Source organism: Trinickia sp., from assembly GCF_057351765.1.
In genome coordinates, this window is record NZ_JBMRBK010000041.1 from 1 (window position 1) to 57671 (window position 57671).

General features: G+C 65.3%; 48 protein-coding genes (1 of these 48 running past the window's edge). 31 read left to right on the forward strand and 17 right to left on the reverse strand.

Going from position 1 to position 57671, the window contains the following annotated elements; all coding sequences use genetic code 11:
* A partial coding sequence (locus ACO1XS_RS11195) for an electron transfer flavoprotein subunit alpha/FixB family protein (protein ID WP_486390706.1) occupies positions 1 to 471 on the forward strand: 471 nt, incomplete at its 5' end.
* A 290-nt stretch (positions 472 to 761) separates the two neighbouring features.
* Positions 762 to 2552 carry an acyl-CoA dehydrogenase gene (locus ACO1XS_RS11200; RefSeq protein ID WP_331574490.1) on the forward strand — a complete coding sequence of 597 codons (1791 nt, stop codon included), beginning with the start codon at positions 762 to 764 and terminating at the stop codon, positions 2550 to 2552.
* Between the two features lie 66 nt (positions 2553 to 2618).
* On the opposite strand, the gene ACO1XS_RS11205 is transcribed toward ACO1XS_RS11200, so the two are convergent.
* Positions 2619 to 3905 (reverse strand): D-amino acid dehydrogenase, encoded by a 1287-nt coding sequence (locus ACO1XS_RS11205; RefSeq protein ID WP_331574488.1) that lies wholly within the window; start codon positions 3903 to 3905, stop codon positions 2619 to 2621.
* Between the two features lie 97 nt (positions 3906 to 4002).
* Between ACO1XS_RS11205 and ACO1XS_RS11210 the strand changes: the two genes are divergently transcribed.
* Positions 4003 to 4491, forward strand: coding sequence for an Lrp/AsnC ligand binding domain-containing protein (locus tag ACO1XS_RS11210; RefSeq protein WP_173258793.1), 489 nt, complete (start codon positions 4003 to 4005; stop codon positions 4489 to 4491).
* A gap of 74 nt (positions 4492 to 4565) precedes the next feature.
* On the opposite strand, the gene ACO1XS_RS11215 is transcribed toward ACO1XS_RS11210, so the two are convergent.
* Complete coding sequence (locus ACO1XS_RS11215; RefSeq protein ID WP_331574486.1) at positions 4566 to 4934, reverse strand: nuclear transport factor 2 family protein; 369 nt, start codon at positions 4932 to 4934, stop codon at positions 4566 to 4568.
* Positions 4935 to 5098: 164 nt separating this feature from the next.
* Between ACO1XS_RS11215 and ACO1XS_RS11220 the strand changes: the two genes are divergently transcribed.
* Positions 5099 to 5947 (forward strand): helix-turn-helix domain-containing protein, encoded by an 849-nt coding sequence (locus ACO1XS_RS11220; RefSeq protein ID WP_331574484.1) that lies wholly within the window; start codon positions 5099 to 5101, stop codon positions 5945 to 5947.
* A gap of 23 nt (positions 5948 to 5970) precedes the next feature.
* Here the strand turns inward: ACO1XS_RS11220 and ACO1XS_RS11225 are convergent, their stop codons facing one another.
* From ACO1XS_RS11225 to ACO1XS_RS11250, 6 genes are all read right to left on the reverse strand, one after another.
* Positions 5971 to 7383: a DHA2 family efflux MFS transporter permease subunit gene (locus ACO1XS_RS11225; RefSeq protein WP_331574482.1), complete on the reverse strand. Its 1413-nt coding sequence runs from the start codon at positions 7381 to 7383 to the stop codon at positions 5971 to 5973.
* Positions 7384 to 7483: 100 nt separating this feature from the next.
* The gene (locus ACO1XS_RS11230) at positions 7484 to 8350 is read right to left on the reverse strand and encodes an alpha/beta fold hydrolase (protein WP_486390707.1); all 867 of its coding nucleotides are present in this window, start codon (positions 8348 to 8350) and stop codon (positions 7484 to 7486) included.
* An 11-nt stretch (positions 8351 to 8361) separates the two neighbouring features.
* On the reverse strand, positions 8362 to 11160 hold the full coding sequence (locus ACO1XS_RS11235) for an AMP-binding protein (RefSeq protein WP_486390708.1): 2799 nt from the start codon (positions 11158 to 11160) through the stop codon (positions 8362 to 8364).
* Between the two features lie 153 nt (positions 11161 to 11313).
* Positions 11314 to 12402 carry a 3-deoxy-7-phosphoheptulonate synthase gene (locus ACO1XS_RS11240; protein ID WP_440562340.1) on the reverse strand — a complete coding sequence of 363 codons (1089 nt, stop codon included), beginning with the start codon at positions 12400 to 12402 and terminating at the stop codon, positions 11314 to 11316.
* 429 nt (positions 12403 to 12831) lie between these two features.
* Entirely contained in the window at positions 12832 to 14958 is a 2127-nt protein-coding gene (locus ACO1XS_RS11245) for a 3-hydroxyacyl-CoA dehydrogenase NAD-binding domain-containing protein (RefSeq protein ID WP_486390709.1), read from the reverse strand.
* A 149-nt stretch (positions 14959 to 15107) separates the two neighbouring features.
* The gene (locus tag ACO1XS_RS11250; protein WP_486390710.1) at positions 15108 to 18239 is read right to left on the reverse strand and encodes a transglycosylase domain-containing protein; all 3132 of its coding nucleotides are present in this window, start codon (positions 18237 to 18239) and stop codon (positions 15108 to 15110) included.
* A gap of 668 nt (positions 18240 to 18907) precedes the next feature.
* Here ACO1XS_RS11250 and ACO1XS_RS11255 point away from each other — a divergent pair.
* Positions 18908 to 19621, forward strand: coding sequence for an autoinducer binding domain-containing protein (locus ACO1XS_RS11255; protein WP_331574507.1), 714 nt, complete (start codon positions 18908 to 18910; stop codon positions 19619 to 19621).
* 87 nt (positions 19622 to 19708) lie between these two features.
* Here the strand turns inward: ACO1XS_RS11255 and ACO1XS_RS11260 are convergent, their stop codons facing one another.
* Complete coding sequence (locus tag ACO1XS_RS11260) at positions 19709 to 20413, reverse strand: ABC transporter ATP-binding protein (protein WP_331574472.1); 705 nt, start codon at positions 20411 to 20413, stop codon at positions 19709 to 19711.
* A gap of 145 nt (positions 20414 to 20558) precedes the next feature.
* Here ACO1XS_RS11260 and ACO1XS_RS11265 point away from each other — a divergent pair, with 145 nt between their 5' ends.
* On the forward strand, positions 20559 to 21347 hold the full coding sequence (locus ACO1XS_RS11265; RefSeq protein WP_486390711.1) for a 4'-phosphopantetheinyl transferase family protein: 789 nt from the start codon (positions 20559 to 20561) through the stop codon (positions 21345 to 21347).
* A gap of 15 nt (positions 21348 to 21362) precedes the next feature.
* Here the strand turns inward: ACO1XS_RS11265 and ACO1XS_RS11270 are convergent, their stop codons facing one another.
* Entirely contained in the window at positions 21363 to 21578 is a 216-nt protein-coding gene (locus ACO1XS_RS11270) for a hypothetical protein (protein ID WP_440562333.1), read from the reverse strand.
* A 535-nt stretch (positions 21579 to 22113) separates the two neighbouring features.
* Between ACO1XS_RS11270 and hutH the strand changes: the two genes are divergently transcribed.
* From hutH to hutG, 6 genes are read left to right on the forward strand one after another with little or no spacing between them, the layout of a single operon-like run.
* The gene (gene hutH, locus ACO1XS_RS11275; protein ID WP_486390712.1) at positions 22114 to 23643 is read left to right on the forward strand and encodes a histidine ammonia-lyase; all 1530 of its coding nucleotides are present in this window, start codon (positions 22114 to 22116) and stop codon (positions 23641 to 23643) included.
* A gap of 38 nt (positions 23644 to 23681) precedes the next feature.
* Positions 23682 to 24377: a histidine utilization transcriptional repressor HutC gene (gene hutC / locus ACO1XS_RS11280; RefSeq protein ID WP_481581797.1), complete on the forward strand. Its 696-nt coding sequence runs from the start codon at positions 23682 to 23684 to the stop codon at positions 24375 to 24377.
* A 33-nt stretch (positions 24378 to 24410) separates the two neighbouring features.
* Complete coding sequence (gene hutU, locus ACO1XS_RS11285) at positions 24411 to 26099, forward strand: urocanate hydratase (RefSeq protein ID WP_486390713.1); 1689 nt, start codon at positions 24411 to 24413, stop codon at positions 26097 to 26099.
* Between the two features lie 10 nt (positions 26100 to 26109).
* Positions 26110 to 27351: an imidazolonepropionase gene (hutI, locus tag ACO1XS_RS11290; protein WP_486390714.1), complete on the forward strand. Its 1242-nt coding sequence runs from the start codon at positions 26110 to 26112 to the stop codon at positions 27349 to 27351.
* Positions 27348 to 28754, forward strand: a complete 1407-nt coding sequence (locus ACO1XS_RS11295) for a formimidoylglutamate deiminase (protein WP_486390715.1) — start codon at positions 27348 to 27350, stop codon at positions 28752 to 28754. The genes hutI and ACO1XS_RS11295 overlap by 4 nt, the downstream gene beginning before the upstream one ends.
* Positions 28755 to 28809: 55 nt before the next feature.
* Complete coding sequence (hutG, locus tag ACO1XS_RS11300) at positions 28810 to 29628, forward strand: N-formylglutamate deformylase (RefSeq protein ID WP_331574456.1); 819 nt, start codon at positions 28810 to 28812, stop codon at positions 29626 to 29628.
* 42 nt (positions 29629 to 29670) lie between these two features.
* Here hutG and ACO1XS_RS11305 read toward each other — a convergent pair whose 3' ends face one another.
* On the reverse strand, positions 29671 to 30501 hold the full coding sequence (locus ACO1XS_RS11305) for an MFS transporter (protein ID WP_331574454.1): 831 nt from the start codon (positions 30499 to 30501) through the stop codon (positions 29671 to 29673).
* Between the two features lie 199 nt (positions 30502 to 30700).
* On the opposite strand from ACO1XS_RS11305, the gene ACO1XS_RS11310 reads away from it, so the two are divergent.
* Positions 30701 to 31006 carry a HigA family addiction module antitoxin gene (locus tag ACO1XS_RS11310; protein ID WP_331574452.1) on the forward strand — a complete coding sequence of 102 codons (306 nt, stop codon included), beginning with the start codon at positions 30701 to 30703 and terminating at the stop codon, positions 31004 to 31006.
* 61 nt (positions 31007 to 31067) lie between these two features.
* On the opposite strand, the gene ACO1XS_RS11315 is transcribed toward ACO1XS_RS11310, so the two are convergent.
* A complete protein-coding gene (locus ACO1XS_RS11315) occupies positions 31068 to 31616 on the reverse strand; it encodes a hypothetical protein (RefSeq protein ID WP_486390716.1) in 549 nt (182 codons plus the stop codon).
* A 117-nt stretch (positions 31617 to 31733) separates the two neighbouring features.
* Here ACO1XS_RS11315 and ACO1XS_RS11320 point away from each other — a divergent pair, with 117 nt between their 5' ends.
* Entirely contained in the window at positions 31734 to 32627 is an 894-nt protein-coding gene (locus tag ACO1XS_RS11320; protein ID WP_331574448.1) for a helix-turn-helix transcriptional regulator, read from the forward strand.
* Between the two features lie 102 nt (positions 32628 to 32729).
* Entirely contained in the window at positions 32730 to 34556 is a 1827-nt protein-coding gene (locus tag ACO1XS_RS11325) for a DUF3857 domain-containing protein (protein ID WP_486390717.1), read from the forward strand.
* Between the two features lie 118 nt (positions 34557 to 34674).
* Here ACO1XS_RS11325 and ACO1XS_RS11330 read toward each other — a convergent pair whose 3' ends face one another.
* The 3 genes from ACO1XS_RS11330 to ACO1XS_RS11340 all read right to left on the reverse strand — a co-directional run bounded on the left by ACO1XS_RS11330 (position 34675) and on the right by ACO1XS_RS11340 (position 37595).
* Positions 34675 to 35547 carry a cytochrome c oxidase assembly protein gene (locus ACO1XS_RS11330; protein ID WP_486390718.1) on the reverse strand — a complete coding sequence of 291 codons (873 nt, stop codon included), beginning with the start codon at positions 35545 to 35547 and terminating at the stop codon, positions 34675 to 34677.
* 91 nt (positions 35548 to 35638) lie between these two features.
* On the reverse strand, positions 35639 to 36289 hold the full coding sequence (locus ACO1XS_RS11335; RefSeq protein WP_331574444.1) for a glutathione S-transferase family protein: 651 nt from the start codon (positions 36287 to 36289) through the stop codon (positions 35639 to 35641).
* Positions 36290 to 36437: 148 nt separating this feature from the next.
* Positions 36438 to 37595 (reverse strand): pyridoxal phosphate-dependent aminotransferase, encoded by a 1158-nt coding sequence (locus ACO1XS_RS11340; RefSeq protein WP_486390719.1) that lies wholly within the window; start codon positions 37593 to 37595, stop codon positions 36438 to 36440.
* A gap of 32 nt (positions 37596 to 37627) precedes the next feature.
* Between ACO1XS_RS11340 and ACO1XS_RS11345 the strand changes: the two genes are divergently transcribed.
* The 4 genes from ACO1XS_RS11345 (at position 37628) to ACO1XS_RS11360 (ending at position 41847) form a co-directional block, all read left to right on the forward strand.
* The gene (locus ACO1XS_RS11345; RefSeq protein WP_331574440.1) at positions 37628 to 38293 is read left to right on the forward strand and encodes a GntR family transcriptional regulator; all 666 of its coding nucleotides are present in this window, start codon (positions 37628 to 37630) and stop codon (positions 38291 to 38293) included.
* A 34-nt stretch (positions 38294 to 38327) separates the two neighbouring features.
* Positions 38328 to 39242, forward strand: a complete 915-nt coding sequence (locus ACO1XS_RS11350) for a LysR substrate-binding domain-containing protein (protein ID WP_331574438.1) — start codon at positions 38328 to 38330, stop codon at positions 39240 to 39242.
* Positions 39243 to 39487: 245 nt separating this feature from the next.
* A complete protein-coding gene (locus tag ACO1XS_RS11355; RefSeq protein WP_331574436.1) occupies positions 39488 to 40972 on the forward strand; it encodes a coproporphyrinogen-III oxidase family protein in 1485 nt (494 codons plus the stop codon).
* The gene (locus ACO1XS_RS11360) at positions 40969 to 41847 is read left to right on the forward strand and encodes an alpha/beta fold hydrolase (RefSeq protein WP_486390720.1); all 879 of its coding nucleotides are present in this window, start codon (positions 40969 to 40971) and stop codon (positions 41845 to 41847) included. The genes ACO1XS_RS11355 and ACO1XS_RS11360 overlap by 4 nt, the downstream gene beginning before the upstream one ends.
* 67 nt (positions 41848 to 41914) lie before the next feature.
* Here ACO1XS_RS11360 and ACO1XS_RS11365 read toward each other — a convergent pair whose 3' ends face one another.
* Positions 41915 to 43063 carry a branched-chain amino acid ABC transporter substrate-binding protein gene (locus ACO1XS_RS11365; protein ID WP_331574432.1) on the reverse strand — a complete coding sequence of 383 codons (1149 nt, stop codon included), beginning with the start codon at positions 43061 to 43063 and terminating at the stop codon, positions 41915 to 41917.
* Between the two features lie 353 nt (positions 43064 to 43416).
* Entirely contained in the window at positions 43417 to 44268 is an 852-nt protein-coding gene (gene pdxY, locus ACO1XS_RS11370; RefSeq protein WP_331574430.1) for a pyridoxal kinase PdxY, read from the reverse strand.
* Positions 44269 to 44756: 488 nt separating this feature from the next.
* Here pdxY and hpnI point away from each other — a divergent pair, with 488 nt between their 5' ends.
* The 12 genes from hpnI to astD form a co-directional block, all read left to right on the forward strand.
* Complete coding sequence (gene hpnI / locus ACO1XS_RS11375) at positions 44757 to 45911, forward strand: bacteriohopanetetrol glucosamine biosynthesis glycosyltransferase HpnI (RefSeq protein WP_486390767.1); 1155 nt, start codon at positions 44757 to 44759, stop codon at positions 45909 to 45911.
* 39 nt (positions 45912 to 45950) lie between these two features.
* On the forward strand, positions 45951 to 47393 hold the full coding sequence (hpnJ, locus tag ACO1XS_RS11380) for a hopanoid biosynthesis associated radical SAM protein HpnJ (RefSeq protein ID WP_440561864.1): 1443 nt from the start codon (positions 45951 to 45953) through the stop codon (positions 47391 to 47393).
* Between the two features lie 27 nt (positions 47394 to 47420).
* On the forward strand, positions 47421 to 48299 hold the full coding sequence (gene hpnK, locus ACO1XS_RS11385) for a hopanoid biosynthesis-associated protein HpnK (RefSeq protein WP_331574426.1): 879 nt from the start codon (positions 47421 to 47423) through the stop codon (positions 48297 to 48299).
* Positions 48296 to 49267, forward strand: a complete 972-nt coding sequence (locus tag ACO1XS_RS11390) for a lysylphosphatidylglycerol synthase domain-containing protein (protein ID WP_486390722.1) — start codon at positions 48296 to 48298, stop codon at positions 49265 to 49267. The genes hpnK and ACO1XS_RS11390 overlap by 4 nt, the downstream gene beginning before the upstream one ends.
* 229 nt (positions 49268 to 49496) lie before the next feature.
* Positions 49497 to 50186 carry an ABC transporter permease gene (locus tag ACO1XS_RS11395; RefSeq protein ID WP_331574501.1) on the forward strand — a complete coding sequence of 230 codons (690 nt, stop codon included), beginning with the start codon at positions 49497 to 49499 and terminating at the stop codon, positions 50184 to 50186.
* Positions 50183 to 50896, forward strand: coding sequence for an ABC transporter permease (locus tag ACO1XS_RS11400; RefSeq protein WP_440561870.1), 714 nt, complete (start codon positions 50183 to 50185; stop codon positions 50894 to 50896). Before ACO1XS_RS11395 ends, ACO1XS_RS11400 begins: the two co-directional genes overlap by 4 nt.
* A 19-nt stretch (positions 50897 to 50915) precedes the next feature.
* Positions 50916 to 51710, forward strand: coding sequence for an ABC transporter ATP-binding protein (locus ACO1XS_RS11405; protein WP_331574420.1), 795 nt, complete (start codon positions 50916 to 50918; stop codon positions 51708 to 51710).
* A 114-nt stretch (positions 51711 to 51824) separates the two neighbouring features.
* Positions 51825 to 52919: a GlxA family transcriptional regulator gene (locus ACO1XS_RS11410; protein WP_486390723.1), complete on the forward strand. Its 1095-nt coding sequence runs from the start codon at positions 51825 to 51827 to the stop codon at positions 52917 to 52919.
* Positions 52920 to 53029: 110 nt separating this feature from the next.
* On the forward strand, positions 53030 to 54265 hold the full coding sequence (locus ACO1XS_RS11415) for an aspartate aminotransferase family protein (protein ID WP_486390724.1): 1236 nt from the start codon (positions 53030 to 53032) through the stop codon (positions 54263 to 54265).
* 79 nt (positions 54266 to 54344) lie between these two features.
* The gene (gene aruF, locus ACO1XS_RS11420) at positions 54345 to 55493 is read left to right on the forward strand and encodes an arginine/ornithine succinyltransferase subunit alpha (RefSeq protein WP_486390768.1); all 1149 of its coding nucleotides are present in this window, start codon (positions 54345 to 54347) and stop codon (positions 55491 to 55493) included.
* A complete protein-coding gene (gene astA / locus ACO1XS_RS11425) occupies positions 55490 to 56575 on the forward strand; it encodes an arginine N-succinyltransferase (RefSeq protein ID WP_486390725.1) in 1086 nt (361 codons plus the stop codon). Before aruF ends, astA begins: the two co-directional genes overlap by 4 nt.
* Positions 56572 to 57671 carry the 5' portion of a succinylglutamate-semialdehyde dehydrogenase gene (gene astD, locus ACO1XS_RS11430; protein ID WP_331574412.1) on the forward strand. Its footprint extends 382 nt past the window's final position, so the window shows 1100 of its 1482 coding nt (coding positions 1-1100); the start codon lies at positions 56572 to 56574; the stop codon falls past the right edge of the window. Before astA ends, astD begins: the two co-directional genes overlap by 4 nt.

The following is a 57671-nucleotide window of genomic DNA, read 5'->3' on the forward strand; positions in this document are numbered from 1 at the left end:
GCGGTCGTAGTCGGGAGGGCCGCAATCGAGAAGATCGAGGCGGGGGCGGAGCGCGGGATCTCGCAGTTCGTGAACCGCGAGGTGACCAAGCTGGGCCGTCCCGAGCTGACGAGCGCGCAGATCGTGGTGTCGGGTGGCCGGGGTCTGGGCAGCGGCGAGAACTATCAGAGCGTGCTCGTGCCGCTGGCCGACAAGCTCGGCGCGGCGTTGGGCGCCTCGCGCGCCGCGGTGGATGCGGGCTATGTACCCAACGATTACCAGGTGGGCCAGACGGGCAAGATCGTCGCACCGCAACTGTACGTTGCGGTCGGTATCTCGGGTGCGATTCAGCATCTGGCCGGCATGAAGGATTCGAAGGTGATCGTCGCGATCAACAAGGATCCCGAGGCGCCGATCTTCAGCGTGGCCGATTACGGACTCGTCGGCGATCTGTTCGCGCTCGTGCCGGAGCTGGTCGCGGAGCTCGGCTGAACGAACGACGACGCGCCGTTCGACTAGGCGCCTGACGGCAACAGGGGAAGGGGCGCGGCGCGCCCCTTTTTTTTTTACGGCCCCAGTTAGCGCTTTAGCGCTTACTGGGGCCCAATGCAGAGCAAGGCCCCCAGTTAGCGCTTTAGCGGTTACTGGGGCCCAATGCAGAGCTGTCGACCGCAGTTGGCGCTTTAGCGCCTTACTGCGGTCCCATGCAGAGCAAGGCCCTCAGTTAGCGCTTTAGCGGTTACTGGGGCCCCAATGCAGAGCAACGACTCAGGAGGAGCACGATGAGCTATACCGCGCCCATCAGGGACATGCTATTCGCGATGAAGGAACTGGCCGGTCTCGAGACGGTTGCCGCGTTGCCGGGCAGCGATGACGCGACCCTCGAAACGGCGCAAGCCGTGCTCGGCGAGTCGGCGAAACTGTGCGAGCAAGTGCTTGCTCCGCTGAATGTCGAGGGCGACCGCCATCCGAGCGTCTGGAAGGACGGTGCCGTCACCGCGACGCCCGGTTTCAAGGAAGCGTTCCGCCAGTTCGTCGAGGGTGGTTGGCAAGGTGTGCAGCATCCCGTCGACTACGACGGGCAAGGTTTGCCCAAGCTCATCGCGACGCCCTGCGTCGAGATGCTCAATGCCGCGAATCTTTCGTTCGCGCTCTGTCCGCTGCTGACCGACGGCGCGATCGAAGCGCTGCTCACGGCCGGTAGCGCCGAGCAGAAGCAGCGCTATGTGCCCAAGCTGCTTTCAGGCGAGTGGACAGGGACGATGAACCTCACGGAGCCGCAGGCCGGCTCCGATCTCGCACTGGTACGCACACGCGCCGAGCCCCAAGGCGACGGTACCTATCGAATCTTCGGCACGAAGATTTTCATCACCTGGGGCGAGCACGACATGGCCGAGAACATCGTCCACCTCGTGCTCGCGCGCACGCCCGATGCGCCGGAGGGCGTAAAAGGCATCTCGCTTTTCATCGTGCCCAAGTTCCAGATAGACGACGATGGCAAGCTCGGCGCGCGCAACGACGTGCACTGCGTATCGATCGAGCACAAGCTCGGCATCAAGGCGAGCCCGACCACCGTGCTCCAGTTCGGCGACCATGGCGGCGCGACCGGCTACCTCGTCGGCGAAGAGAACCGCGGTCTCGAATACATGTTCATCATGATGAATGCGGCGCGTTTCGCCGTCGGCATACAAGGCGTGGCCATCGCGGACCGTGCGTACCAAAAGGCGGTGGCTTACGCAAAGGAGCGCGTGCAGAGCCGCCCGGTCGACGGTAGCGCGAAAGACCCCGTCACGATCATTCATCATCCCGACGTGCGCAGAATGCTCGCCACCATGCGCGCGTTGACGGAAGGTGCGCGCGCCCTCGCGTATGTTGCGGCGGCGCACTGCGACGTTGCACATCGTCATGCCGATGCCGCCGTGCGCGCCGAACATCAGGCGCTCTACGAGTATCTCGTGCCCATTGTGAAGGGGTGGAGTACCGAGCTTTCGATCGAGGTCGCGAGTCTCGGCGTGCAAGTGCATGGCGGCATGGGTTTCATCGAGGAAACGGGGGCAGCTCAGTACTATCGCGACGCGCGCATTCTGACCATCTACGAAGGCACCACGGCGATCCAGGCGAACGACCTCGTCGGTCGCAAGACGTTGCGCGATGGCGGCGCCGTCGCAAAGAAGTTCGCCGCGCAGATTCGCGCGACACTCGATGCGCTTTCGGCGCACGAGGGGCCCGCTTTCGCGGCCATGCGTTTGCAGTTGTCGCTGGCGGTGCGCTCGTTCGACACGGTCGTCGATTTCGTGCTCGCCAATGCGAAGTCCGATCCAAAAGCCGTGTTCGCGGGCAGTGTGCTGTACCTGGAGCTCGCGGGCATCGTGCTCGCAGGCTGGCATATGGCGCGTGCCATGCTCGTCGCGGCGCGCGACGAGGTCGGCGACGCGCCGTTTTATGGCGCAAAGATCGCAACCGCGCGCTTTTTCGCCGAGCAAATCCTGCCTCGGGCCGCCGCGCTCGAAACGGCCATCGTCACCGGCAAGGGCGGCGAGGGCATCTATGCACTGTCCGAAGACCAGTTCTGAAAATGCAAACGGCGCCCGTGTGGGGCGCCGCTTGTGCTGCCTGGGCTCTTCGGGTGGCGTGAGCCGTTACGCGTAAGCGGGTCGGGGCGACGTGCCGATGTCGCCCAGATAGCGATGCACCGATAGGTCGTCCGCCTGGATGGCGGGGCGCCGGCCGGAGATGAGGTCGGCAAGCAGTTGGCCCGAGCCGCACGACATCGTCCAGCCCAGCGTGCCGTGGCCGGTATTGAGGAACAGATTCGCGACAGGCGTGCGGCCGACGATCGGCGTGCCGTCCGGGGTCATCGGGCGCAAGCCCGTCCAGAACGTCGCATGCGCCGTATCACCGCCGCCGGGGAAAAGGTCGTTGACGCACATCTCGAGCGTCTCGCGGCGTGCGTTGCGCAGTTTCTGATCGAAGCCGACGATTTCCGCCATGCCGCCCACTCGAATCCGATCGTCGAAGCGCGTGATCGCGATCTTGTACGTTTCGTCGAGCACCGTCGATACAGGCGCCGCGGCGGGGTTGACGATGGGTGCCGTGATCGAATAGCCCTTGAGCGGATAAACCGGAATCTTCACGATGTCGGCCACGAACTGCGTCGAATACGCACCGAATGCGACGACGTAGGTGTCGGCGCGCAGTGTTTCGTTGCCGCAGCGGACACCGGCGATCCTGCCACCCGCCATCTCGAGTGCATCGACGGGCGTGTTGTAGCGGAACTTCACGCCGAGCTGTTCGGCGAGCGCGGCCAGCCGTGTCGTGAACAGCTGGCAGTCGCCCGTTTCGTCGCCCGGAAGACGCAACCCGCCCGTCAACTTGTGCGAGACGGCGGCGAGTGCGGGTTCCGCGCGCGAGAGTTCGTCCGGCGCGAGCAGTTCGTAAGGCACCTGCGCCTCGCGCAGCACCGCAATGTCTTTCTGCGCACCGTCGAGTTGCTGCTGCGTGCGAAAGAGTTGCAGCGTGCCGCCCGTGCGGCCTTCGTACTGGATACCGGTATCGGCGCGCAATGCTTGCAGGCAATCGCGGCTGTACTCCGCCAGGCGCACCATGCGGCCCTTGTTGACCGCGTAGCGCTCGGCCGTGCAATTGCGCAGCATTTGCCACATCCAGCTCAATTGGAACTGCGTGCCGTCCAGGCGGATGGCGAGCGGGGCATGCTTTTGGAACATCCACTTGACGGCTTTCAGCGGAACGCCGGGCGCGGCCCACGGTGCCGCGTAACCGGGGGAAATCTGGCCCGCGTTCGCAAAGCTCGTTTCGAGCGCGGGACCCGCGGCGCGGTCGACCACGGTGACTTCATGGCCCGCGCGCGCCAGGTAATAGGCGCTCGTTACGCCCACCACGCCGCTGCCCAAGACGATGACTCGCATAGCTACTCCAAAAGACGCTTGGTCCAGTTATTGGAGCTATACTATTGCGACGAAAGCAGTTTTTGTTTTTGTAGTTTTCATATTTTTGGTGAAAGCAATGAGAACGCAGCGCCAGCCGATCCGCAAGCTCGACAAGCTCGACCACCATATCCTGCGCATCCTTCAGGAAGACGGCCGTATCGCGATGAAGGACCTGGCCGAGCGCGTGGGGCTGACGGTCACGCCGTGCATCGAGCGCGTCAAGCGCATGGAGCGCGACGGGGTCATCACGGGCTACTACGCGCGTATCGATCCGGCTCAGCTCGGCGCGGCGCTGCTCGTGTTCGTCGAAATCACACTGGGCCACAAGAGCGGCAACATGTTCGAGCAGTTTCGGCGCGAGGTGCACAAGATTCCCGAGGTGCTCGAGTGCCATCTGGTGTCGGGCGAGTTCGACTATCTCATCAAGGCGCGCATCGGCGAGATGGCCGATTACCGCAAGTTGCTCGGCGACATCCTCTTGCAGTTGCCGGGCGCGGTGCAGTCGAAGAGCTATGTCGTCATGGAGGAAATCAAGGAGACGCTCGCGATCCCGGTCCCGGGTTGAGGCTCAGGCGAGCCGCCCGGTGTGTCTCGGCGCCGCGGCAGAGGGGTTCGCCGCGGCGCTCGCCTGCACGTCGCTCAGGCCGGTTGCGCTGCCGCGTCGAGAAAGCCCGTGACGCTCGAGAAGCGTCCCGTTGCGTCGACGACGGCAAAGTCCGATCCCCTTGCCGCTACCGTGCCGTCCGGGCCGACCAGCTCCCAGGAGAAGCGCACGTACGGGCCGAATCCGTCGATGTCGGTGCTGAGGCGGAAGACGAAGGCCGGGAATCGCTCATGCACGGCCGCAATCATGGTGTCGATGCCTTCATGGCCCTTGCCTTCGAGCATGGGATCGACATAGACGGCTCCGTCGGCATAGGTTTCGGCGATGAGCGCGCGGCGGCGCACGGCGTCGGTCTCGTTCCAGGCGGCGAAGTAGCGGGCGACGAGCGGGGTATGTACGTTCATGTCAGGCTCCTTGGACGTTCAATGGCGGCGCGAGGCCGCGGGTGGTGCGGTCGCCGCTTCGGGAATGGCGACTCGCTCGAGAACGAAGGATCGTCGAAACCGCGAGGCCGGTCGATTACGTCGCAGGTAATGGAAATGCCGCGCCGATTCGTTATGATCGACGCATGAATACGCTTGCCACTTCGTTTCGAAGCCCTCCCGCGCCGCGCGGCACGAGCCGCGGCGTCGGCGATCTACTGCGCGAATGGCGCCAGCGGCGCCGCATGAGCCAACTCGTGCTCGCTACGGAAGCGCAGATTTCGTCGCGGCACTTGAGCTTCGTGGAATCGGGCCGCGCCGTGCCGAGCCGGGAGATGATCCTGCGTCTGGCCGAGCGCCTCGAGGTGCCGCTGAGGGCGCGCAATGCGCTCTTCGTGGCGGCCGGCTACGCTCCGCTTTTTCGCGAGCGTCCGCTCGACGATCCTCAACTCAGTGCTGCGCGCCAGGCGGTGGAACTCGTGCTGCGCGCGCACGAGCCGTTTCCCGCACTGGCCGTCGACCGGCATTGGACGATGATCGCTGCAAACGGCGCGCTCGCGCCGCTCGTGGCGGGCGCCGCGCCGAGACTCCTCGAGCCGCCCGTCAATGTGTTGCGTCTGTCGCTGCATCCCGAAGGGCTCGCGAGCAGTATCGTCAACTGGTTTGCCTGGCGCGCGCATGTGCTCCAGCGCGTCGAGCGCCAGGCCCAGACGAGCGGGGATGCGGTGCTCGAAGCGCTCGTCGAGGAACTGGCGGCCTATCCCGCGCCGCCTGGCGCCGAGGACGTGCCAGGGGACACGGAGATGCCCTCGGATATCGTCGTGCCGTTGCTCCTGCGTACGGCGCTCGGAACGTTGTCGTTCTTCAGCACGACGACGGTGTTCGGTACGCCCGTCGACATTACGCTCGCGGAACTCGCCATCGAGGCGTTTTTTCCGAGCGACGAGCAAACGGGCGAGGCGCTGCGCGCGTACGCGAGGGAACGAACGGCGTAGCGTGCTCGCCCGGCACGGGCTTTCTATACTTTGGCTTTGGCCGACGCGGCGGACAGCGCGCGGCGCGCCGGCTGGCCGAGCGCCGCGAGCACGCCGGCGGCCGAGAGGATGGCCGACACCTTCATCGCGGCACCGAAACCGGAGGCGAACGCCTGAGGTGACGCGTAACGCCCGCCCACCGAGAACGCGACAACGGCCAGCGCGATGCCGGCTGCGCCTCCCAGAATCCGGAACATATTGAAGATGCCCGAGGCCTTGCCGATCTCCTTGAGGCTCACCGCGCCCACCGCGGCCTTTTGCGCCGCGGGACCGGCCATGGACACGCCGGCGCCGGCGAGCGTCAGCGCGACGGCAAGGTGGAGGTACGACACATCGGGCGTTGCGTTGTACGCGACCCAGGCGAATCCCAGCGTTTGCAACGCAAGTCCCACGATCATGAGCGCGCGTTCGCCGATCTTGTCGACGAGCCCGCCCGCGACCGGTGCGACGACGAACAGCGTGGCCGTCCATGGCAAAAGGCGCAGACCCGCGCCTAGCGGATCGCACCCTTGGGCGACCTGGAAGAACTGCGGCAGGAAGAACACTACGCCGTACATGGCGGCGTAGAAGAGAAAGCTGGCGGCGATGCTCGCGGAGAATGCGCGCGAGCCGAACATACGCATCGGCATCATCGGCTGCGCGGCGGCATGCTCGCGCGCGACGAATGCTACCGCGAGCGCCGCGCCGCCCCCGAGTGCGGCGACGACTTCGGCGCTGCTCCAGCCTGCAACACTGCCGCGAATGAGGCCCCAGACGATGCCGAGCGCGGCGAGCGCGGCCAGCACCATGCCCGGCACATCGACGGCGACAGCCGGGCCGAAGCTCTCGGGGATACGACGCCACGCAAGCGGCACGATGACGAGGGCGATCGGGACGTTGATCCAGAAGATCCATTGCCACGACAGCTTGCCCGCGATGGCTCCGCCGAGCACGGGCCCCACGATGAGCGCGAGCCCGGTGATGCCGCTGAAGAGCCCGAGCGCTTTGCCGCGCCGCTCGGGCGGATAGGCGGCGGTGAGGATGGCCATCGCCAGCGGCATGATGAACGCTGCACCGGCGCCCTGTGCAATACGGGCGGCGATGAGCCAGGCGACGCTTTTTGCGAGTGCGCAAGCCGCCGACGATACGGCGAACAGCGCTACACCGAACACGAACATGCGTCGGCGTCCGAAGCGGTCGCCCAGTGCCGCGCCGGTGAGCAGTACCGTGGCGATGCTGAGGTTGTAGGCGTTGACGGTCCATTGCAACGCATCGAGCGAGGCGCCGAGATCGGCTCGGATCGCGTTGATCGCCGTGGCGACGACCATCGCGTCGAGCATCGCCATCAACGCGGCGACGGACGTCAGGGCGAGTACCCACTTTTGCATCGATTGCTGATCGGTCGGAGGGTTCATCATGCAGTCCTGGTCATTAAGGGGGTGGCTGTATATCGATCGATGAGGACGTCGGGGCTCGGCGCACGTCGTGCGACGATGAAGCGAGCGTCGAAGGCGGTGTCTAAGCGCTCGCCGGCATGCGTGCGGCGCCATCGGCTTGCGCCGTGTGCAGGAACTCCGCGACCGTGGCGTTGAACTGCGCCGCGTCAAGCACGGGCGCGGCGTGCATGCCGTTCGGCAGCACGACGAGCCGGGCGCTTGCGATGCGTGCCGCGATACCTTCGGCCACGATCCGGTAGAACGGTCTCGTCAGCGCGCCGTGGGCAATCGCGATCGGCATCGTCAGCGAGCCCAACGCGGACGCATCGATGCCCGGCAACGGTTTCGTGCCGAACAGCAGTGCAACCGTGCGCGCGTTGTCGAGAAAACAGCGGCGCATGTCGGAGGGCAAGGTGTCGAAGAGCCCGGGCCGGCCGTGGGCATGATCGAATATTTGTCGAACCGCATCGGCCGTGTCGCCTCGCGCGAGCGCGGCGAGCGCCGGTCCGACCATCTCGCCCCTGTCTTTGGCGGCGGCCTCCTGCGCGACGCGATCGCCTAGCCATGCCAGATTGGCCGGCTCGTACGCGAACAACGAGCGGACGCACTCGGGATGACGCGCGGCGAGCTCGAGCGAGAGCGAGGCGCCGTACGACCAGCCGACGACGTCGACGGGACCCGCCCCGAGCGCTCGAATGAGCGCGGCGAGATCCTCGACGTGCGTATCGAGCGAAAACCGCTCGCCGGAGTCGGGCCACGGCGCGAGACCGAAGTAGCGCTGTGTCGCTCCGATGTAGCGGTGCGATCGCGCAAAGGCGGCGCGCTGGTTGCGCCAGACGCGCTCGTCCGAGATGTAGCCATGAACGAAGACGATGGGCGAGCCGTGCCCTTCGTCGACATAGTGCAACGGTGTGCCGTCCAAATCGATTTGCCGGACCTTCGTGCTCATCCCCATCCTCCTCAACGGCCTTGCATGGCGCGATCGATCTCGGCGCGCAGGGTGGCCTGGAAGGCGGCGACGTGCCGGACATCGAGCATCGTGTGATGCTCGCCGCCAACCTCGATATAGCGGTTCGTCCCGCGCGTGAACGCGTCCCAGCGCTTGAGCTCCTGCTCGAGATAGTCGGCTTTCGTGCCCCAGAGCGGGTCGGCGTAAAAGATGCTGACCGCTTCGACGGTGCCGGACGGCCGGTGCGCATGACCGATGTCGGACAGCCCCAGCGCGAGTGCCGACCAAGCCTTGAAGTGCGGCAGATCGAGCCCGAGTTCCATGAGCCGCGACTTCGGTGCCAGTGCATAGATGGACTCGCAGGGGTCTTCGTTCGGGCCGAGCGTCGCGCGCAGCGAATCGGGTAGCCGCTCCATCTGCTCGCGATCGATGAGCGAGAGGAAGAATGCGAGCATGACCGCGCTCTCCACCGCATCGACCTTGCCGCGAGGATGTTTGATGAGCGGCGGTGCATCGATGCTGCCGATGAACGCAACGCGCTCGCCGAGCGCTTCCAGCCGCTGGGCGACGGGCAGTACGACGGCGCCGCCGTATGAGTAGCCGGCGATCGCATAGGGGCCGTGCGGCTGGCGCCGGCGGATCGCGGCAACGTAGGTCTCGACGAGTTCGTCGAGCGAGCGAAACGGCGTCTCTCCCTCGTTGAAGCCGCGCGCGCGAAGCGCATAGAACGGGCGGTCGTTGACGAAGTAGTTCGCGAGGTTCACGAAAACGAGCACTTCGCCGACACCGGGGTGAATGCAAAAGAGCGGCGTTTTGCTACCCGTTGTCTGCAGCGGCACGATCGGATCGTATTCGTGGGTTCGGCGACGGGTCGGCTCGAGGTGCGAGGCCAGCGCGCGCACGCTCGGATTCTGCAAGATCGTCACGAGCGAGACCGGTTCGGTGCGCTCGAGCATGACATGAAGCCGTTGCTGCAGCGTGAGAATGTCGAGCGAGGTTCCGCCGAGGTCGAAGAAGCTCGCGGTGGCGCTGATGGTATCCGGGGGCAGGCCGAACATATCCGCGAAAACGCCGGCGATGGCGGTTTCGATCGGGCCGTCGGGCGGTACGTGCTCGCCCGTCTGGCGCCGCGAGATCTCACCCGCGGCGGCGAGCTCGGCAGCATATTCGCCGGCTTCGAGACGCTTTCTCATCGTCGCGCGCTGGATTTTTCCGAGGCTCGTCTTCGGAAAGGCTGTCTTCGGCAGCGGCAGGATCAACGATGGCCGAAAGCCCCACAGCAGGATCGTCGTATTGCGCACGGCGACACTGAGCTGATGGCGGCGCGCTTCGTCGGCTGGATCGATCGTCGTGGCGTAGGCGATGACGAGCGATTCGGTGTCGGCTCCCTTCGGGCGCGTCGGAAACGCGGCGACGAACGAACGTTCGATGCCGTCGAGCTGATCGATCGCCGTCTCCAGTTCGTGACTGAAGTAGTTCGCGCCGCTCACGATGATGCTGTCCTTGCTGCGTCCCACGAGGCTCAGCTTGCCGTCCTCGATTCTTCCGAGATCGCCCGTGCGAAACCATCCGTCATCGGTGAATGCCGCACGCGTCGCTTCCTCGTTGCGGTAGTAGCGCTGGAATACCATGGGGCCGCGCAGTTGCAGCTCGCCGAGCTCACCGTTGGGCAGCACGTTGGCCTCGTCGTCGGCGATGCGCATTTCGAGTCCGATCACGGGCGTGCCGAGCGCGGCGAACTCGCGTGCGACATCGTCCTCGGGAAAGACGCGCGAGTAGATCGATCCCGCGCAGGTCTCGCTCATACCGAACGCCGGCCAAAGCGCACGCTGAGTGAGGCCGTAGGGCGCGAGCAGTTCGAGAAACCGCCGGCCGGTTTCGACGACGACCGCTTCGCCCCCCGAAACGATGTGCCGGAGGCACGACAGATCGAACGCGCGATCGGGCACGCGTTGCCTGATTGCCGCGTTGATCTGGCCGAACAGGAAGTTGGGCGCGAACGTCATCGACACCCGGTGCCGATCGATGAGGCGCAAAAACGAGAGGGGATCGGCGAGAATCGCGGCCGAATCGACGTGGACTTGCCGGGCGCCCGCGTAAAGCGGCAGCAGGTGCGCCTCCAGCAATGCGGCCACATGATCGAAAGAAATCCAGTTGAGCGCGACGTCCGACGCGTCCAGGCGCTGCCGTTCGTTCTTGCCGGCCATCGAGGCAAGCAGATTCGCGTGCGTGAGGACGACAGCCTTCGAGTTGCCCGTGGAACCCGAGGTCAGCACGAAGACGGCGGGATCTTCGGGCGACGCCTCATAGACCGGCGCCGCGTGGGTCCCCTGCGGTGCATCGCGTAGCGAGCGCAGCGAGGCGGTCGGTGTGCCGCGGGCAAGCGTGGACTCGAGCGCCTGTGTCGTCACGACGAGCGGATCGTCGAGCAGCGCGCGCAAGTGCGCGATCGTTTTGTCCCAGCGAGGCGGGTCGTTGCGGATCGGCGCGACGGGACAAGGCACGCAGCCCGCCAGCACACAACCCCAGAATGCCGGGATGAAATCGCGCGCGAGTTCCAGCAGCAACACCACCTTGTCGCCGGGCCGCCGTCCGAGAAGCCGCAGTGCCGACGCGATCCGGCGCGCTTCGTCGAGCAGCGCCGGGTAGGTCATGAACGCGCCTTCGTCGTCGGCGCCGGACAGAAACGAAAGACCCGAATCGGGATGCAGGTAGGCAGCGCGCCAAAGCAGATCGGCAGCGCTCATCGATTGCATGCGGTGTGGGCGAGACGGTGGCGCGACCGGTTGCTCGACGACGGTGGTCAGCATGATAGTTCCTCGGGATGGCTTGAGTGGGTGTGCTGGGACGACGCAAAAATCGCTATGTAAAAACTCGCGTGTAAAATTAAGGACTACTAATTAAATAGATGCTACGTAGAAGGACGAAACAACGGGCGGCGCGCGGGCGCCGCGCCGCGGTGCTCAGCCCGCGAGCGCAGCCGGCGGTTCGACGGGTGTATAGAGCCTGCGGCGTGCTCGGACGTCGTTTGCGAGACGGCCGAGTAGCGATGCCGTGTCGTCCCAGCCGATGCATGCGTCGGTAATGCTTTGTCCGTACATCAACTGCGCGAGCGGGCCGATCGGTTGGTTACCGGCTACGAGGTTCGATTCGATCATGATGCCGGCCACGTGCGTATCGCCGAGCGAGATTCGCGAGCCGAGCGAGTCGCAGACTGCGAGCTGGTTTCGATGCTGCTTGCCGCTGTTGCCGTGGCTCGCATCTACGACGACACGAGCGGGCAACCCATGCGCTGCGAGCTGTTCGCACGCTGAGGCTACGCCATGCGCGTCATAATTCGGCACACGGCCGCCGCGCAGGACGAGGTGCCCATGGACGTTGCCCTGCGTCGCGCGTCTGACATAAGCGCCCTCGGCCGTTACCGCCACGAAGCGATGCGGTTGCCGGGAGGCCCGGATGGCGTCGATGGCCGGCTTGACGTCGCCGTTCGTGGCGTTCTTGAAGCCGATGGGGCAGGGCAGCCCCGAGGCCATCTCGCGATGCACCTGGGATTCAGTCGTGCGTGCGCCGACGGCCCCCCAACTGACGAGATCGCTGATGTACTGGTAACCGACCGTATCGAGGAACTCCGTGGCCACGGAAACATGTAGCGAGCAAATCTCGAGCAAAAGCTGCCGGGCGCGTTTCAAGCCTCCGTCGACGTCGTATGTCTCGTCAAGGTCCGGATCGTTGATGAAGCCTTTCCAGCCAAGGCAGGTTCTTGGTTTTTCGAAGTACACGCGCATTGCGATATGAAGGTCGTCGCTCAGTTCCGCTCGAATGCGTGCGAGTCGATTGGCGTACTGAATCGCGGCATCCGTGTCGTGAATCGAGCAAGGTCCGACGATAATCAGTAGTTTGTCAGATGCGCCGCTCAATATCTCCGAGATTTCCGTGCGCGATCGTTCGATAAAGCGCTGCGTTTCGCTCGGTGGTGGAAAGTGGTGAATCAAATATGCGGGACTAAATAGATTGGTATCGCAAACGTGCGAAGTCTGTTGTCGCGTCAGCATGCTTGTGCTCCGATGAAACTGCGGATACGAGCTCGTGTGGCGGCGAGCTCGGTGAGGTATCCGTCGTCATACCGCTGCAGAACCGGGGAAAACGTCACCACGGTGGATTGATTGTGCGGCTGAAAATGCGTGACGCGCAGTATATGCGGATTAAGATCTGGGCGACAAGTATTTTTAAATCGATGAGATGGTAAAGCAAATAGCGAAAATGCTGTAGTTACATAAAAGTGAGGAAATTTGGGATTTGATTTGAGGTGGATTATGGGTGAGTTTCAGATATTCATATTGAAAGGAGTAGGTCGTGGGTCGATTGGATTTTCGGATTTACGAATGTTCGCGGCATGACCCGTCAAATGCATGAGCGACGTCACGGCGTCGCTACCGCGATCGCTTGCGTGCCTCGGAGCACGCAAGCGGGCCGCCGGGGCGCTATCGTGCCGCGCCGTTCAAGCTCGAAAATGAAGCGCCGCGCTCGACCAGTTCGACGATGAGCGGCGAGGGCTGCCAAAAGAACGCATCCTCCTCCTCGTAACGGCGCAGATCCGCCAGCACGTGCGCAAGACCGATCGTGTCCGCATACATCATCGGTCCACCGCGGTGGCGCGGAAAACCATAGCCGTGCACGAGCGCGACATCGACGTCGAGCGGCCGCAACGCGATGCCTTCGCGCACGATATTCGCCGCTTCGTTGATGACCGCGGTCATGAGGCGCCGCACGATTTCCTCGTCGTCGAAATGGCGTGGGACGATCCCATGGCGCTGCCGCTCGGCGTCGATGATCGCTTCGACTTCCGGATCGGGGCTGCCCGTGCGCGCGCCCGGTTCGTAGCGATAAAAACCGCGGCCCGTCTTCTGTCCGAACCATCCGCGCTCGCAGAGCCGGTCGGCGATCTCGACATAGCGCATGCGCGCGTCGCGCGTCGGGGCGCGGCGTTTGCGCGCGGCCCAGCCGATGTCGCCGCCTGCCAGATCGACGACCTGGTACGGCCCCATCGGATAGCCGAACTCGCGCATCGCGCGATCGATCTGGTAGGGGGACGCGCCATCTTCCATCAGGTAATCGGCCGCCGTCCGGTAGACCGCGAGCAGGCGGTTGCCGATGAAGCCGTCGCACACACCGGCGCGCACCGGTGTTTTGCCGAGCCGCCGGGCGAACTCGAAGGCGGTCGAAACGACATCGGTCGCCACGCGCGCCGGCACGACGATCTCGAGCAACTTCATCACATGGGCGGGCGAAAAGAAATGCAGGCCGATGACGTCCGCGGGCCGCGAGGTGACGGCCGCGATTTCGTCGATATCCAGATACGAGGTGTTGGTGGCAAGTACTGCCTGCGGCCGGGCAACGCGGTCCAGTTCGGCGAAGACGGTCTTCTTCACGGCCATGTCTTCGAACACGGCTTCGACGATCAGATCCACGGTGGAAAGCGCCGCGTAGTCCGTGCTGCCGGTAAAGCGGGCGAGTGCCGCCTCTTTGCCGGCGCGCGAGAGCCTGCCCTTCGCGACGAGGCCGTCGTAGACGCGCTCGACATAAGTGCGCCCGCGAGCGAGTGCCTCGTCGTCACGCTCGATCATGACGACAGGGAGCCCGGCTTCGAGGATCGCAACGGCGATGCCGGCACCCATCGTGCCGCCGCCCACGACACCGGTCGAGGCGATCGGGCGTGGCGGGGCCGCCTTCGTCTCCGGGGCTTTCGCGGCTTCGCGCTCGGCGAAGAATGCATGGACGAGCCCTGCGCGCTGCGGGCTGTCGAGACACTCGAGAAACGCGCGGCGTTCGTATGCGAGGCCTTCGTCGAAAGGCAGTTCGAGCGCGGCTTGCACGGCGTCGACGATCTTGCCGGGCGAAAAAAGGCCGCGCGAGCGCGTCGCGGTATGCCGACGCGCCTCGTCGATCGCCGTGCGCGCCGCAGTCGGATCGGCTTCGAACGCGCGAGCGTCGCGGGTTCGAAGCGGCGGTGCGTGGCGCGCGACGAGCTCGCGCGCGTAGGCGAGCCCCGCCTCGAGCACGTCCTCACCCTTGCCGAGTTGGTCGACGAGCCCCAGTGCAAGCGCCTCCTCGGCATTCGCATGGCGGCCCGAGAGCATCAGATCGAGCGCGGCGGCTACCCCGATCAGGCGCGGCGTGCGTTGCGTGCCGCCTGCGCCGGGCATGAGTCCGAGCTTCACCTCGGGCAGGCCGAGCTTGGCTGAGGCGAGGGCGATCCGATAATGTGCCGCCAGCGCGATTTCGAGCCCACCGCCGAGCGTCGCGCCGTGAAGCGCGGCGACGACCGGTTTCGACGCGGCTTCGATGCGCTCGCATACATCGGGCAGCGCCGGTGGCTGCGGTGGCTTGCCGAACTCGCGGATGTCGGCCCCCGCGATGAAATTCCTGCCTGCACCGACGATCAGCACGGCCGCGACGGCGGGATCGCGCTCGGCGGCATCGAGCGAATCGACGAGCCCGCGCCGAACGTCGGCGCTGAGTGCATTGACCGGGGGGTGATCGATGGTGACGACGAGGATGTTGCCGGACAGCGACCAGGTGACGGCGCGGAGGGTGTTCGATGGGCTCATGGATGCGTGAGGTGGATGGTCAGATGGCGATTGTATGCCCATCTTTTACCCCGATCTCACGCTCGATCGGCGCTGCCCCATGCTCGCGCCGCCCGCGCGAATTCATCGTACGAGACGAAGGACGCAGTGCGGGCCGGCTCAACAGCCTGCTAGGAGGCCGATGCGGCGGCAACCGAGCCCGAATTCGGCGATTCGGCGAGCCGCCCCGCGCCGTGCGCCCCGGATGCCGGACCGACGAGCGGAGCGAGCGCCGGGCCGAGCGATTTGAGCAGTTGGACGGCCATCGCGCTCGTGTAGGAATAGCGTGCGGCGTACGGCTCGTGCGCGAAGGCGGTCAGCGTGCCGAAGAACCGGTTGTCGATGACGAAAACGAACGTGGCGGTCCGATTGACCTTGCGCGATTCGATGAGCCGCGCGCCGGGCGCATAGACCTCGAAGCGCTGATCGCCGGTACCGGTCTTGCCATAGACGTCGAGCGTGCGTCCGTCGGGCAACGGCAGGCCGGCCGCGAGCCGGGCGCCGGTGCCGCCTCGCACGACATCGCGCAGCAGCCCATGCACGACATCGGTGATCTCGGGCGAGACGGTCGCGTCTTTCGCGGCCGGCACGTGTTCGAATTCGGTTTCGTAGGGTGTACCCGCCGCGAACTTGAGCGAACCGATACTGTGTGGCGGCAGCATCCGTCCGTCGTTGGCCACGATGCCGATCAACTGCGCCAGCGCATCAGGCCGGTCGCCCGACGCGCCGACGGCTGCCGCATAGGACGGCGTGACCGTTTCGAACGGATAGCCGAGCGCGCGCCAGGCCTTCGTAATGCGCGCATAGGCTTCCAACTCCACCATGTGCCGGATGCGGCGGTCCTGAGCCCCGCGATGACGCGTCTTGAAAAGCCATGCGTACGAAGTGAGCCGCACGTCCTGGCTCGCGCTGCGCAATTCGCGCTCGGACGCGTTGGGGTGGGCGCGCAGATAGCCGAGCATCCAGAGTTCGACCGGATGCACCCGCGCGATGTAGCCGCGATCGTTGAGGTTGAACTTGTCCGGACCATATTTGGCATAGAGGCTTGCCAGATCGTCGTCGGAGATATGTGCGTTCACCGTGCCCTTGAGCGCGGTGCGCATGCGCGCGTCGAACCAGGGCAGCGGCGCTTGCGGCGCGACGCTGCGCAGCGCCGTGGCCACCTTGGGCGGCGCTTTGCTGCGCATGCCGGCAACGAGCGTATCGAGTGCCTCGTCGGGCGTCTTCCCTTGGTATTTGGTGTAGAAGCGATGCAGGTAGACGAGGCTTTCCTGATCCGCGAAACGCGTCAAGTAGGTCTGACGCAACTGCGGATCGTCGAGCCAGCGCTGCGATGGGCCGGCAGCCTCGACCATTTCGTAGCGGACGATATCGCGCATCAAGCGCACGAAGACGAGGTTGACCGAATGCTGGAACGCATCGTGGACGGTCAGGATGCGCCCGTTGTCCGATTTGTCGAAGTTCGTGAAGGCTTGCATGCCGCCGCCCGTCGCGAAGAGCTCGCCGGAGCTAGCCGAGTATTTGCGGTCCACAGCGGCTTGCAACATCGACGACAGCGAGCGGTCGGTCGTGTGCGAGAGGTAATCGACGGCCCAGCGCGAGAGTGCGTCGGACGGATCGGGCTGAACGCGTTTGAGCTCGGCGTTCGAAAGAGCACCATAGCGCTGGTGCAGCGTCTCGACGATCTGCAGGTAAGTGATGATCGTGCGCAGTTTCGCCGTCGAGCCCAGGTTCAACCGAGCGCCGTGGTTGATGTCGAACGGCTGGTTCACGCTGTCGGTCTGCACGCGCAGCAGGTTTTCTCCGCCGCGCCGCTCGAAAAGCGTGAAGCTGAACGCGATCTTCGACGGGTCGTCGCCCGGGCGCAGCATTTCGAAGCCGTACAAGCCGGCTGCCTTGGCACCGTCCACGGTGCTCGCGCGCGCCAGCCGGTCGCTGACCTCGGCTTGCACGTGCTTGTCGAGCGTCGATTGGGCCGTCAGGTCGAGGCGGTTGAGATCGTACACATTCGATACGCCCAGCATCCCCATCAGTTGCGCACGTAAAAGCGTGACGGCCTTGCGCGCGACATAGGACGTGGCGGGTTGCGGCGGCGCGGCGCGGTGCAGCTCGAGCCGTTCGGCCAGCGCCGCATCGCGCAGCGAACTCGAGATGACGCCGTTGGCGGCCAGCACGCGCACGTAGCTGTCGGTCAGATGATCGAGCGCGACGGGATTGCGCACGAGAAAGTACGAGGGCGCGCGCTGCGCGATGAGCAACGAGAGCGCCTGCTTGAATGCGAGCGCTTCGTCGGAGAGCGTCTGGCCCGTCGCTTCGTTGTTGCTGTTGCGCATGCTGGCTTGCGTGAGCAGACGGTTGACCTCGTCGAAATCGCGGCCATACCAGGCGGCCAGGCCATCGCCGAGTCCTTCGACTTCGCCGGTGCCCGGCTGTGCCGCGAGCGGCACGGTGTTGAGGTAGTGGACGACGATCGAGCGGCGCGCAGGCATCGTTTTTTCGCCGCCCATATAGGCGCGCACCGATGCCGACGCGATCTGACGCAGCTTCTCGGGCGGCGTGGCGGTGCGCCCACCCGGCGAATGGCGAAACTTTTCGGTTTGCGTGGCAAGCGTGCTGCCGCCCGGCGTTGCCTGATGCCGGTTCAGGAGACGCAGCGCCTGATCGCTCAACGCGCGCGAGAAGCGGCCCCAATCGATGGCCGGATTGCGATACGGCTGGCTCGCATCGAGCAGATAGCGATCCTCGATGAACGTGAGCGCGCTCACGATGAGCGGCGGGATCGATTCGAAGTTTCCGTAGACGAGGGCGGGATAGCGGGCGCTGAAGAGCGGCTCGCCTTGCGTGTCGAACAACTGCAGGCCGCCTTGATCTTTCTCGCGGTAAGGCAGAAAGAGGCCGCGGTCCGCAATCGACGTCATCGTCGACGAATCGCGGGCCTGCCGCGTGACCTGGTAGCCGCGCGCAACGAGACGCTTTTCGAAATCGGGCAGTTGGGCATAACCGAGCCGGACGTCGTAGGGGCCGCCGTGCGTAGGAAAGCGGATGCTGTTGCTGGGCCCCGGGCCGACGCCGAACGAGACATCGCGGTCGAGCCGCGCGAGATAGCGCGCCTGAAGGCGCGAGCTTTGCATCTCGGCAGAGACAAAATACGCGAGTACCCCGAGCATGGCGGCGATGACGAGACCGAGAAGCCACTTTAACCGTGCGCCTACGGACATCGTGGCGATGGCGCGCAGCGGCATACGGGCGAGCGGGCGGTTCATTATTGGCTCCTCAGGTGCCACGCAAACGTGTTTCAAGCGCAGTCACGGGTACTAGTGTAATCATGCGTCAACGTCTGCGCACCAGGTGTGGTGTTTCGCACTGATTTCCACTTGGTGGCCGTGAGGCGCACCATTCGTCGGACCTGCGCCAGTATTACGGCACAACTTCAGCAAGGGTTGAGCCCGCATTTTTACGGGGTTGCGCATCCGTTGTCGGCTCGCAACGGAAACGTCGCGGATCGCTCGCCGATCGCTTCGCGGCGCGGGGCGGCAGTCCATCCCGAGGACTCATTCAAATTTTCGAGACATGAAAGTGAAACCTTCCCGACGGCGAGGCCGAACCGGTTTCATCGCTTGATTGGCGGGCGAAGCCCTCGTTCGAGCGAGATCAGACCGAACGGTCTGATCTCATCCATTTACGAACTGTGGAGTAGCATACGGCCCTCAGTTGGACGCGCTATGTTTCGCGCAGCGCGTGCCATCGGGAAATCCATGCAACGCTGAATAAAAAAGCCTTTGGCGCGTACCTCGTTCGAGAGCCGCTCGTCGGTCCACGCCGTGAGCGGAGGGGGCGCGCCGGGATGGCGATATGCCGGCCGCCCGCGTGGCGCCCGCGCGATATCGCGCATACCGTTGCGCGCTCGGCGCGCAATGACGAGGAGGCAATGATGACGAGCTGGGCCGAACAGTTGTTGAACGACCTCGACGATGCGCATTCCGGTGACGAGGTCTTCCGCAAGATCGAAACCGCCGCGAAAAGTCTGGGCTTCGAGTATTGCGCCTACGGGCTGCGTGCGCCGTGGCCGCTGTCGAAGCCGAAAACGCGTCTCGTCAACAACTATCCCGCGTGGTGGCAAAAGCGCTATGACGAGGCGCGTTACATCGAAATCGATCCAACCGTACTTCATGCCCGCCGCTCGGCGTTGCCTGTGATCTGGAGCGACGCGCTCTTCGCCACGGCGCCTCAGCTATGGCAGGAAGCGCGTGCAGCGGGTTTGCGCGTAGGGTGGGCCAAGGCCGCGTTCGATAGTTGCGGCGTGGGCGGCATGCTGACGCTCGCGCGCTCCGGCGAGCCGATCACCGCGAACGAACTCGCGGAAAAGGAAACGCGCATGCGCTGGCTCGTGAACGCGGCGCATTTCGCTCTCAAGCGCGTACTCATGCCGGCGCTGATGGACGACCCTGAACGCGGTCTGACGGAGCGTGAAATCGAAGTGCTGAAGTGGGCGGCCGACGGCAAGACATCGGGCGAGATTTCGAAGATCCTCGTCATCTCGGTCGATACCGTCAACTTCCACGTCAAGAATGCGGTAACGAAGCTCAAGAGCGCCAACAAGACCGCGGCCGTGGTGCGGGCCGCGATGCTTGGATTGCTTCACTGAAGCGCGGCACCGTTTGAGCGAGATGGCCGGTACGGGAAATTCATCGGACTGGGACTCGATCGTGCGTCGGGCGGGCGGCGCGTCGTGCTATGCGACGGCGCGGGCACGCAGCGTCTTTGCTTCGCCCGCGAACGCGATGCGGCCTTGCTCGAGCAGATACGCGTATCTGGCCGCGCGCAGCACTTTGTGGGCATTGTCGCGTTTTTCGGCCATCAGCACGCTGATACCCTGGCGGTTCAACTGCTCGACGAGCTCGAGAATATCGTCGACGATTTCGGGCGGCAATCCCGCGATCGGTTCGTCGACCAGCAGCAGTGTCGGGCGCAACATCAGCGCGCGGGCAATGCCGAGCAGTTGCTGCTCGCCGCTCGAAAGCGAGCTCACGCGGTGCGTCTCGAGTGCCTTGAGGCGAGGAAAGCGCGCAAACAGCTGCGTAGCATCGGCTTCGACGCGCGGGCGGTCCGGCTCGCGCCAGACACCGGCCAGCAGGTTGTCGCGCACCGACAGATTGCGGCAGAGCAGCCGGTTGTGCGGAACATAGGCAATGCCGCGCGCGACGATTTCATTGGCCCGCTTGCGCCGGATCTCCTCGCCCGCGAAGCGGATCGAACCGCTCTTGCCGCGCAGCAAGCCGGCGACCGTCATCAGCAGCGTGGTCTTGCCGGCGCCGGCCGGTCCGAGCACGCAGGCGGTGGTGCCGGGCGCGACGCTCAACGAGACGTCGTCGAGCACGTCGAGCTTGCCGTGGCCGGCGGTCAGTGCTTCGATATGCAGCAGCGGCGGGCAGGTCAATCGTTCTCTCCAGGTGAGCGCGCAGCATCCGAGAATGGGCAGCGTGCGTGCGACGCCGACGATTTGACCCGCGGTGCCCCGCCGGGGCAACTACTAGAAATTGGGGCATGTGTTCCGCACGCGCGCCGATACGTAAATTTCACGCATGAACAGTCTGCCAACAGAGCGCCGCCGCGCTTACGAAATATCGGCGATCGACGTGCCGGCCGCGAGCCGGGCCGGGGTGGAGGTGCGGCTCGTCGAGATCGATCTGTCGGCGCCGCTGGACGCACCGCAATTGTCGGTGCTCGACGACGCCGAGCGTGCGCGCGCAGCCCGATTCCTGCGCCGGGAGGACGCGATGCGCCATGCCGCCGCCCGTGCCGCGTTGCGTGAGACCGTTGCGGCAAGACTGGGGTTGCCCGCGGGCGACCTGCGCTTTTTGCGCGACGATGCCGGCCGGCCGCGGCTTGCCGGTATTTTCGACGGATGGCGTACGGACGGCCTGCTCGATTTCAACGTGTCGCATTCCGGTGCCTATGCGCTGATCGCGCTATCGAGCACGCGGCGCGTGGGCATCGATATCGAGGCACGACGCGAACGGTTCGATTGGCGCGCCGTGGCGAAAAGCGTCCTCGCTCCACGCGAAATCGCGCATCTCGAATCGTTGGCCGAGGGTTTGCAGCGGGACGCGTTTTACGACGCGTGGACCGCCAAGGAGGCGCTCGTGAAAGCACTCGGGACCGGGATTTCGCTGGCGGGCGGCATCGCCGGATTCGAGGTACTCGGCGGCGAACGCGGGACCGGCCACGCTCCGCGCGTGCACGCCGTCGGTCCGCAGATGTCCGATGACAGCGGCGTGGCCGGCTACGAGGCGTTGTGGTGCCCCGCGCCCGCCGGCTACGCCGCGTGCGTGGCGTGGTCGCGCGCGGCGCGAGCGCCCGCGCACGGGTGAGCGGCGCGCATTGCGTCAGCCGTTGCCGTTGCCCGATTCATCGGAGCCCGGTTCTTTGCGCACCGCGTCGGCAAAGCGTGCGAGCGCGGCAAGGGAGCCGCTGACGCTCACATACTCTTGCTGACCTATTCTTGCGTCGAGCGTCACGGCCATGCCGGACTCTCGAGCCAATTCGATGAGGTCCATCTGTCCCTGTCCTTGTGTCGCTTGCGTTTTGGTCATGGCTTCCATCTGGTTGCGCTCGTCTGCCGGAGTGGTTTGCCGAATCACCGTATCGGCGAGCGTGTCGCACGAGCGGTCGGGGCTCGATCGGTCGCGCGCTTCTGCCGGAGGTGAAGCACAGCCCGTACCCGTCGCGAGAACGATTACGCTCGCGGCAAATGAGGCTCCGCGAAGGTGCGCGATGCCCCGAAGCGGCACATGCGACATGTGCGACGCGCGTTGCCACGGCACATCGAGGGGGCCAGCGGCAGCCGGATGGCCGCGGCGTCGGCCGATCGCCTCCACGTACGGGCATTGCTAGCTGTATAGACAACATGGGCGCGGCGCGAGCGTGCATCGATTACCTGGTACTGAATCAGCCCTATTTTACGCGTTCAGCATGATTCCGCCGACAAGCGGCGAGTGCTGGACCTCGCGGCGCGGTTCGGCTGATGTTTCGCCATCCTGGAAATCCCTGACCGTAGGCATGTAAAAACGAGTTGTATATACAAGATCGTGAGGCTAGACTGCCCCTCATCGACAGAAGAGACAGGATTTCCACACCATGATGCTTACGCCCGGCCAACTGAACCTCGCCCAGCTTCGCCGCATCGCCCGCGAGCCGGTCACGCTGAGGCTCGATCCGGCCAGCCATGCCGCCATCGATAGAGGGGCGCAGGCTGTTGCCGACATTGCGGCGGAAGGTGCACCCGCCTATGGCATCAATACCGGCTTCGGTCGTCTCGCCAGCACGCATATTCCTCACGACCAGCTCGAACTGCTGCAGCGCAATCTCGTGTTGTCGCACGCGGTCGGTATCGGCGAACCGATGTCGGCGCCCGTCGTGCGCCTGCTGATCGCGCTGAAGCTGTCGAGCCTGGGGCGCGGACACTCAGGCATCCGCCGGGAAGTCATGGATGCGCTCGTCGCGCTCTTCAATGCCGATGTACTGCCGGTCATTCCGATCAAGGGTTCGGTGGGCGCTTCGGGCGATCTGGCTCCGCTCGCGCATCTATCGGCTGTTCTGCTCGGTATCGGTGAAGTGCATGTGCGCGGCGAGCGCATGAGCGCGGCCGCAGGTCTCGCAATGGCCGGGCTCGCTCCGCTCACGCTGCAAGCGAAAGAAGGGCTCGCGTTGCTCAACGGCACGCAAGCGTCCACGGCGCTTGCGCTCTATAACCTCTTCGCCATCGAGGATCTCTTTCGCACGGCACTCGTCTCGGGCGCGCTGTCGGTCGACGCGGCAGCCGGTTCCGTCAAGCCGTTCGACGCACGGATCCACGCGCTGCGCGGTCACCGCGGGCAGATCGACGCGGCGGCCGCTTATCGCGCACTGCTCGACGGCTCCGGCATCAATCTCTCGCATCGCGATTGCGGCAAGGTGCAAGACCCTTACAGCCTGCGCTGCCAGCCGCAGGTCATGGGTGCGTGTCTCGATCAGATGCGCCATGCGGCCGAAGTACTGCTCATCGAAGCGAACGCCGTTTCCGATAACCCGCTCGTGTTTCCCGATACGCGCGAAGTCCTCTCGGGCGGCAATTTCCACGCCGAACCGGTCGCATTTGCCGCGGACAACCTGGCGCTCGCGGTCGCCGAAATCGGCGCACTCGCCGAGCGTCGCATCGCGCTGCTCATCGATGCGACGCTCTCGGGCCTGCCACCGTTTCTCGTCAAGGATGGCGGTGTGAACTCGGGTTTCATGATCGCGCACGTGAGCGCGGCCGCGCTGGCGTCGGAGAACAAGACGCTCGCGCATCCGGCGTCGGTCGATTCGCTGCCGACATCGGCGAATCAGGAGGATCACGTGTCGATGGCCACGTTCGCGGCTCGCAAGCTCGGCGATATCGCGGAGAACACGGCGAACATCCTTGCCATCGAACTGCTCGCGGCGGCCCAGGGCGTGGATCTTCGCGCGCCGAATCGCACGAGCGCCGCGCTCGAGCGCGTCATGGGCATCGTGCGTTCGGCAGTTCCGCATTACGAGCTCGATCGCTACTTCGCACCCGATATCGCGGCCATCGCGAAGCTCGTGCGCGACGGCGCGATTGCCGCGGCGAGCCCGTTGGCATTCGCGTCCGAAGCGCCTGCGGCCTGAGGCAGGGCGGCAATGCGCGACATCGAGGCGGCCCGCCAATGAACGCACCGGCTTATCAAGGCATCAAGGACTTCATCCTGACCCGCATTCATTCGGGCGAATGGGGCGAGGGCGATCAGGTGCCCTCCGAGAACGAGCTCGCGCGCGAGTTCAAGGTCGCCCGCATGACGGTCAACCGCGCTTTGCGCGAGCTGACAGCGGAGCAGGTGCTCACGCGTGTGCAGGGCGCGGGGACATTCGTTGCGCGGCCCAAATACGAATCGACGCTCGTGGCGATACGCAGCATCTCCGACGAAATCGCAGCGCGCGGCCACCGGCATCGTGCGAGCGTGCTTTCGCTCGGCGCGACCGTGGCCGATGCGGCACTGGCCGAAGAGATGCAATTGAACTCGGGCAGCCCGATCTTCCATTCGCGCGTCCTGCATTTCGAGAACGACGAGCCGGTGCAATTCGAAGAGCGCTGGGTCAACCCGGCTGCAGCCCCGGAATACGCGCTGCAGGACTTCACGCAAATCACCCCGAACCAGTATCTCGTGCGTGTCGCGCCGCTGTCGCGCGTCGAGTACCGCATCGAAGCCGCGCTGCCCGAGCCCGACACCTGCGCGCAGCTGACGATGGCCGACGGCGAGCCGTGTCTCGTGTTGCATCGGCGGACCTGGACGCGTGCACTCGTCGCGTCGATCGCGAATCTGTGGCATCCGGGCAGCCGCTACCGCTTCACCGGACATTTCTGAAAACGCATCGAACCGAAAGGCAAAGAGGCCCTCATGAACGACCCGAAATCCGTCGATCCGCGCTACGACGCCTCGCGCACGGTGCGTGCGCCACGCGGACCGGTCAAATCCTGCAAGAGCTGGCTCACTGAAGCCGCGTATCGGATGATCCAGAACAACCTCGATCCTGAAGTCGCCGAGCATCCGCATGCGCTCGTCGTCTACGGCGGGATCGGGCGCGCGGCGCGCGACTGGGCATGCTTCGACCGTATCCTCGCCACGCTCGAGACACTGAACGACGACGAAACGCTGCTGATCCAATCGGGCAAGCCCGTCGGCGTGTTCCGCACGCATGCCGATGCGCCGCGCGTGCTGCTCGCGAACTCGAATCTCGTGCCGCACTGGGCCACCTGGGACCACTTTCACGAGCTCGATCGAAAGGGGCTCATGATGTACGGTCAGATGACAGCCGGGAGTTGGATTTATATCGGCAGCCAGGGGATCGTGCAGGGCACTTACGAGACCTTTTACGCCGTGGCCAATCAGCATTTCAACGGCCAGGCGCAGGGGCGCTGGATCTTGACCGGCGGCCTCGGTGGAATGGGCGGCGCGCAACCGCTGGCCGCGACGATGGCCGGCTTCTCGATGGTCGCCGTCGAATGCGACGAGACACGCATCGACATGCGTCTGAAGACGCGCTACCTCGATCGCAAGGCAACGACGCTCGACGAGGCGCTGGCGATGATCGAAGCGGCCAAGGCGAGCGGCAAGCCGGTTTCGGTCGGTCTGCTGGGCAATGCGGCCGATGTCTTCATCGAATGCGTTGCGCGCGGCATCACGCCCGATTGTGTAACCGATCAGACGAGCGCGCACGATCCCATCAACGGCTACCTGCCGCAAGGCTGGACGCTGCAAGCATGGCGCGAGCGTCGCAAGGTGGATCCTCAAAGCATCGTCGTGCCCGCGAAGCAATCGATGGCGAAGCAGGTTCAGGCGATGTTGACGCTGCAATCGCGGGGCGCGGCGACGCTCGATTACGGCAACAACATTCGTCAGATGGCTAAGGAGATGGGCGTCGAGAACGCGTTCGACTTCCCGGGTTTCGTGCCGGCCTACATCCGGCCGCTCTTTTGCGAAGGCAAAGGCCCGTTTCGCTGGGTCGCGCTCTCGGGCGACCCCGAAGACATCTACAAGACGGACGCCAAGGTGAAGGAGCTGATTCCCGACGATGCGCACCTGCACAATTGGCTCGACATGGCGCGCGAGCGCATCGCGTTCCAGGGGTTGCCGGCGCGTATCTGCTGGGCCGGCGTGAAAGACCGCTACCGGCTCGGCCTGGCGTTCAATGAAATGGTGGCGCGCGGGGAACTCAAGGCGCCGATCGTCATCGGCCGCGACCATCTCGACACGGGCTCCGTGGCGAGCCCGAACCGCGAGACCGAAGCGATGAAGGACGGATCCGACGCGGTGAGCGACTGGCCCCTGTTGAATGCGCTCCTCAATACCGCGGGCGGGGCCACCTGGGTTTCGCTGCATCATGGCGGCGGGGTGGGCATGGGTTTCAGCCAGCATGCGGGTGTCGTCATTGTCTGCGACGGTACGCAGGCGGCGGCACGGCGCATCGAACGCGTGCTGTTCAACGATCCGGCCACGGGTGTGATGCGTCACGCCGATGCGGGCTATGCGCTCGCCGAGCGCACCGCGCGCGAAGCCGGCTTGAATTTGCCGATGCTCGGACAATGACGATCGAACGATGAACGATCTGGTCTGGCAGCACCTGCATCTATGCCCGCACGGCGACCCGGACGAAACGATTGCCGATGCCGCGCTGGCGGTGCGCGACGGCAAGCTCGCGTGGGTCGGCGCGCGTGCCGATCTTCCGCGCGAGTTCGATGACTGGCCGCGCGAAGACATCGGCGGCGCCTGGGTGACACCGAGCCTTGTCGATTGCCACACGCATCTCGTCTATGCCGGGCATCGGGCCGACGAATTCGCGTTGCGTCTGGCCGGCGCCAGCTACGAGGAGATCGCCCGTCGCGGCGGCGGTATCGCCTCGACGGTGCGGGCCACGCGCGCGGCCAACGAAGCGGCGCTCGTCGCGGCAGCGGAGCCGCGACTCGCGGTCTTGATCGAAGACGGTGTGGGCGCGGTCGAGATCAAGTCCGGCTACGGTCTCGATCTGGCCAGCGAGCGAAAAATGCTGCGCGCCGCACGCGAGCTTGGACGGCGCTGTCCGGTCTCGGTCTATACGACGTTTCTTGGCGCGCACGCATTACCTGCGGAGTTCGCGGGCCGCGCCGATGCCTACATCGACGAAGTCTGCGAGCGCATGTTGCCCGCGCTCGCGGATGAAGGCCTCGTCGATGCGGTGGACGTCTTTTGCGAGCGCATCGGCTTCACGCTCGCGCAAAGCGAGCGCGTGCTCGAAGCGGCGGCGCGACGGGGCTTGCCGGTCAAGATGCACGCGGAGCAGTTGAGCGCCATGGGCGGCGCGGCGCTCGCCGCGCGCTACCGGGCGCTGTCGGCGGATCATCTCGAGCACCTCGATGAAGGCGGCGTGGCGGCGATGAAAGCGGCGGGCACGGTGGCCGTGCTGCTGCCGGGCGCCTATTACTTCATTCGCGAGACGCAGTTGCCGCCGATCGAGTTGCTGCGCCGCTATGAAGTGCCGATCGCCCTTGCCACCGACAGTAATCCGGGCACGTCGCCCGCGACATCGCTCGTCGCGATGCTGAACTTCGGATGTACGCTGTTCCGGCTCACCGTCAGTGAGGCGTTGCAAGGCGTGACGCGGCATGCGGCGCGCGCGCTCGGTCAAGACGCGCGGCATGGTTCGCTCGAAGCCGGACGCGCGGCCGACTTCGTCGCGTGGTCGGTCGATACGCTGCCCGAACTTGCCTACTGGATCGGGCGTCCGCTCGCCGCTCGGGTCGTGCGCAATGGCATCACGGTGCACCGCTGGCCGCGGCCGGCCGCGGCAAGGAGTACGACGTGACGCCCGCCACCCACCCTCCGCGCGCGCATTCGCTCTTTGCGCAATACGCCTATTTGCCCGACGGATGGCAGCGCGACGTGCTATTGCGATGGGACGGGCATGGCACGCTGACGAGCGTGGAGGCTGCTGCGCGCGCGCAAGTGGATACGCCGCGCGCGGCGGGTCCGATCATGCCGGGCATGCCGAATCTGCATTCCCACGCATTTCAGCGCGCGATGGCGGGCCTCGCGGAATATCGCGGCGAGGGGCGCGATACGTTCTGGAGTTGGCGCGATTCGATGTACCGCTTCGCCGCGCGCATGACGCCGGAGACGCTCGAAGCCGTTGCCGCCTGGCTCTACGTGGAGATGTTGAAAGCGGGTTACACGTCCGTCTGTGAATTCCACTACCTGCATCATGCGCCCGACGGGCACCGCTACGCCCACCCGGCCGAGCTCGCCGAGCGGGTGGTGGGTGCCGCGGCGGGCGTCGGGATCGGGATCACGATGCTGCCTGTGCTTTACGAATCCAGCGGATTCGGAGGGCGTGCTCCGCGCGCCGATCAACGGCGATTCATCAGCGATCCCGACGCGTTGCTGGGCATGCTCGACAGCTTGCGAAGCGCGCATCCCGAAGACGGCACGCGTACGTACGGTGTCGCACCGCACTCGTTGCGCGCCGTATCGGAGCCCTCGCTGCTGGCGTTGACGCAAGGCATTCGCGCCCGTATGCCGAATGCGCCGATTCACATCCACATCGCGGAGCAAACGGGCGAAGTCGACGAATGCATCGCGGCGACCGGGGCGCGGCCCGTGGCCTGGTTGCTCGATCATGCCGATGTCGACGCGCGCTGGTGCCTCGTGCATGCGACGCATCTCGACGACGCCGAGACGCTCGCGCTCGCTCGCAGCAAGGCGGTGGTGGGGCTGTGCCCGACGACTGAAGCGAACCTCGGCGATGGGGTGTTCCCGGCGCGACGCTACCTCGATGCCCAGGGACGGTTCGGCATCGGCTCGGACAGCCAGATCGCGGTGGACTGGCGCGCCGAGTTGCGTCTGCTCGAATATGGGCAGCGTCTGGCGCGGCGCGAGCGGAACGTGCTTGCGGCCATCGAGGGCAAGCAACTGGGCGAGCAACTCGTGGACGCGGCGCTGGCGGGCGGAGCGCAGGCGACGGGTCGCCCGACGGGCGCGTTGCGGGCGGGAAGTCGTGCCGACTGGCTCGTGCTCGATCCGGACCATCCGAGCGTCGATGTGCGTCCCACCGCTTCGTGGCTTTCCGGTATCGTGTTTTGCGAACAAGGCGAGACGCCGATCCGCGATGTCTATGTGGCCGGCCGCTGCGTCGTGCGCGAGCGGCGGCATATCGACGAGGCGCGTGTCTATGCGGCGTATCGCATGGCGGTCGCGCAATTGACGCGGTGATCCGCGGGTTGCGTGACCACGCGAATCGAAGCAGAAGCAGAAGCAGGAGGTCGATATGACAACCCCACCCGAACCGCCGGTTTTGACGTTGCACGAGGGGACGTTACCACTCCTCATATCGATGCCGCATGTCGGCACGGCGATTCCAGCTGCCGTCGCGGCCGGGATGACCGATGTCGCTCGCCACGTCGACGATTGCGACTGGCATCTCGAACGGCTGTATGCGTTCGCGCGTGGTTTGGGGGCATCCTTGATCGTGCCTGCCTATGCCCGTTATGTGATCGACCTGAACCGTCCGCCTGACGACGCGAGTCTCTACCCGGGGCAGGATACGACGGGTCTGGTGCCGATCGATACGTTCGAGAAGGCGCCGCTTTACCATCCCGGGGGCGAGCCGAATGCCAACGAGATCGAGCGTCGACGCGCGCAATACTGGCAGCCCTATCACGATGCGCTCGAGCGCGAACTGGCTCGGCTGAAGTCGTTACACGGCTCGGTGCTGCTGTGGGATGCGCATTCGATCCGTTCGCGCGTGCCGCGCTTTTTCGAAGGGCGGTTGCCCGATTTCAACTTCGGTACAGCCGGCGGCGCGAGCGCGGTCCACGGACTCGCCGAGGCGCTGACGCTGCATGTGACTCGGCACGGCAGCGGCTATACCGCGGTGGCCAACGGGCGCTTCAAGGGCGGATATATCACCCGCCGCTACGGTGCGCCCGATAACGGTGTCCATGCGGTCCAGCTCGAACTTTCGCAAATCACCTACATGCGCGAGGCGCGGCCTTACCCCTATGACGAGGCGCTCGCGGCGCGCGTCCAGCCGCTCGTCGAATCACTCGTGCACGAGGCGCTGAACCATGTGCGCGCGGCAAGCTGAACACACCATGCGCGCCGTTGAAGGCCGGACTGCTTCGTGCCGTCAGCGGCGTCGGCGCATCAACTGTCGCAGCGACAGCGCATGCAGCAGGATCGAACTCGGCACCACGAACGCGGGCGTCAACACGTCCGGATAAACGCCGGCACCGATGCTCGGCACGTTTGGCACGATCAGTTGGAGCGGGCCCGGGGAGGTGATCATCCCCATGGCGATGGCGATCGCAAAGTCCGCGAGGCCGATGATGTTCCAGACGATCGCGGCTTTTCGACCCTCCGCCGTGCCAGCCGCCAGGGCCATTGCAGCCGGCAAGGCGAGCACGCCGGTCAAGACGTCGCCGATTCCCGCGGGCAAGGCGAACGCGCCGGGCATCGCGCCGCGCAGCCATGCGGCGAGAGCAAAGCTGCCGAATACGCGGTAAGACTGAAGTGCGACGAGCCACGTCGCAGGCATCGCATCGAGCACCTTTCCGATGCGCTTTGACGATAGCAACAGCGGCGCGCCGATCAGCACGGGCAGGAATATCGCCAACGGCAGCCACGGTACGGGAGAAGCGGGGTTGCCGTGAAAGCCGCCGCCGATCGCCGCGCTCCAGGCAACCGCGAACCAAAGCGTGTCGGGGATCATGACGGCCAGCCACGTCACGCGGCGCTGGGCTGGCGTCAGCTCGGTATGTTCGAGGCCGAGCCATAAGCCGAGTGCGATGAACGCATGGGCCGTCAGTTGATGGGCGGTGGTGGGAACCCCGCTCGTCGGGATGATCGGCAGCCGGTAGATCAGCACGATCCAAAGAGCGGTCAGCGGGACGGTCCAAAGCACGCTGCGCCAGGGCGAACGCGTCGGCGCGATGGCGGCGGAAAGCGGAGCGGAGGTCATCGGAAATTCTCCAAACGAAGGGGAGTTCAGATGTACCATCGCGTTCCGCGAGCGACTATCCATCGCTATGTTGACGCACTGTGAAGCAGGACTTCACAGTTTCCGCGCGGCCGGACGCGATCAGCTGCGCGGTCGACGCCCGTCGACAAGAGTCCATTGTCAGTTGACGATTCGGTCGTTCCCCGATAATGTGCGGCCCATGGCCGATTCCGACTTCATCCACCCGGGCGCGATAGTGCGCCAGACCTGTCTCGAGCGCTTCAACCTCAGCGTGACTGAGGCCGCCGCCGTGCTCGGGGTGAGCCGCCAGGCGCTCACGAATCTGCTGAGCGGAAAGTCGGGCATCTCGCCCGAAATGGCGCTGCGGCTCGACAAAGCATTCGGCGGCGGGGCCGAAACGTGGCTGCAGCGGCAACTCGTGCACGACCTCGCTAAGGCGCGCGAACGGCTCGACGAGCTCAACGTCGTCTCGATGGCACGGCAACGGCAGCGTTCGTTGTTTTGAGTGTTCGGGCGTCGAAAGCCAGGGCCCGTTACCGCTGTCTCCCGATACGACTTCGCGTAATTCAGCGATCGACGCGCGTTGCGACGAACTCTCCTTCGAGCTGCCAGGTTTGCCCATCGGGGGCGAGGGCCTCGCCGATCCAATGAAAGCGTTCGGGCGTGATTTCGGTAAACCGCCAGCGCGTCGCCTGACCATCGGGCCGCGCGCCGGTTTGTACGATATCGCGGCCGACACGGCGGCCGATTTGCGTTTCGCGATGGGGGCCGGCGGGATTCTCCCACATGATGCGCCAGGCCCGCAGCTGTGGATCCCAACAGCGCAGCGTCATGCCGTACATATTCATGCTGGTTTCCCGCGGCTCGCGCGAGCCTCTCGGGGGCATGATCCAGACATCGCCGATCGCGCGGCCTTCGAGCACGCGCGCGAAATGCGCCTCGGCCATGAGTCCCCGACCGCGCAAATCCACACCGCGATAATGTAGAACTTCGAGCGACCAACTCCCGATCAGCCAGCCGTAGATGTCGTCTGCGTCGTCGATATCGGCGGCGCGTTCCGGCGCTGTCAGTGCGCCCGGGAATTCATGTTGCAAGCTCGTTTCGATAGTATTCATGGATGATCTCCGTGCAACGGACGGTTCGTCGGTTCATCGGTTCGCGCATCGACCGGCGGCAGGCCGCGGCGCGTGCGATGTTCTATAACGATCCTATGGGGAAGTAAGGGGCAAATCTTGGCAAATATTGCGGCCGGACTCGACGCGGCACTGGCACGGCGGCGCGAGGCCGGTGCACGCGCGAGCACGACGCCGCGCACGCTCGTTGCGGGCGAGGGTTGGCAGGTGGCCGATGTGCTCTGCACGCATGGGCCGAACGACGTTCCGTTCGAGGAGCGGCACTCGCGCATGCTCGTCGCGCTCGTCGTCGCTGGTGCGTTCGAGTATCGGACGCCGTCGGCGCGGGCATTGATGACGCCGGGCGCGGTGATGCTCGGCAATGACGGCGAGTGCTTCGAGTGCGGCCACCGGCACCGCGAAGGCGATCGCTGTATTGCGTTTCGCTATACCCCGGCATACTTCGAGCGAATTGCGGCGGACGTGGGCGTAACGCCGCGCGGCGCGCGTTTCGGCGCCGCACGCATCGCGCCCTCGCGCGCGTTTGCTCCGTTTGTCGCGGGTGCTTGCGCGGGCATATCGATGCAACGCGCACGCGGCTGGGACGCGCTCGCCGCAGCGCTTGCCGCACATGCGCTACGGCACACCGCGGGCCTTTCGCCGCGCGATACGCGCGGTGCCTCCAGCGCGGCGATCGAACGCGTGATGCAGATTCTTCAGTTGATCGACGCAGCGCCCGAGAGCGAGCTCGGCCTCGATCGCCTTGCCGAGCATGCCGGACTGAGTCCTTACCACTTCCTGCGTACGTTCGAGCAGGCCACGGGCACGACGCCGCATCAATACGTCGTGCGAGCGCGATTGCGGCTCGCGGCTCAGCGTCTCGCCGATGCGCCCGGCAAAATCGTCGACATCGCGCTCGATTGCGGGTTCGAGGACGTTTCGAACTTCAACCGCGCTTTCCGGGCCGAATTCGGCGAAAGCCCGCGTGCGTACCGCGCGCGGCTCACCGGCTGACGGGGCGTGATGGCGCACTGGCGTACAGGGTGCCGCGCAGGCGGTTTCGTTCTTGCACTGCGTGCGATCGCCCTGACCGTTGCCGTCTCGTGCGCGAGCGCAATGGCTAGGGCGTCGCAAGATGCCCCGTCGACGATCGAATCGGACGTGCATCGATTCGTAGTGCAACGGGACGGGACCGTGGAGGAGTATGACGACACGACATTGCGCGCGAACACGTCGAGCGGGGTCGATGCGATCGCACAGCATTACGTGTGGTTCGACAAGGACACCGAAAAGCTCACGATCGTGACGGCCGAGTCGATCGATCCGGGCGGGGTGCGGCATCCGGTCGGGCCGGAGGCGATTCGCGACGTGCAGGAGCCGCGTGCGTCAGGTGCGCCGACGTTCGAGGACGGTGTCTTGCGGACGATCATTTTCCCGGGCGTGGAGCCGGGCTGGCGAATCCACGTCGTCTTTCACAAGGTTCGTGGCAAACCGATCGAGCCCGGTGCGTTCAGCTATTTCGTCGCGCCGACGCGCGAGCCCGTCGAGTCCCAACAGCTCGTCTTCGATTTGCCCTCGGACGTGCCGCTTCATGCCGATGCGCGCGGATATGTCGGCGAGCCGCCTGTGACCGACGGTGCGCGCACGCGCTACGCCTTCGATTATCGGCATGGCCCCTATGCGGCGACGGAGCCCGGTGCGGTCGGCTACGCACAAGACGGCGACCGGTTGATGGTCACGACCGACGCGGACTTCGTCGCGTTCGCCGAGCGATACCGGGCGGGCGCCGCGGACGCGAGCGCCGCGGATCCGGCTATCGCCGCGCTGGCGCATGCGTTGACGGACGCGCAGCCTGACCCGGTTTCGAAAGCTCGCGCCATCTACGATTGGATGCGCGCGAACATACGTTATGTGGCGCTTTTCGTGGGCGAAACAGCGGCGCGGCCGCATCGGGTGATCGATGTCCTGCGCAACCGCTATGGCGATTGCAAGGATCACGTCGCGCTTTTCGGCGCGCTGCTCGCCGCGGCCGGTATTCGGAGCGAGCCGGCACTGCTCGGTCTCGGTCCTGTGTACACGCTGCCGTCGGTGCCCGGTTACGGCGCGAGCGCGATCAATCATGTGATCGTCTGGATGCCGGAGCTCCAGACGTTTGCCGATACGACTGCGGGCGGCATTGCGTTCGGGTATCTGCCGCCCGGCGTCATGGACCGGCCCGCGCTGCTGGTCGACGAAGCGCGCATGGTGCGCACGCCTGCCGTCGAGCCGCGCGAGCGCGCATCGCGCGTGCAGATCGACATCGATGCGAGCGGCGCCGCCCGTTACGCTTATCGCGTCGAGGACAGCGGCTGGACAGCGGAACTCGAGCGCAACGTGTTTCGCCGCGCGACGCACGAGCGCGTGCAGCAAATTGCGTACGAACGTCTGCATAACGCTGGTTTGCGCGGGAGCGCGACGATCGTTGCCGACGATGTCGCGGGCACGAGCGGACCGTTCGCGGTCTCGATGACGGGCGCGCTCGAGCATGTGATCTGGCCCGACGGGATGACGGGCATGCCGGCGATATCGAGTCTATCCGGCGGGATCGCGACGCAGGTCGAGCAGTGGCTGGCGGCCGGTGTGCGCACCCAGCCGTTCGTCTGCATCGGCGGCGGATTCGACGAGGCGGGCCAGATTGCGTTGCCCTCCGGCATGCGCGCGGTGTTCGTGCCGCACGATCTCGAATTGAGCGCGGGTGGCTTGCACTATCGCTCGCACTACGTGTTCGATCCGGCGACGCATATCGTGCAAATCACGCGCCGGCTGCAGGCGCGCTTCGGCAAACAAGTCTGCAGTCCTGATGAATTCGCGGCGATGCGCCCAGCGCTCGAACGCATGGAGCGCGACGCGCTGGCGCAAGTCATCGTCGCGCCGCGCCTCGATGAATCCTCGCGTTCGAGGTAATACGATGCCGAATCGCGATCCGATTCGCCCGGGCGTCATCGTGAGCGGCGGCAACGTCGATCTGGCGCGCTATGGCGCATGGCTGGCGGGCTGACACGGCACGGTCGTCGACCTGTCGTCAGCGCGAAGAGGCCTCCAACGTCGGCGTCGCGCTGCCGGTGCTGCGGCGCACGCGTGAGATCGTCGTGGGCGCGCTCTCCGACAAACGCATCATATGGCGCAGCGCCATCATCGCGCCGATCGATTCGAGCACGGCCGCGGGCACCCACATGATGAGGCCGCCGAGGCTCTGATCGAGCACGGGCGGGATCGAAGTGAACGCGCGTCCGCACAGCGTGAAGATCGGATAGAGGTCTTGCGATGAAAAAGTGATGATCGCGCCGACGAGAATCTGCGGCGTCATGGTGATCACGGGGGAAAGCACGCGCAAGCCGGGCCGCGTGCGGCTCGGCGGCGCACGGCGGTGATCGAGCAGCATCCACCAATAGGCGAGGCCGCTCACGGCCACCGACCAGTTCATGAGCGTATAGAGGCGCCAGTCGAGCATCGCGACGAATTGGACCGACGGGACGAGCCAGAGAACCACCGAAACGACGAACGCAAGCGAAATGACGGTGGGGTTGAGCAAGGTCGCAGCGGCCAGACGTGCCGACGCGCTGCGCTGCCAGCGCCGTAGCGCGGGCCGCCATGCGAACGGCAGCCCCGCGCGCAGGACACTGCCCGGATACGAGGCCATCAGCACGAGCGGCGCGAGATGGTGCAGCACCAGGTGCTGCAGCCGATGCACGAAGAACTGGTGCTCCGCGTAGTAATCGAGCCGCGTGTGGAGTGCGAGATAAAACAGCACGAGGCCAGTCCAGAACGCGGCTTGACGCGCGATCGTCACGGGGGCGCGCCGCGCGCCGCGCGCATAGAGCACGGCTGTGACGAGCACAACGGCGACAAACGCGGGAGAGGGCTCCCAAGGGGCGAGCAGGCTGATGACGGACATGGCGATGAGTGATACGGCAGTCGTACGCTTCGCGGTACGGCCCGCTGCATATTAACAGCATCGCTGGCGCGGCCCGGCAATCGGCGCGGCTTCATCGGTCCAGGAAGACCCCCTCGTTCGCCATGGCGCGCTGCACGGCCGGGCGTGCCGAGACACGCCGCACGATCCCGGTCCAAGCCGGATAGCGCTCGCGCATCGGCAGACCGATCCGGTTGCCCCAGCGATAGAGCACGAGCAAAAACGGATCGACGATCGAATAACCGCGCGCGACGGCCCACGGGCGCCCATCGGCGAGCTCCGCTTCGATGCAAACGCAGGATTGTTCGATGGTGCGTCTGCCGGCCGCGCTGATCGTTTCGCACAACGCAGGATCGGAGACGAACCGCAGTGGGCGCCATAGCTCGCCGTAACCGACGCCGTGCACCCAGCCGGCGAGCCACGCGAGCCATTCGTGACAGCGTGCCTCGTCGAGCGCGTTGTCGCTCGGCAACAGATTCGCCTCGGGGTGCCGTCGCGCGAGAAACGTGAGAATCGCGGGCAGTTCGGTCAGCACGCGTGTTTCGCCGGCGATGGCCAGCGCGGGCACGCGCGCTTTCGGGTTGATGGCCAGGTACTCAGGCTGTGTGGTCTCGCCTCGCGCAACCGAGACTTCCTCGCGCTCGAACGGTATGCCGATTTCTTCGAGCGCGATATGAACGGCCAACGAGCAGGCACCGGGCGAATAGTAGAGTCGATAGTTCATTTGGCTTTCGTCGCAAAGATTCGGGTGAATTCGCGACGACGAGTCTAGCCAGCGCGGCCGCGACCGGCAAAGCAGGAATACTGCGCTCGAGCCATTAGCATCTCTAATGGCTCACCGGGTCCGCCTGATCGGTATGTCCCGCGCTCGCTCACAACTTCCACGACGCGCGGATGCGCTCGCGCACATCGCCCAACCGCGAAGCCGGCTCGTTGGAAAACACGAAGCGCAGATAGCGCTCGGCGCCGGGGCCCCAGTTCGTCATGGGCGTAGCGGCAATCTTGCCGTGTGCGAGCAATCGTCGCGACGCCTCGCCCGGCTCGATGCCGAGCGCATCGGTATCGATCAGCAGCGACCAGCCACCGTGCGGCCGCACGACCGGCAGGTCGGCCAGTTGCGCGACGAGGACGTCCCGGCGCTTTTCCCATTCGGTTACGGCCGCGGCCACGCCGTCGTCGGCCGCCGTCAGCGCGGCGGCCGCACCGGGCATGGCAATGCCGACCTGACAGACGACGTTCGAGAGGCTCGCAAGCCGAACGTCGCGCATGATCGTTGCGGGGCCGACGATCCAGCCGATGCGCCAGCCGATCATCCGGTACTCCTTCGAGACCGCGCCGACGCTGATCGTGCGCTCGCGCATGTCGGGCAAACCGGCCGGATGAAGCACGGCGCGGCCATCGAAGAGAATCCGCTCCATGGCGGCGTCATAGACGAGCCATGCGCCGGCGCGACGGCAGTGTTCGGCGATCGCCTGCCATTCGTCCGCCGTGGCGACATAGCCGCTCGGCATCGATGGCGACATCATCAGAAACGCCTTCGTGCGGGGTCCCACGGCCGCGGCCAGGCTGTCGAGATCGAGCCGCCAGCCGTCGGCGCCGGCTACGAGCCGCGCGAACTTCGGCACACCGCCCGCGAGGTGGACGCGATTGATGAGCCCGGCGTAGGTCGGTGTGCTCAGCACGACTTCGTCGCCGGGTTCCAGGATCGAGAGCAGCACGTTGAAGATACCGGCCAGCCCGCCGGCCGAAACGATACACTCCGTCGCGGCGTCGTAGCGGTGCCCCGCGGCGCGCCCGACGCGCTCGGCGGCGGCCTGCCGCAGAGCGGGCAGGCCGAGAAACGGCAGGTAGCTGTTGGCCGCGTCGTCGTCGACGGCTTCGCGCGTGACCTTCAAGGCTGCCGCGGGCGGCCGGAGGTCAGTGTCGAGGTTTTCGAGCCGTAGAATGTCCGCGTCGTGCATCGAGTCCGCCGCGTCGCCGACCCGGTCGACACCGATGCCGGGGATATTTCGCAATCTGGATACCGTCATATCGACCTCCCAATGAGTTTTAATATATTAAAATGAAAAAGTCGGCCGATGCAAAAGTTTCTTCGGTGGCGCTTGCCGACCGTATCCGCGAACGCATCGCGAGCGGCGAGTTGCCGCCCGGCACGCAGTTGCGGCAGGACCGCCTCGCGGCCGAATTCGGAACGAGCCACATTCCCGTGCGCGAGGCGTTTGCGCAGTTGCAGGCGAGCGGGTTCGTCACGCTGGTGCCGAATCGCGGTGCCTTCGTTTCGGCGATGAGCGCATCGGAAGCCGAGGAGCTCCAGGAAATGCGCGTGGCGCTGGAACTCATCGCGCTCGACGCTGCGATCGATGCATTCGGCCCGGACGACGCCCGGGCCGCGCGCGAGATTCTCGAACGCGATCGCAAGGCGCGCGACGTCGAGGCCTGGTCGAAGGACAACTGGGCATTTCACCGCGCCATCTACGCCGCGGGCGGTAAGCCGCATCTGCTCGAGACGCTCGAAGTACTCTGGCGCAAGGCCGACCGCTATTTGCGGCTGGTCTGGCAGATCGAGCCGTACCAGGAGACCTCGTGCGCGGAGCACGCGGCTATCCTCGAGGCCGTGATTGCGCGCGATCGCCGCAGGGCGAAAGGTTTGACGAAGGCGCATATCGCGGCCGCGGGCGCGGTGATGAAAGCGGCGTTGCGTGCGAAAAACCGCGAAGCGGGTGCATGATGCGCGAAACACTCACGCCACGACCTGCCGTACGATGACCGGTTCGCGTCTTCCCCCCATGCAGACGTTGCGCGCGTTCGAAGCTGCCGTGCGGCTCGGCAGCTTCACGCGCGCAGCGGACGAACTCGCGCTGACGCAAGGTGCGATCAGCCAGCACGTGCGCGCGCTCGAACTGCGCCTGGGCACCGCGCTGTTCGTGCGTGAGCGTTTTGGCGCTGTCGCGACGCCGGAGGCTCACGCGCTCGCGCTGCAGGTGCGTCAGGGACTCGAGGTGCTGCAGCGCGCATTCGAGCGCGTACCGCCGCGCCAGCGTACCCGCGAAGCGCGCAAGCCTGAACCGACCAAGCTGACGGTGAGCGTGCTGCCGCCGTTCGCCGCGCGATGGCTCGCGCCCCGTCTTCCATCGTTTTTGCGCCGTCACCCCGATATCTCGCTGCAACTGCGTCCCGAGGCGGCGCTCGCGCGTTTCGACCGGCACGATGGCGTGGACGTGGCGTTGCGCTACGGGCCCGGCGCGTGGCCTGACCTCGAGGCCGAGCGGCTGATGGACGAGGAGGTATTCGTGGTGGCGAGCCCCGCTTATCGCGGGGGGCGGCTGCCTCGACGGTTCGCCGATCTCGCGCGCTGCACGTTGCTGCGCCATGCCTCGCAGCCCTGGGAGCCGTGGTTCCAGGCCGTCGGTCTCGATCTGACCGAGCCGCGCGGCGGGCCGCTTTTCACGGACGCCGGTGCGCTCATCGATGCCGCGGCGAACGGGCTCGGCATTGCGCTCGCGCGCGCGACGCTCGTGGAAGCGGAGCTTGCCAAGGGTGCCCTTGTCCGGCTCTGGCGGCGCAGTATCAAGGACATCTACGCGCACTTCATCGTCTGGCGCTCCGACAGCGCGAAACGCGATGCCATCGATGCGTTGCGCCGCTGGCTGCACGAAGAGGCCGCCGCGGCGCGCTAGCGCCACCGTGTTTTCGGTATTTGTCTTCCTCGCACAGTTGAAAACGAACAGCGGTTTTGCATAAGCGTGATATCGAATCCGATAATCGAAAAGAACTACGGATTGTGACGCCTGTGAGCAGTCGATGCCGACTTAAACTCGGTTCCGTCGAATTAATATGAATTCAACAAAGCAAGACGGCGAATCGGGGAAGAAGCTCGACAACGGCGCGCGCCGCCGCGAGCTCGTCGATCACGGAGAACGGCATGTCTACGACGGATATGACGCGTGCTGATGTAGCCGCGTTCATCGAGCGCGAGTTTTCGCGCCCACAGAGCAACAAGGTACTACATACGCATCCCAGTCCGATGTATTGGCGGGCGAACGATGGTAAGACCCGCGAACGCTGGGAGAAGCGGGCGCATTTGGCGAAGCAGCGCCGGTTTAAAGACAACCTTTACCTGGGCATTCCATTTTGTATTCCGACCGATCCGGCTCATTGCGGATTTTGTCTTTTTCCAACACAGGATTATCGAGGAAAGTCTCAAATTTCCGATTACCTCGATTATCTCGAGCGTGAAGCGGAGCTTTTTGGCGATATGCTGTCGGGCGATACGCTGGCATCGCTCTACGTCGGCGGTGGCACGCCGAACCTCCTGCGTGACGGCGAGTATGCGCGCCTCATGGCGATCGTTCGGAAACTCTATGGTGACGTGGCGCCCCGGATCGAGAAGACTCTCGAGGGAATCCCGCAGCTTTTCACGCGTGACAAGGTCGATGCCATTCGCAGCGCCGGCTTCACACGCGTAAGCATGGGCGTGCAGCAACTGAGCGACCGGCTGATCCGCTATAGCGGCCGCAAGCAGACGCGCCAGCAAGTGATGGACGCGCTTGCCTATTTCAACGAGGCCCAGCTCGCCTGCAACGTGGACCTCATTTACGGGTGGCCCGAGCAGACCGTCGACGACATGCTGTTCGACCTCGACGAACTGGTGCGCTCGGGCGTTCGCCATATCACGCACTATCAGCTCAATATCGCGGGGCGCAGCGACTTCAGCAAGGCGCAACGTGCGCAGTTGCCGCCGCTCGAGGAGACCATCGAGATGTATCGTGAATCCGTGCGATTTCTGACTGCCCGGGGGTTTCGTCAAGCGACCGTGTATGACTGGGAGCGGACCGACCCTGACGGTGACGGGCGCTTCGAATTTGCCGGCGCCGAGCGCTACGAATACGAGACGCACTTGCGCTGCCTCTTGAATATGGAGGGTAGCGAGCTCGTCACGCAGCACATGATCGGCATCGGCTATGCGGCGATCAGCATGCCCCCATCGTCGTGGAACCCGGACGACGGGCTCAACTGGTTGCAGATGAATCATCGCTCGCTCGAGGCGTACCATGCCGCGATCGATGCCGGGCAGTTTCCGGTCGACAGGCAGTTCGTGCAGGCCTTGCCGGACATGAAGCTTGCATGGCTCTTCCAGGAGATGCAGACGATGAATATCGATCTATGCGCCTACGAAATGGCGTTCGGGTGCGACGCCATCGGCGAGTTCGAGCCAATCTGGGAGGAGCTCGGCGCGCGCGGGTGGATTGAAATCGAAAACGACGCGATCCGTTTCGTCGATATCGGGGCTTTTCACATCCCCATGCTGCAAGCGCTGATGAGCCAGACGCGGCTACGCCAGTTGCGCGATGGTGTGGACCTCGGGGGCGGCACGCGGCGCGTCGTTCCGATTCACGCCGAGATATGACCACGCTCGCCGAATGCATTTCGACCCGTGACGGTGTGCGGCTCGCCCTCACGCGCGTGGGCAATGGCCGGGGCGCGCCCGTCGTCCTCACGCACGGTACGTTCTCGAACCACCGCTGCTGCATGGCGCTCGCCGAGTACCTGGCCCGCCGTGGGCTTGCATGCTGGGTCTTCGACTGGCGCGGGCACGGCCGCAGTGCAAAGGCGCCGACGCCTTACACATTCGACACGGTCGCGCGCGAAGATGTCGAGGCCGTCGTCGCTGCGCTCGGGACGAAAAGCGGCGGGCAACCGATTTACTGGGTCGGGCACAGTGGCGGCGGGCTCATTGCGGCGATGTGGATGGCCCGCAATCCGGCGCGCGCGGCACGTGAATTCGGCGGACTCGTGTTGTTGGCCAGCCAGGCGACGGCCGCGGCGCTGACTTGGCGCAACCGCGCGCGCGTGCGGGCGATGGCCGCGTGGATCGCCTGCGGTGGGCGCTTGCCGAGTTGGCTCTTGCGCGTCGGTCCGGAGGGCGAAGAGCCGCGGCTCATGCGCCAATGGTGCCGGTGGAGCCTTGCCCGGACGTTCGACGGCGAGGACGGCTTCGACTACCTGGGCGCGCTCGGCGCCGTCGAAGTACCGCTGCTTGCGCTCGCGGGCAGCGGCGACGCGTTCATCGCACCGGAGCAAGGGTGCGCGAGGCTGGCCAACGCCTTCGGCGGCGCGGATCGTACCTACCGGCTGTGCGGCCGCGATCGCGGTTTTAGCGAAGACTATACGCACGAGCGCTTGATCGTCTCGCGCAATGCCGCGCGCGAAACCTGGCCGCTCATCGGGCGCTGGCTCGCGGAGCACGGCGCGCATGGCGCGCACGACGAGCGGTTTGCCTGAGCCAAACGCAACACGGCGCCCGAAGGCGCCGTGTCATGCGGCACGACGGCGATGCCTGGGCGCTGTGTCAGAGCCCCGCTTTCGTGGCAACGGTCACCCACTGGCCGTTCTTGACCTCGTAGACGGTCGACGAGCCTTGCTTGAGCGAACCGTTCGAGTTGAATGCGATATGGCCGGTGATGCCGTCGAAGCTGATCGCCTTGAGCTTCGGACGGTAGTCCTCCGGCTTGATCGAATTCGCGGCCTGCATGGCTTTGATGGCCGTCCATGCGGCGTCGTAGCCGAACGGTGCGTACGACAGCACATCGACGCCGAACTTCGCCTTGAATTTGCTCGCGAACTCCTTACCCACCGGCGTGCTGTCGAGCGGGCGACCGTACTCCCAGGCCATGGCGCCCTCGGCGGAGTCGCCGGCGAGCTTGATGAAGTCGATGTCCTTCACGCCGCCGCCGCCCACGAACTGAGCCTTGATGCCAAGCTGGCGCATCTGCTTCATGATGCCCGCGGCTTGCGGGTTGAGCGCCGCGACGAAAATGAGGTCTGGGTTGACGCCTTTGAGCTTCGTGAGCTGAGTCTTGAAGTCGGTCGCGCTGTTCGTCGTATATTCGCGTCCCACGATATTGCCGCCAGCCTTCTTGACGGCCTTCTCGAACTCGTCGGCTTCGCCCTGACCGAATGCCGTCCGGTCGTCGATGATCGCGATGCGCTTGGCCTTGGTCGTCTGCACGGCATACGTGCCTGCCGTACCCGCGTTTTGCGCATCGCTCGAAATCACCATGAACACGTTCTCGTAGCCGCGCCCCGTGATGATCGGATTCGTGGCGGCCGGATCGATGTCGGGAATGCCCGCTTTCTGGTAGATCTCGGAGGCCGGAATCGTCGTGCCCGAATTGAAGTGGCCGACGATCACGTTCACGCCCTCATCGACGAGTTTCTGTGCCACTTGTGAACCGGTCTTGGGGTCCGCCTGATCGTCCTCTGCGACGAGTTGGAACGATGCGGGCTGTCCGTTGATCTTGATGCCTTGCGCCTTGGCATCGTCGAGCGCCAGCTGCACGCCGTCCTGGAGATCCTTGCCGTAGCTGGCGTTGGGGCCCGTGAGCGGGGCGGCAAAGCCGATCTTGACCGTGACATCGGCGGATGCGGAAAACGGCACGACTGCGAGAAGCGCTCCAACAGCAACTGCGATAGGGGTAATCGTCTTCGCGAAACGCATGTTCTTTCCTTTTGGCGACAACATGGAAAACGGCGGTGGTGTGCATCCCGGCATGCGCGCGAAGGTGCGCGATGCGCGGATCTCCTCCGCGCCGAAAACGCCGGTGCACGACTCTTGTTCGGTGAGAGGGCGTGTGGCGGAACCTCCTGGGATTCGTAGTTTTCGTCGATCTGTGCCGCCGGCGCGTCGGCCTGCCGCGGCACTCCCTTGACGCGAATATAGGAAGCCAATAAGAGGCCGTCTTGACCGTTCGCGTCGTCCAGTATGCGCATTTCGGCATAGCGATGCTGCGCCGGCAATCAGGGCAAACACGCTCGTCCTCGAAGGCACCGCCCGCGCGGCGGCGATGCGCGTCAGGCCGCCCCGACGAACCACGCGCCGAGCCACTCGCGCGGACGCGCGATATCGTCTTGCGCGGCGACGAGTTCGAGCTCGTAGCGACCGGCGTCGTAGGTCGCCTTCAGCACCGCGTGCACCGCGGCGGACGTATGCTCGAGCGCGGTTCGCACCGAATCCCCTGTGAGGCGCCGTGCGACGAATATGGCACTCGTGAGCTCCGAGACGCCCACGGGCTGGCGGGCGAACGGGTAGCGCGGATACTGGCTCATCCACGCCTCGCTCGCTGTCACCGCGAGCAGGTTGACGCGGTCGGCCGGACTGTTGCGATCCCGCAACTGCTTGACGAGCACGAGTTGCGGCCCGCGCGCGATGATCTCCCGACAGGACACGACGGCTTCGTCGACGGTCTCGATTGCGCGGCCGGCCAGCTTTTGCAATGTCTCGTGATTCGGAGCCAGGCCGTCGGCGGTCGCCGGCATCGCGGCGAGCAGGTATTCGTCGACGTGGGCGCCGGCGCCCGCGCCGATGACGGGCGTGGCGAAGTGCCACGCGCGGGGATTGGCCGCCTTCACCGCCTTTACGATGTCGACGACCGCCTGCACCTGCGCAGTCGAACTCAAGTAGCCGGAGAGCACGGCGTCGCAGCGCCGCAACACGCCGATGGTACCGATTCCTTCGACGAGTTCGCTCATCTGCGCGGCGTCGATCGCGCTCCCGGCCCAGTGTCCGTACTGCATGTGATTCGAAAACTGCATCGTCTCGAGCGGCCAGACGTTCACGCCGAGGCGTTGCATCGGGAACACCGCGGCACTGTTGCCTACATGGCCGAACACGACATGCGGCTGTATGCTGAGAACGTTTTTCATGGTGGCTTCGCTTCGCGCGGCGCGCGCGCTTCGAGGTCGACTGGCCCGCCGGCCGGCGCGAGTCGCTTCGACCGCGCGTGCGGGCGGCGGGAAAACAGCATCTACTTAAACACGATACATGACTTGCTGCGTCGCGTCATCGCTCGGGGCCGGATACCGCACGTTGTACGCCGGGCCGCCGTGCCCGATGCAGCGTCCACGCGACGGAATCCAGTAGTCGATACGCGTTGCGGCACTGCTTATGCCTCGCACTGCTACAATTACGGGTTTGCGGCTTCGAGCTTCAGGCGCGCGGGCGGGGCTCGTTTTCCCGCCGGGACCTGCGGACGAGGCACGCGCTCGACTTCTACGAAGGAGCAACGACCCGTGCGAGCCAGCATCGTTTCATCGCGGTTGACCGTGGCGTACCGCAAGCCGGTCCGTTGCGTGCCGCCATTGGCGGGGCGCGCGCGGTGAACGCGGCGGTGGCCTCGGCATTGTCCGATTGGATGCTGGTGATGCTCGCGTGCGCCGCGGCGGCCTATGCGCTTGCGGCGGCGTTTGCCATGCCGTCGGCACGGGCGTTCAGCCGGGCCCGTCCCGCCCGGCCGCCCGCGAGAGCGTCGGGCGTAAGCGTGCTCAAGCCGCTGTGCGGTGCCGAGCCGCGGCTTTTCGAAAATCTCGCGACTTTCTGCGAGCAGCGCCATCCGTGCTACCAACTGCTTTTCGGCGTGTCATCGCCGAACGACGCGGCCATCGGTGTCGTGCGGCGGCTGCAGGCCTTGTACCCGGGGCGCGATATCGAACTCGTCGTCGATTCACGCGTGCACGGCAAGAACCTGAAGGTCAGCAATCTCATCAATCTTGCCGCGCGTGCGAAGCATCCGCTCGTCGTCGTGGCGGACAGCGACATCGCGGTCGAGCCCGGCTATCTGGAAGCGGTCACCGCGCCGTTGGACGACCCCGAAGTGGGCATCGTCACGTGCCTTTACCACGCCGAAAGCGTCGGCGGTTTCTGGACGCGCGTGGGCGCGCTGTTCGTCAACGAATGGTTCGCGCCGTCGGTGCGGCTCGCGCATGCGGGCGGTTCCCGGCGCTTCGGGTTCGGCGCGACGCTCGCGCTGCGCGCCACGACGCTGGAATTGACGGGCGGCTTTGCCGCCCTCAAGGATTGCCTGGCCGACGATTACTGGCTGGCCGAGCATGCGCGCGTGCGGGGTCTCGAAACGGTGTTGTCGGAAGTCGTGGTGGCCACGGACGTCATCGAGCCCGATTTCGCGTCGCTGTGGCGGCGCGAGACGCGCTGGCTGCGCACGATCCGCTCGATCAACCCGGCCGGTTTCGCATTTCTGTTCGTGACGTTCACGATGCCGTGGGTCCTACTGGCCGCACTGCTTGCCTACGGGCTCGCCGGCCATGGCGCACCCGTTCGCGCGGCGGTGCTGGCAGCGGCCGCGGTGCTCGGCTTGCTCGCGCGGCTCGCGGTACACGCGCGGGGTGCACGCCATATCAGCACGTTCTGGCGCGATCTGCCGCTCGTGCCGCTGCGCGATGGGTTGCTTGCGCTGCAGTGGCTTGCCGCGGCGTTCGGCTCTCACGTCACCTGGCGCGGCGCCCGGGTACCCGTCGTGGCGCGTGTGGCGGAGGGCTCCGATGGCTCCTGACGCCGCGTCCACTCAGTCTTCTTCTTTTCATCCGTATTCATGCAGGTTGCCGGAGCATCCATGAAATCCCTGTTCTTGCAGGCCCCGTCCTATGACGGCTTCGACGGCGGAGCCGGATCGCGCTATCAGGCCAAGCGCGAGATCCGCTCGTTCTGGTATCCGACCTGGCTCGCGCAGCCCGCGGCGCTCGTGCCCGGCAGCCGCGTGCTCGACGCGCCGGCCGACGGCCTCTCGGTCCAGGCATCGCTCGACATCGCCGTCGAATACGACGTCGTTTTCATCCATACGAGCACGCCGTCGTTTCCGACCGACGCGCTTTTTGCGCAGGACCTGAAAAAGCGCAAGCCGTCGGTCCTGATCGGCATGGTGGGCGCCAAAGTGGCGGTGGACCCTCATAACTCGCTCACGGCGAGCGACGCGATCGATTTCGTCTGCCGCGAGGAGTTCGACTTCACCTGCAAGGAAATCGCCGAAGGCAAGCCGTTCCCGGAAATCAAGGGTTTGAGCTGGCGCGCGAAGGACGGTTCGATCGAGCACAACGAAGCGCGCCCGATCCTCGAAAACATGGACGAGCTGCCGTTCGTCGCGCCCGTGTACAAGCGCGATCTCAAGATCGACAACTACTTCATCGGCTATCTGAACTACCCGTACGTGTCGATCTACACGGGGCGCGGCTGCAAGTCGCGCTGCACGTTCTGCTTGTGGCCGCAGACGGTCAGCGGCCACCGCTATCGCACGCGCTCGGTCGATAACGTGCTCGAGGAAGTGAAGTGGATTCGCGAAAACATGCCCGAAGTGAAGGAGATCATGTTCGACGATGACACTTTCACCGACGACACCCCGCGGGCTGAAGCGATCGCGCGCGGGCTCGGCAAGCTCGGCGTGACCTGGTCGTGCAACGCGAAGGCCAACGTGCCGTATTCGACGCTGAAGATCATGAAGGAAAACGGCCTGCGCTTGTTGCTGGTCGGCTACGAGTCGGGTGACGATCAGATTCTCGTCAACATCAAGAAGGGCGTGCGTACCGATTTCGCGCGGCGTTTCAATGCGGACTGCAAGAAGCTCGGCATCATGATTCACGGCACCTTCATTCTCGGCTTGCCCGGCGAGACGAAGGAGACGATCCGCAAGACGATCGAGTATGCGAAGGAAATCAATCCGCATACGATCCAGGTCTCGCTGGCCGCGCCTTATCCCGGTACGACACTCTATAAGCAAGCCGTCGAAAACGGCTGGCTCGAAGAGAACAAGGTCATCAATCTCGTCAGTAATGAAGGCGTGCAGCTCGCCGCGATCGGCTATCCGCATCTGTCGCGCGATGAGATCTATCACCACCTCGAGGCGTTCTACAAGGAGTTCTACTTCCGCCCCTCGAAGATCTGGGAGATCGTGCGCGAAATGCTGACGAGCTGGGACATGATGAAGCGGCGTCTGCGCGAAGGCGTCGAATTCTTCCGCTTCCTGCGCGCCCACGAGGCATGAGCTCAACCCTCGTACGGAAATAATCCGGTGTCTCGTTCTGCCGCGAGGGCACTAATCGTCACGGCCGACGATTTCGGCCTCGATGTGCGCGTGAACCGGGCCGTCGAACGCGCGCATCGCGATGGGGTGTTGACGAGCGCGAGCCTCATGGTGAGCGCACCGGCGGCGGGCGACGCCGTCGAGCGCGCACGTCGGCTGCCGGGCCTGCGCGTGGGCTTGCACCTCGTACTCGCGGATGGGCCGGCGATGTCGTCCGCGGCCGAGATTCCCGCGCTCGTCGGTGCCGACGGCCGGTTCGGCGATGCGATGGTGCGCGACGGTTTTCGCTTCTTTTTTCTGCCCGCCGTGCGCACCCAACTCGCGCGCGAGATCCGCGCGCAGTTCGAAGCGTTCGCCGCAACCGGTTTGACGCTCGACCACGTCAACGCCCATAAGCATTTCCATGTGCATCCAACGGTGCTGTCGCTCGTCCTGTCGATCGGTCGCGAGTATGGGCTCGAGGCGATCCGTCTGCCGTTCGAAGCGCACGCGCCCTGGTGGCTCGCGCCCTGGATCGCGCTGATGCGCGCGCGGCTTGCACGCGCTGGGATTGCGCACAACGATTACGTCGTCGGTATCGCAAACACGGGTGGCATGGACGAAGCCGTCGTGCTCGACGCGCTGGCCGCGTTGCCCGAAGGCATCGGCGAAATCTACTGTCACCCCGCGGAGCCCGGCGCACCGGGGCAGGGGCCGATCAGCTCCTCGATGCGCGAATATCGCCACGCAGACGAACTGGCTGCACTCCTCTCGCCGCGCGTCGCCGCGGCGATGGCGGGCATCCCCAGAGGCGGATTCGCCGATGTCTGCGGTGCAGGCGTCGCAGGGATATCGGGCCCAAGCGCCGCGCAAGGCCGTCGGCTATGACGAGGTGGTTCAAGTGGGCCGGCTGGCCCATCGGTATTGCCATCCTGATTGCGCTCGTCGTGCGCAACGGAGCGGGCGACGTCGTGCACATCATCGGCGAGGCCGGGTTTACGCTGCTTTGGCTAGTGCCGTTTCACGCGCTGCCGCTCTTGCTCGATGCGCGCGCATGGCAGTTGCTGCTGCGAGGGCGTGCGCCGCTCGTCTTTCTGTGGTGGGTCGCGACGGTCCGCGAGGCGGTGGGGCGGCTCTTGCCCGTCGTGGGAGTGGGCGGCGAGATCGTCGGCATTCGCCTCGCGCGCTGGCACGTGAGCGATGCGTCTCGGGTCAGCGCCTCGGTGATCGTCGAGGTATTGATCACGATCGCGGTGCAGTACGCGTTTTCGGCGCTCGGGCTCGTGCTGATTTTTGCGTCGACGGGTGGGGCGGGCGCGAAGACGATCGCGCTGGCGCTCGCGATGTCGCTGCCGCTTCCCTTCGTGACGATCGCGCTGGTGCGCCGCGGGGGGCTATTTCATGCCATCGAACGCTTCGCCGTGCGCGCGCTCGGCAGCGAGCATCGGCTGCTGCAAGGAATCGACGGCAAGCGGCTCGATGAAGAAATCGACGCGCTCATGAGAAAGACGGGGATGCTCGTGAGGGCCTTCGCCTGGCAACTCGCCGGATATGTGCTCGGCGCGCTCGAGACTTATTGGGCGCTGGCGTTGCTGGGCCACCCGGTCTCGATTGGCGGCGCCATCGCCATCGAGGCGCTCACGCAGGCCGTGCGCCACGCCGCGTTCATGGTGCCCGCGGGACTCGGCGTTCAGGAAGCTGCCGTGGTGCTGCTTGCGCAGATGTTCGGGGTCGACCGCGAAGTCGCGCTGTCGCTCGCGCTCGTCAAACGCATGCGCGAGGTCGTCTTCGGCTGTGCGGCGCTTGCGTCCTGGCAATGGGCCGAACTCTCGCGCGGGCGCAATCTCGTACGGTAGGCGTCAACAGCCTCGGGCGCATTCCAAATATCGAAAATGCGACGGGAAGTTTTCGCAATTCACGCCGAGCCGCGCGGGCCCGCTCGCGGCAGCGACCGCGCACGAGCGGCAGGGCGGGACCTGCGCGCTCGATAACGCGGATGTTGCACTGCCGCAAAGAGCAGCGCGCCATTTGCGGAAACATTTTTCGCTTGCGACGATCCGCGCCATCCCTCTGACGGAGATGCGCGTGTTTCTCTACGGGTTTGGACCGGTGTTGCTCGCGGGCACGCTGAAGACGATCGAGTTGTCGGTGCTCTCGCTGGCCGTGGCGGTGCTGCTGGGCCTCGCCGGCGCGCTGGCCAAGCTCTCGCGCCGGCCGGCCGTGGCGGGCGCGGCCACGGCCTACACGACATTGATCCGTTCGGTGCCGGATCTCGTGCTGATGCTGCTGCTCTTTTACAGCATCCAGATCGCCGTGAATCAGCTGACCGACGCGCTCGGCATCGAACAGATCGATATCGATCCGTTCGTCGCCGGCGTGCTGACGCTCGGTTTCATCTATGGCGCCTACTTCACGGAAACGTTTCGGGGCGCGTTCATGGCCGTGCCCCGCGGGCAGCTGGAAGCCGGCATGGCCTACGGGATGAGCGGCGCGCGCGTCTTCGCACGCATCCTCTTTCCGCAGATGATGCGCTTCGCGCTGCCCGGTATCGGCAACAACTGGCAGGTGCTCGTCAAGGCGACCGCGCTCGTTTCGATCATCGGTCTTGCGGACGTCGTGAAGGCCGCGCAGGACGCCGGAAAGAGCACGTTCAACATGTTCTTTTTCGTCCTCGTTGCCGCGCTGATCTATCTGGCCATCACCACCGTGTCCAACATCGCGCTGATTTGGCTCGACCGCCGCTATTCCCTCGGCGTGCGCAAGGCGGAGCTATGATCGACATTCTTTCCCAGTTCGGCCGGGCGTTTCTCTATTGGGACGGGCAGGGCCTCTCGGGCCTGGCCATGACGCTCTGGCTGCTCGTTGCCTCGCTCGCGATCGGCTTTACTATGGCCGTGCCGCTTGCCGTTGCGCGCGTTTCGCAAAATCGCTGGTTGTCGGTGCCGGTGCGCTGCTATACCTACCTCTTTCGCGGCACGCCGCTTTATGTGCAGTTGCTGCTCATCTACTCGGGTCTTTACAGCCTCGAAGTCGTGCGCGCGCATCCCACGCTGAACGAATTTTTCCGCAGCGGCCTGAATTGCGCCATCCTCGCCTTCGGTCTCAATACGGGCGCCTACACGACGGAGATTTTCGCGGGCGCGATCCGCTCGATCTCGCATGGCGAAGTCGAAGCTGCGCGCGCCTACGGCATGCACCGCTTCACGATGTATCGGCGCATCGTCTTGCCCTCGGCGCTGCGACGCGCGTTGCCGCTTTACAGCAACGAGGTCATTCTCATGCTGCATGCGACGACGATCGCATTTACCGCCACGGTGCCCGACGTGCTCAAGGTCGCGCGCGACGCCAATTCGGCAACCTATATGTCGTTTCAGGCATTCGGCATCGCCGCATTGATCTATCTTGCGGTATCGTTTGCGCTCGTCGCGCTATTCAGACGGGCCGAACAGCACTGGCTGGCGTACCTCGCGGTCGGCCGCCGTTGAATTACTCGAGGAGAGCACGGTGCTTCAAGCGACATCCCCATCCACCGCCGTCAAGCTCGCGGCGCTCGATATCCACAAACGCTACGGCGACAACGAGGTTCTCAAGGGCGTGACGCTCGAAGCAAACGCCGGCGACGTCATCAGCATCATCGGCGCGAGTGGTTCGGGCAAGAGCACGTTCTTGCGTTGCATCAACTTTCTCGAACGGCCGAATGCCGGGCAGATCGTCGTCGACGGCGAGGCGGTGCGCACGCGCGCCGACCGCTCGGGCAACCTCGAGGTGGCCGACCACAAACAGCTCCAACGCATGCGCACCAAGCTCGCGATGGTGTTTCAGCACTTCAATCTGTGGGCGCACATGACGGTGCTCGAAAACGTCGTCGAAGCGCCGATCCATGTGCTCGGGCTCTCGCGTCGCGAGGCCGAGGAACGCGCACGCGCGTACCTCGAGAAGGTCGGGCTCGCGCCCCGCCTCGAAAAGCAGTATCCGTCGCACCTGTCGGGCGGGCAGCAGCAACGCGTGGCGATCGCACGCGCGCTGGCCATGAACCCGGACGTGATGCTCTTCGACGAGCCGACTTCGGCGCTCGATCCGGAGCTTGTCGGGGAAGTGCTGAAAGTCATGCAGAAACTCGCCGAAGAAGGCCGTACGATGATCGTCGTCACGCACGAGATGGGGTTTGCGCGCAACGTCTCCAACCATGTCATGTTTTTGCACCAGGGCCGGACCGAGGAAGAGGGCGATCCAGCGATCGTGCTCACCCAGCCACGAAGCGAGCGGCTGCGGCAGTTCCTGTCGGGTAGCCTCAAATAAGCCAGACATGCGGTTAGTCCTGTCGAGACCGGCTCATGGACCCACCGCCCGATCGGCGCCGGGCGCGCCCCGCCTATCCGAAGCAGGTCAGCCGTTCGACGTGGGGAGAACGTGATGGTACGCGCCGGCCAGGTCGTGCCGAGCACGTCAGGCGCGCCGCGCGCCACGGAGGTCGTCATCGTGGCGCTGCCGCCCGTTTCGATGTCCGGGCTCGGCCCGATCGTCGATACGCTGCGCCTCGCCAACGAAATCGACGGCCGCCTGCTTTACCGCTGGCGAATTTGCTCGTGGGATGGCCGGGCCGTGCCGCTCGAGGGTGGCGCCACGTTGGCGGCCGATGGCGCATTCGGCGACGGCATTGCCTGCGATTGGCTTATCGTCGTCACGGAGCGTTTTCAGCAGTTCGCCGATTACCGGCTCTTTCTCGCATCGCTCGCGCGCGTGGGCCAGCGCACGCCGCTCGTCACGGGTATTCATCATGGCGTCTGGTGGCTCGCCATGGCGGGCCAGCTCTCGGGCTACCGGGTGAGCGTGAATTGGGAAACTTATCAGCAGTTTGCGGAGCAGTTCGAGCGCTCGATCGTGACGCAGCAGCTCTTCGAGATCGACCGCGACCGGGCGAGCTGCGCGGGCGGTCAGGCCAGTGCCGACTTCATGCTTGCCATGGTCGCGCGCGAGCACGGCCCGGAGTTGGCCGAACGCATTGCCGACGCGTTGGGCCTCGGCGCGCTGCGCGCAGGCGAGGAGCGCCAGCGCATTCCGCACGTCACGGCGCCCGGCGAACGCCATCCGCGGCTCAACGACGCGTTACAGCTGATGGATGCGAATGTCGAAGATCCGCTGACGACGGACGAGATCGCGGAACTCGTCGGGATCTCGCGCCGTCAGCTCGAGCGGCTCTTCAAGCAGTATCTCGGCGCGATGCCGTCGAAGTACTACCTCGGTCTTCGGCTCACCAAGGCACGTTTGCAACTGCAGCGCTCGAGCAAATCGATCGTTCAGGTCAGCCTGGCATGCGGATTTTCGTCGGCCGCGCATTTTTCGAATGCGTACCGCGAACGGTTCGGCCTCACGCCGCGCGAAGAGCGCCGCAACTGGATTGCGCGACAGCATGGCGCGGGCGCGCCGTTTGCGGGCGAGCCCCGTGCGGGTGCGCTGATCGAGCCACCCGACACGGATGAGGGAGCGACGCGCGGCGAACCCCGATAGATCGCGTCGCTCGTGCGCAAGACGGCGGCGCGAACGTTTTCTACACTAGCAGTATCCGCAGTACGAATACGAGCGGTTTCGAGCTGTTATTACCTCAACGAGGATCTGCCATGAACGATTTCGCTGTCAACCGCCAGACGTTCGACGACGTCATGGTGCCCGTCTTCTCGCCTGCGCCTTTCGTACCGGTGCGCGCAGCGGGCTCGCGTGTCTGGGACTCCGAAGGGCGCGAGTACATCGATTTTACGGGCGGCATCGCGGTGACGGCGCTGGGGCACACGCACCCTGAACTCGTGCGCGTGCTGCGCGAGCAGGGCGAGACGCTGTGGCACGTCAGCAACGCCTATACGAACCAGCCCGTGCTGAGGCTGGCCAGCCGGCTCGAGGCGCTGACGTTCGCCGAACGTGCATTCTTTGCGAACTCGGGCGCCGAAGCCAACGAAGCCGCGCTGAAACTGGCGCGCCGGGCCGCGCTCGAGCGTCACGGCCCCGAGAAGATCGAGATCGTCTCGTTTTCGCAGTCGTTTCATGGCCGCACGCTGTTCACTGTCAGCGTCGGCGGCCAACCGAAGTATGCGGAAGGCTTCGGCCCCGTGCCGGCCGGTATCGTTCATTTGCCGTACAACGATATCGAGGCGGCGCGCGGCGCAATCGGTACGAAAACGTGTGCGGTCATCGTCGAGCCCATTCAGGGCGAGGGTGGTGTGATTCCTGCGGATCCCGCGTTTCTGCGGACATTGCGCGAGGCGTGCGACGCGCATGGGGCGCTGCTGATCTTCGACGAAGTCCAGACGGGCGTCGGCCGCACGGGCCATCTCTACGCATACATGGATACCGGCGTGACGCCGGATATCCTCACGACCGCCAAAGCGCTCGGCAACGGTTTTCCGATCGGCGCGATGCTGACGACGAAAGCCATCGCGGCGCATTTCAAGGTGGGCGTGCACGGCACGACTTACGGCGGCAACCCGCTCGGTGCCGCGATTGCGGACAAGGTCATCGAGCTCGTCAGCGAGCCCGCTCTGCTCGATGGCGTGAAGCGTCGCGGGGCAGCCCTGACGGCGCGGCTCGATGCGATCGGCAAGCGGTTCGGACTCTTCAAGGAGATTCGCGGCAAGGGCCTCCTGATCGGTGCCGAACTCGTCGCGGCATTCGAGGGGCAGGCGAAGGACTTCGCGAACGCGGCCGCGCGGCATGGCGTGATGCTGCTGATCGCGGGGCCGAACGTGCTGCGTTTCGCGCCATCGCTGATCATCGACGATGCCGATCTCGAAGAAGGTCTCGCGCGGCTCGAAAAAGCGATCGAGGAGACCGTCGCGGCGGCTGCCGACGCATCGGCCCGTTGAGCCCGGGTTCGTCCCGCCACTTATGTCGACGCCTGTGGCAGCGAATGTGCCACCGCATCTGCCACCGAATGGAACGATGATGCTCTTCGTACGCCCAGCAAGACTTTCCGATCTCGACGCGCTCGAACAGATGGCGCGCGCCGCGCGGCCCGTGCTGCATTCGCTGCCGCACGATCGCCATGCGCTCGAGGCACGCATTGCGCTGTCCGAGGATTCGTTTCGCGCCGAGGTCGATTTCCCGGGCGAGGAGTTCTATCTCTTCGTGCTCGAGGATGCGACGAGCGGCAAGCTGCTCGGCACGTCGAGCATCGTGGCCGCGGCAGGCTATGCCGAGCCGTTCTACGTTTTTCGCAACGATGCGCTCATTCATGCCTCGCGCGAGCTTCACGTGAACCGGAAAATCCACGCGTTGACGATGTCGCACGAGCTGACCGGCAAGAGCCGGCTCGCGGGCTTCTACCTCGATCCCGCGGTGACGGGCGACGCGAGCGCCCACCTGCTTTCGCGCGCGCGCATGATGTATGTTGCGGCGAACCGACGGCGCTTCACGCCGGAGGTATTCTCGCTCTTGCTCGGTGTCACCGACGAAGCGGGGACGTCGCCGTTCTGGGAGGCGGTGGGGCGCAAGTTCTTCGCGCGCGATTTCGCCGAAGTCGAAAAGATTTCGGGGGGACGCAGCCGTACGTTCATCGCCGAAGTGATGCCGAGCTATCCGCTTTATGTGCCCCTGTTGCCCGAGGCGGCGCAGCGTGTGCTCGGCGAGCCCAACGCCAAAAGTCTGCTTGCCTACGATATCCATCTCGAGGAAGGTTTCGAGCCCGATCGTTTCGTCGACATCTTCGATGCGGGCCCCGTGCTGACCGCGCAGGTGGACCGCAGTGCGTGCGTGGTGAGCAACGAGACGCGAATCGTACGTGAGAGGACCGAAGCGGCATCGGACGCCGATCCGTCGTCCGCAGCCGCAACCGCAGCCACGACCTATCTCGTCGCGAACAACCGGGCCGGCGAATTCCGCTGTGCGCTGGCGGAGCTGCCGCTTGCGCGCGAGGAGCAGGCGCCGCTGACGTCGTCGGTACGCTCGGTGCTCGGCGCCGTCGCGGGCGATGCGGTGCGTTGCGTGCCATTGCATCGCGCGTCCGAAGACGAAGCCGCCACCGCCGAGTCGCAGGCCGATCTCGATGGCGAGACGGCTGCCTTGCGTGCCACTCATCCGGGAGTTCGTCGATGATCGTCGTTCGCGCTGTCAAGACCACCGACCTCGATGCGGTCGTGGCGCTCGCGCAGGAGACCGGGCCGGGTTTGACGACGTTCAAGCCCGACCCCGATGCGCTTGCCGCACGCATCGCGCGATCGAAACGGACGATGGAAGGACAGGCCACGCCCCATGAGGCCGGCTACTTCTTCGTCATGGAAGATGCGGCAACGAACGACGTTGCCGGTGTGTGCGGAATCGAGACGCAGGTCGGCCTCGAGCAGCCGTTCTACAACTATCGGGTGAGTACCGTGGTGCATGCGAGCCAGGAGCTTGGCGTCTGGACCAGGATGTCGCTGCTCAACATCTCGCACGACCTCACGGGCTATGCGGAAGTCTGCTCGTTGTTCCTGTCGCCGCGTTATCGCGCGCATGGTGTGGGCGGGTTGCTGTCGCGCTCGCGCTTCATGTTCATCGCGCAATTTCGCGACCGGTTTCCCGAGCGCCTATGCGCGGAGCTGCGCGGCCATTTCGACGCCGACGGTACCTCGCCGTTCTGGCGCGCGGTGGGCTCGCACTTCTATCAGATCGACTTCAACGCGGCCGATTACTTGAGCGCGCACGGGCGAAAGTCTTTTCTCGCCGAACTGATGCCGCGTTACCCGGTGTACGCCGATTTACTGCCCGAGGATGCCCGGCAGGTCATTGGCCTGACCCATCGCGACACGGCGCCCGCGCGCAAGATGCTCGAAGCCGAGGGGCTTCGCTATCAGGGGCACGTCGATATTTTCGATGCGGGCCCTGTGCTCGAGTGCCACATCAACGATTTGCGAACCGTACGCGAGAGTGTGGTCGTCCCTGTCGTCATCGGCGAGGTCGATTCCGTCGATCCGCTTGCATCCGGTGCAGGCCCCGCCCAAGCGCCGCGCGAGCGTGCACCTCGTTCGCTGGTGGCGAATACGCGGCTGGCGGATTTCCGTGTCGGCTTCGCGCCGGGCGGCGTCGAAGACGGCGTCATGCATCTGTCCGCGGACGACGCGGCGGCGCTGCTCGTGCGCGAAGGCGATCCGGTGCGGGTGCTCGTCACCTCTCATACCCAGCAGAGTCAAAAGTCATGAGCGAACTATTCATCGAAGGCGAGTGGGCGCAGGCAAACGGACCCCGCTTCTCGTCGCATAACCCCGGTACGGGGGCCGTGGTATGGCAAGGGCACGGCGCGAGCGCGGTCGATGTCGATCGCGCCGTCGCAAGCGCACGCCGCGCATTTGCCGATTGGTCGGCCATGCCGTTCGACGCCCGTTGCGAAATCGTGCGCCGATTCGCGGTGCGCCTCGTCGAGCACAAGGAAACGCTCGCGCATGCGATCGGACGCGAGACGGGCAAGCCGCTGTGGGAGGCGCGTACCGAGGTCGCCGCGATGGCGGCCAAGGTCGACATCTCGGTGACGGCATATCAGGAACGCACAGGCGAAAAGCGCGTGCCGATGGCCGACGGCGTTGCCGTATTGCGGCACCGCCCGCACGGTGTCGTCGCGGTCTTCGGCCCTTATAACTTCCCCGGGCATCTGCCGAACGGCCATATCGTGCCGGCGCTCGTCGCGGGCAATACGGTCGTGTTCAAACCCTCCGAGCTCGCGCCGGCTGTGGCGCAGGCCACGGTCGAGCTCTGGCGCGAGGCCGGTTTGCCCGCGGGCGTGCTGAACCTCGTGCAAGGAGAAAAAGAGACGGGTGTCGCGCTGGCCAATCATCGGCAGATCGACGGCCTGTTCTTCACCGGCAGCTCCGATACCGGTACGTTGCTGCACAAGCAGTTCGGCGGACGGCCGGAAATCGTGCTGGCCCTCGAAATGGGCGGCAACAATCCGCTCGTCGTCGCCGAAGTGGAAGATATCGACGCGGCGGTGCATCTCACGATTCAATCCGCGTTTCTTTCGGCGGGGCAGCGCTGCACCTGTGCGCGCCGCATCTTCGTGCCCCAAGGATCGTTCGGCGAGCGCTTCGTCGCGCGCTTCGCCGAGGTGACTTCGCGCATCGTCTACGGCCTTTACGATGCCGAGCCGCAGCCCTTCATGGGAGCCGTCGTGTCGGCGCGCGCGGCCGCCAGACTCGTCGCGGCGCAGGAACGGCTCGTCAAGGCCGGGGCGCGGCCGCTCATCGCCATGACGCAACGCGATCCGGCGCTCGGCTTCGTGAATCCCGCGATTGTCGATGTCAG

Coding starts and splice junctions, on each gene's coding strand:
- ACO1XS_RS11355 (WP_331574436.1), top strand. CDS start 39,488: ATGTCTACGACGGATATGACGCGTGCTGATGTAGCCGCGTTCATCGAG.
- ACO1XS_RS11390 (WP_486390722.1), top strand. CDS start 48,296: ATGACGAGGTGGTTCAAGTGGGCCGGCTGGCCCATCGGTATTGCCATC.
- ACO1XS_RS11415 (WP_486390724.1), top strand. CDS start 53,030: ATGAACGATTTCGCTGTCAACCGCCAGACGTTCGACGACGTCATGGTG.
- ACO1XS_RS11410 (WP_486390723.1), top strand. CDS start 51,825: ATGGTACGCGCCGGCCAGGTCGTGCCGAGCACGTCAGGCGCGCCGCGC.
- ACO1XS_RS11205 (WP_331574488.1), bottom strand. CDS start 3,905: ATGCGAGTCATCGTCTTGGGCAGCGGCGTGGTGGGCGTAACGAGCGCC.
- ACO1XS_RS11330 (WP_486390718.1), bottom strand. CDS start 35,547: ATGTCCGTCATCAGCCTGCTCGCCCCTTGGGAGCCCTCTCCCGCGTTT.
- hutH (WP_486390712.1), top strand. CDS start 22,114: ATGATGCTTACGCCCGGCCAACTGAACCTCGCCCAGCTTCGCCGCATC.
- ACO1XS_RS11360 (WP_486390720.1), top strand. CDS start 40,969: ATGACCACGCTCGCCGAATGCATTTCGACCCGTGACGGTGTGCGGCTC.
- ACO1XS_RS11255 (WP_331574507.1), top strand. CDS start 18,908: ATGACGAGCTGGGCCGAACAGTTGTTGAACGACCTCGACGATGCGCAT.
- ACO1XS_RS11310 (WP_331574452.1), top strand. CDS start 30,701: ATGGCCGATTCCGACTTCATCCACCCGGGCGCGATAGTGCGCCAGACC.
- hutU (WP_486390713.1), top strand. CDS start 24,411: ATGAACGACCCGAAATCCGTCGATCCGCGCTACGACGCCTCGCGCACG.
- ACO1XS_RS11265 (WP_486390711.1), top strand. CDS start 20,559: ATGAACAGTCTGCCAACAGAGCGCCGCCGCGCTTACGAAATATCGGCG.
- ACO1XS_RS11365 (WP_331574432.1), bottom strand. CDS start 43,063: ATGCGTTTCGCGAAGACGATTACCCCTATCGCAGTTGCTGTTGGAGCG.
- ACO1XS_RS11335 (WP_331574444.1), bottom strand. CDS start 36,289: ATGAACTATCGACTCTACTATTCGCCCGGTGCCTGCTCGTTGGCCGTT.
- ACO1XS_RS11345 (WP_331574440.1), top strand. CDS start 37,628: ATGAAAAAGTCGGCCGATGCAAAAGTTTCTTCGGTGGCGCTTGCCGAC.
- ACO1XS_RS11210 (WP_173258793.1), top strand. CDS start 4,003: ATGAGAACGCAGCGCCAGCCGATCCGCAAGCTCGACAAGCTCGACCAC.
- ACO1XS_RS11200 (WP_331574490.1), top strand. CDS start 762: ATGAGCTATACCGCGCCCATCAGGGACATGCTATTCGCGATGAAGGAA.
- ACO1XS_RS11350 (WP_331574438.1), top strand. CDS start 38,328: ATGACCGGTTCGCGTCTTCCCCCCATGCAGACGTTGCGCGCGTTCGAA.
- hpnI (WP_486390767.1), top strand. CDS start 44,757: ATGCTGGTGATGCTCGCGTGCGCCGCGGCGGCCTATGCGCTTGCGGCG.
- hutI (WP_486390714.1), top strand. CDS start 26,110: ATGAACGATCTGGTCTGGCAGCACCTGCATCTATGCCCGCACGGCGAC.
- aruF (WP_486390768.1), top strand. CDS start 54,345: ATGCTCTTCGTACGCCCAGCAAGACTTTCCGATCTCGACGCGCTCGAA.
- ACO1XS_RS11220 (WP_331574484.1), top strand. CDS start 5,099: ATGAATACGCTTGCCACTTCGTTTCGAAGCCCTCCCGCGCCGCGCGGC.
- ACO1XS_RS11215 (WP_331574486.1), bottom strand. CDS start 4,934: ATGAACGTACATACCCCGCTCGTCGCCCGCTACTTCGCCGCCTGGAAC.
- ACO1XS_RS11315 (WP_486390716.1), bottom strand. CDS start 31,616: ATGAATACTATCGAAACGAGCTTGCAACATGAATTCCCGGGCGCACTG.
- hutC (WP_481581797.1), top strand. CDS start 23,682: ATGAACGCACCGGCTTATCAAGGCATCAAGGACTTCATCCTGACCCGC.
- astA (WP_486390725.1), top strand. CDS start 55,490: ATGATCGTCGTTCGCGCTGTCAAGACCACCGACCTCGATGCGGTCGTG.
- ACO1XS_RS11240 (WP_440562340.1), bottom strand. CDS start 12,402: ATGCTGACGCGACAACAGACTTCGCACGTTTGCGATACCAATCTATTT.
- ACO1XS_RS11235 (WP_486390708.1), bottom strand. CDS start 11,160: ATGCTGACCACCGTCGTCGAGCAACCGGTCGCGCCACCGTCTCGCCCA.
- ACO1XS_RS11340 (WP_486390719.1), bottom strand. CDS start 37,595: ATGACGGTATCCAGATTGCGAAATATCCCCGGCATCGGTGTCGACCGG.
- pdxY (WP_331574430.1), bottom strand. CDS start 44,268: ATGAAAAACGTTCTCAGCATACAGCCGCATGTCGTGTTCGGCCATGTA.
- ACO1XS_RS11225 (WP_331574482.1), bottom strand. CDS start 7,383: ATGATGAACCCTCCGACCGATCAGCAATCGATGCAAAAGTGGGTACTC.
- ACO1XS_RS11400 (WP_440561870.1), top strand. CDS start 50,183: ATGATCGACATTCTTTCCCAGTTCGGCCGGGCGTTTCTCTATTGGGAC.
- ACO1XS_RS11270 (WP_440562333.1), bottom strand. CDS start 21,578: ATGGAAGCCATGACCAAAACGCAAGCGACACAAGGACAGGGACAGATG.
- ACO1XS_RS11250 (WP_486390710.1), bottom strand. CDS start 18,239: ATGAACCGCCCGCTCGCCCGTATGCCGCTGCGCGCCATCGCCACGATG.
- hpnJ (WP_440561864.1), top strand. CDS start 45,951: ATGCAGGTTGCCGGAGCATCCATGAAATCCCTGTTCTTGCAGGCCCCG.
- hutG (WP_331574456.1), top strand. CDS start 28,810: ATGACAACCCCACCCGAACCGCCGGTTTTGACGTTGCACGAGGGGACG.
- ACO1XS_RS11230 (WP_486390707.1), bottom strand. CDS start 8,350: ATGAGCACGAAGGTCCGGCAAATCGATTTGGACGGCACACCGTTGCAC.
- ACO1XS_RS11325 (WP_486390717.1), top strand. CDS start 32,730: ATGGCTAGGGCGTCGCAAGATGCCCCGTCGACGATCGAATCGGACGTG.
- ACO1XS_RS11305 (WP_331574454.1), bottom strand. CDS start 30,501: ATGACCTCCGCTCCGCTTTCCGCCGCCATCGCGCCGACGCGTTCGCCC.
- ACO1XS_RS11245 (WP_486390709.1), bottom strand. CDS start 14,958: ATGAGCCCATCGAACACCCTCCGCGCCGTCACCTGGTCGCTGTCCGGC.